The organism is Pseudonocardia sp. NPDC049635, assembly GCF_040659795.1.
GTDB lineage: Bacteria > Actinomycetota > Actinomycetes > Mycobacteriales > Pseudonocardiaceae > Pseudonocardia.
Map to the genome: position 1 here is coordinate 1 of NZ_JBFAON010000018.1, position 55,265 is coordinate 55,265.

Below are 55,265 nucleotides of genomic sequence, written 5' to 3' on the forward strand. Positions count from 1 at the left end.
GCCGTCGGACTCGGCAGCTTCCTGACCAAGGTCGCGCTGTCCCCGCAGGGCCGCGCGGTGGCCCTGCGCCGGCTACCCGCGGCACTGGCCCGGCTGCGGCACATCTCCGCCCGCGAAGCAGGCGCCGGCGACGCGATGCCGGAGGCGGGCCCCGCCCGGCGCGGCGCCCGGTTCGCCCGCGGCGGATGGGCCTACCTGCGGAAGAGCCGCGAGGTCCGGCGGGTCGGTGGCGCCGTGCCGCCACTGCTGCTGCCCGAGCGGCCCCGCACCGTCCCCGGGCACGTCCGCCGGGCCGCGGCGCGGGCGAACGCGGCCCAGGCCGAGCGGGCCACGGGCGGCCCGGCCGCCGGGCCGCCGGAGCGCCGCGGCGCGTCGTTCGCGCGTGAGGCACAGCCGGTCTGAGGCGCGCGCCCGGCCGCCGTCCGAGTGAAGATCACCGATCTGGTGCGTCGGGCCGCGATCCGCGTGGCGCGACGCACCACCCCGGCGATCACCGCGGGTCCGGTAGGGGGGCATGCTCGGACCGGGAGGGGATCGTGGACGACGAGCTCATGTACCGGTTGATCCGCTACGCCGATCTGACCGCGTGGCCGGCCTTCGCCGCGTTCGGCGTGCAGGAGGACGCGATCGACCGCCTGCTCGCCGGGACCGCCGGGCTGAACCCGGCCGACGTGTCCGGGGTGCGGGACGGGCTGGCCGGTCGGGTCAGCGCCGCTGCCGCGGCGCTGCTCACCGAACGCCCGGTCGCCGCCGGGTTGCACCGGATGGCGCTGCGCCCCGGCGAGCGGATCGTCGTCGTCGGCGACTCGATCTCGGCGGACCGGCTCAGCTGGGCCCGGCTGCTCGCCGAGCTGGTCCCGCGGGTACAGCGGGACGCGTCGGTCGAGGTCCTCGCGCTGTCCGGGCGCACCAGTTCCGAGGCGCTCGCGCTCGGCCCGGTGCTGGTGTCGCGGATGCCGACCCGAGTGCTGGTGATGCTGGGCAGCAACGACGTCCGGCGGGAGGGCGCCACCACCGGTGTCCGGATGGTGTCGGCGCAGGAGACGGGGCGCAACCTGCGTGCGCTGCGCCTGCTGCTGGAGACCGAGGCCGGGGCCCGCGTCCGGTTCCTGGTCCCGCCGCCCGTGGACCCGGCCCGGGTCGGGTCGACCCGCGACCTCACCGGTGAGTGGTGGGACGCGGCCGACTTCCCCGAGCTGAACTCCGTGGTCCGCGACGTCGATCCGGATGCGATCGACCTCAGCACCGTGCCGGTCCGCCCGGAGTTCTGGGAGGACGACGGCCTGCATCCCAGCCCGGTCGGCCAGGTGGTGCTGCTGCGGGCCGTCCTGTCCGCCATGTGACCGGGCGGTTCAGGCGCGCAGCGCGGCCAGCGCGTCGCGGGTGGCCGCGGCGATCGCCGCCTCGCCCCGGTCGGGGTCCTCGTCGGGGTCGTCCGCGACGGTGAACACGCTCAGCACGACCGGCGCGCCCTGGGGCGGGAACAGCACGCCCACGTCGTTGCGCTCGCCGAGCGACCCGGCGCCGGTCTTGTCGCCGACCTCCCACCCGTCCGGCACCCCGGCCCGGATCTGCCGGTCACCGGTGGTGTTGGCGCGCAGCCAGCCGAGCAACCGGCCCCGTTGCTCCGGCGGCAGCGCGTCCCCGGTGGTGAGCACCCGCAGGGTCGCGGCGATCGCGGCCGGGGTGCTGGTGTCGAGGTCGCCGTCGTGCTCGTTCAGCGCCGGTTCGGGGCGGTCCGCCCGGGTCACGTCGTCGCCGAGCTCACGCAGCCAGCCGGTCAGCTCGGCCGGCGACCCGGTCTCGCGCAGCAGCAGGTTCTGCGCGGTGTTGTCGGAAACGGTGACGGCCGCGTCGCACAGCTGCTCCACGGTCATCCCGGTGGCGACGTGGCGCTCGGTCACCGGCGCGTACTCCAGCAGGTCGGCCGGCGCGTAGCGGACCTGACGGGTGAGCAGCCCCGGATCCTGCACCGACCGGTGCAGCACGAACGCGGCCGTCAGCGCCTTCACCACCGAGCACATCAGAAACCGCTCGCCGTCCCGGTGCCCGACGGCGGCACCGGTGCCGGTGTCGAGCGCGTGCACCCCGATCCGCCTGCCGAACTCGCGTTCGGTGTCGGGCAGCCCGGGCACCGGTCCGGGCGGGGCCGGGGCGGGTGACCCACCCGGCGGCGGCGCGGCGCCGGCGCAGCCGGCCAGCGCCGCGCCGAGACCGGCGACGATCAGCGAACGGCGGGAAAGCGTCACCCGATCATCGCAGCAGATCCGTGGCGGGCACGGTGAACCGCCCCTCCCTACCGCTGCCGGGACGGGCGCACGACGATCTCGTTGACGTCGACGTCGGCGGGCTGCGACAGCGCGAAGGCGACGGCGTCCGCGATCGCCTCCGGCGGGATCGCGTTCGCCCGGTAGGTCGCCATCGCCTCCTGCGCGAGCGGGTCGGTGATGCTGTCCGCGAGCTCCGAGGTGACCACGCCCGGGGAGACCGTGCTGACCCGGATCCCGGGCGGCGACTCCAGCCGCAGCCCCTCGGTGATCGCCCGCGCGGCGTACTTGGTGCCGCAGTAGACGGCCGCGGTCGGACTGACCTGGTACGCCCCGACCGAGGCGACGGTGACGACGTGCCCGCTCCCGGAGCGGGTGAAGTGCGGCAGGACGGCGTGGATCCCGTACAGCAGGCCGCGCACGTTGACGTCGATCATCCGGTCCCACTCGTCGGTGAGGCCGGCGTCGAGCCGGGACAGCGGCATCACCCCGGCGTTGGCGACCAGCACGTCGATCCGGCCGTGCCGGGCGACGACGTCGTCCACAGCGGCGCGGACGGCGTCCCGGTCGGTGACGTCCAGCTCGCAGGGCTCGATCCGGCCCGCCGGCGCGGACGCGGCGAGCTCGGCCAGGCGGTCCGCGCGGCGGGCCGCGGCGACGACGGTCGCACCGTCGGCGGCGAGCCGGGCGGCGACGGCCCGGCCGATCCCGCTGCTGGCTCCGGTCACGAGGGCGATGGGGTTCTCGTTCGGCATGTGCTCCAGTCGACCCCCGTCGCGCCGGGTGCGGGAGGCCGCGGTTGTCGGGGGAGCGCCACACCCACCCACGCGCCGCCGTCCCGGGGGAGGATCGGAGCCATGACTCCACTCGGCGAGTACCTGCGCGCCCGCCGCGCCCGGGTCACCCCGGCCGAGGCGGGCCTGCCCGGCGGGAGCAGGCGGCGGGTCCCCGGGCTGCGGCGGGAGGAGGTCGCGCTGCTCGCCGGGGTGAGCGCCGACTACTACGTCCGGCTCGAACAGGGCCGGGAACGGAACCCGTCGGTGCAGGTCCTCGACGCGCTCGCGGACGTGCTGCGGCTCGGCGACGACGCCCGCACGCACCTGCTGCAGCTGGCGGGTGCGGTGCCCCGCCCGCGCCGCACCGGCACCCGGGAGCGGGTGGACCCCCAGCTGCGGATGCTGATGGACGCCTGGGACGCCCAGCCCGCGATCGTCCTCGGCCGGGCCTACGACGTGCTCGCCGCGAACGCACTCGGCGACGCCCTGTTCCGGGTCGGCACCAATCTTTTGGTCACGGTCTTCTGCGACCCGGCCGCACGCACGTTCCACCACGACTGGGAGCGCGCCGCACACACCGTCACCGCCGGGTTCCGGCAGCTGCACGGTGCCGCCCCGGACGACCCGCGGGTCCGTGCGGTGCTCAACGACGTGCTGGCGCGCAGCCCCGAGTTCGCCCGGCTGTGGGCCCGCCACGACGTCCGCGGCAAGACCGCGGAGCCCAAGATCCTCGTGCACCCGCAGGTGGGGGAGCTGGCGCTGCGCGCGGAGAGCTTCGACGTCCGCTCCGCGCCCGGCCAGCAGCTCGTGGTGTACCACGCCGAACCCGGCTCGCCGACCGCGCAGGGCCTGGCGCTGCTCGGCACCCTCGCCGCGACCCGAGCCCGGGCCTGACCCGGATCGGCTCCCGCTCAGCGCACCGGCAGCCACTCCCGGGCCGCGGCGGCCAGCGCCGCCACCCCGGTCGAGAGCGTCGGCTCGATCACCGGTGCGTAGCGCGGCGAGTGGTTCGAGGGCAGCTCGGCGACCCGGGCCCGGATCTCGTCGACCGTCGTGGCGCCCTCGAACTCGGCCGGATCGGCACCGCCCAGCAGCCAGTACACGCACGGCGCGCCGGCTGCGACGGCGAACTCGCCGACGTCCTCGCTGCCCGTGACCGGCCCCGGGTCGACGACCGGCAGCGATGTGACCGTCGCCAGCGCCGCCCGGGTGCGCTCGACGGCGTCCGGGTCGTTGACGACCGGCGGGAACGTCTCGGCCACCCGGATCTCCGGGTCCCGCGGCGCGCCCGCGGTCGCGGCCTCGCCGTGCACGATCCGCTCGATCGCACCGAGCACCCGTGCCCGCACCGCCGGGGTGTACGAGCGCACCGTCATCCCCAGCTCCGCGGAGTCGGGGATGATGTTCTCCTTCGTCCCGGCCCGCAACAGCCCGACGGTGAGCACCGCGGTGTCGGTGGCCGCGACCTCGCGGGAGACCACGGTGTGCAGTCGCTGCACCGTCGCCGCCGCCAGCAGCACCGGGTCCACCGTGGTCTCCGGCCGGGACCCGTGCCCGCCGGAGCCGTGCAGTGTCGCCCGGATGGTGTCGCTGCCGGCGAACGCCGCACCGGGAGTGATCGCGAGCAGCCCGGCGGGCAGCGGCGCGACGTGCTGGCCGAGCACCACGTCCGGGGTGCCGAACCGGGCGTACAGGCCGTCGTCGAGCATCGCCTGCGCGCCGCCGCCGACCTCCTCGGCCGGCTGGAACACGATCAGCAGCGTGCCCGACCAGGTCCCGGGCGTGGACGCCAGCTCGGCGGCCGCCCCGACCAGGCAGGTGACGTGCATGTCGTGCCCGCAGGCGTGCGCGACGGCGGTGCCCTCGCCGTCCGGGGTCGTACCGCGGGCGGTGCTGGCGTAGTCGAGGCCGGTGTCCTCGGCGACCGGCAGCGCGTCCATGTCGGCGCGCAGCAGCACGGTCGGGCCGTCCCCGCTGCGCAGCACGCCGACCACGCCGGTCCGGCCGACCCCTTCGGTCACCTCGTAACCGGCCTCGCGCAGCCGCGCGGCAGCGATCGCGGCGGTCCGGGTCTCGGCGAACGACAGCTCCGGGTGGCGGTGCAGGTCGCGGTACAGGTCGGCGAGATCGCTGGGCACGCGCCGACCCTAGTGCGTGCCGGCGCGGGAATCGGGAGATCGACAGCGGGTGCGGCTACCGCCGCAGGTGGCGCAGCGTGCTCCCGGTGTGGGCCTTGAACAGGTGGGCGGCGCGTTCGTAGGACAGCCGCCGCCGGCCGGTGTCGGGGCAGAGGTCCTGCGGGGCCGGGGTACGGGCCGGTGCGGGACGGCGGGCCGAGAGGAACAGCGGGCCACGCCGCCGACCCGCGACCAGCGCGTCGAGCAGCACCGCGGTCTCCGGACCCCAGGACAGGTCGCCTGCGCGGCGCCGGGCCGGGTCGAGGTCGTCGACGTCGAGCGCGAGGACGTCGGTGATGCTCGCCCGGGAGTCGGCGAGCAGCTGCCAGAGCGCCCGCTCCCGCAGACCGACCGCACCGGCGTCGATCAGCGGTGCCGGCCCGGGTGGGGCCGGGGGCGGCCTGCGGTACCCGACCCGCTCGCGCAGTGCGGTCGCGAGCTCGTCGTGGCCGGCCCCGGCCAGGAAGGAGAGCAGTGCCGCCCGGTGCCGGTTCGCCGTGGCCGGTGCGGTGCGGCCCCAGGTCCTGGTCAGCGTCCCGGCGAGCACATCGGTGTCGAGGCCACTGAGCGGGAGATCGGCACCGAGGTCCCGGACGATCCGGTCGAGGGTCTGCCGGTAGGAGCGGCGGGTCGCGGGAGCGAGCCCGGAGAGGAACCGGGTGACGGCGGGACCGAGGGTCGGTCCGGTCACGGTGACGGCGGCGAGGGCATCGGCCCGGCGCAGCAGGAACGCCCGCTCCGCCCCGTTCGAGGTGAGCGCCGCGCTCCGCCGCAGCTCCCGGCGCGCCTCGGCCTCGTGGCGTGCCCGCTCGGTGGCCGGTGCGGTGTCCGCCAGGCGGCGCAGCAGGTCGCCGCGGACGGCCGGGAGCAGGTGGTAGTCGCGCAGCGCGGGCTCGTCGCGGAGCGGGTCCAGCGCGGCGAGGCCCGCGGCGGGACCCGAGTGCTCGGCGACGGCGACCGCCCGGTTCAGGCGGACCACCCCGGTCGGGAGCTGCGCGAGCAGCGCGTCGTAGAGCGCGACGACGGTGCCCCAGTCGGTGTCGTCGGCGTGCCGGGCCCGCGCGTGCACGGCGGCGATCGCCGCCTGCAGCGTGTACGGGCCCGGGGGGCCGGGACCGCGGGCGCGCAGGAGCGCGGTCAGACCGCGGCGGACCGCCGCGGCGTCCCAGAGCCGCCGGTCCTGCTCCCGCAGCGGGACCGGCGCACCACCGGCATCGGTGCGGGCGGCCGAGCGGGACGCCTGCAGCTCCATCAGGGCCACGAGCCCGTGTGCCTCCGGTTCGCCCGGTACGTGGTCGGCGAGCAGCCGACCCAGCCGCAGCCCCTCGCCGACCAGGGTGGGGCGGAGCAGATCCTCGCCGGCGGTCGCGGTGTAACCCTCGTTGAAGACGAGGTAGATCACCTCGAGCACGGACGCCACGCGCAGGTCCCCGGCACCGTCCGGGGTGGCGAGGCCGGCCGCCGCGAGGGTGCGCTTCGCCCCGGCGATCCGGCCGATGACCCGCGGCTCGTGCACCAGCAGCGCCCGGCCGATCTCGGCCGTGGACAGCCCGGTGACCAGGCGCAGGGTCATCGCCACCTGTTCACCGCGGTTCAGCGCGGGATGGCAGGTGAGCAGCATGAGCCGCAGGACGTCGGAACCGTCCGGGGAAGCCGCGGTGGCGGGCCCGTCGTCGGTGAGGGGTTCCAGCCGCCGGGTCCGGCGCAGGTGGTCGACGGCGCGGCGCCGGGCGACGGTGGTCAGCCACGCACCCGGGCGGTCCGGGACACCGTGGACCGGCCACTGTTCGAGCGCACTGACGATCGCCTCCTGCGCGATCTCCTCGGCGGTCCCGACGTCGCCGAGCATCCGGACCAGGACCGCGACCACCGCGGCGGACTCCCGGTGCCAGACCGACCGCACCAGCGTCCCGACATCGGGCTCCGGTCCGGCCACGTCAGCCGGTGAAGACCTGGTGCAGCGTGCTCTGCCCGTCGCCGACGACCGCGCGGAAGCGCTTCGCGACGGCGAGCGCGTCGTCCCACGAGTCGGCATCGATCACCGCGAACCCGACGACGGCCTCCTTGGCCTCGGCGAACGGCCCGTCGGTCACCGTCATCTCCTCGCCCCGGGAGGTCACCCGGCGCGCGTCGGGGGCCAGCCCGCCCGTCACGACGAGCGTCCCGGCCGCGGTCAGCTCTTCGATGAAGGCACCCATCTCGGCGAACAGCGCCTCGTCGGCGGGGCGGCTCGACTCGCCGGTCGTCATCAGGAAACGCATGGGGTGCTCCTTCGGTTCGCGGTCCACGGCCCGGGCGGGCCGCACCGGTTCGTCGGGGCGGGACATGTGACAGGGAACGCGGGTTCCCTGTCACATCCTGCCCGACGACGGGCCGGTGTCCCACGTCCGATGAACCGGAGGAACCCCGATGGCCACGTCGTCCCCGCCCACCACCGGCACCACCGCCGGTACCCGGACCCTGCTGCTCTGCGCCACCGCGGGCGCCGTGATTTGGACCGTCGTCTCGCTCGCCCAGGCCGCGACGCGGGACGGGTTCGATCTCACCCGGCACCCCCTGTCGGTGCTGGCGACAGGAGACCTCGGCTGGCTGCAGATCACGAACTTCGTCGTCGGTGGCGTGCTCACCGTGCTGGGAGCGGCGGGGCTGCGCCGGGCGCTCCCCGAGGCCCGGGTGATCTACCGGCTGGTCGCGGTCGACGGCGTCGCACGGATCGTGGCCGGGCTGCTGGTGATGGACCCGGCTCCGGGGTTCCCGCCGGGCACCCCGGAGCAGGTGGCGCTCACGATGAGCCCGTCGGCCGTCGGGCACCTGCTGGCCGGAACGGTCTCCTTCGTCGCGCTGACCGTGGTCTGCGTGCTGTTCGGCCGCCGCTTCTCCCGCGCCGGGCAGCAGGGGCCCGCGATCGCCTCCCGTGCCGCGGCCACCGCCGTCGTGCTCGGCAACGCCTGGGGGATCGCCGGTGCCCCGGCCGGCCCGGTCGCCGTCGCGGTCGGGGTGATCACCGGAATGCTCTGGCTGGGCGCCGTCACCGCCGCCCTCGCCCGCCGCTGACCCGGGCGGGTGACCGCCCGGCTGGCGATCCGGGTTCACCCGGGCGGGCCGCCCGACGGTGCTACGTTCACCGGGCGTTTTCCGGCCCCGGGGAGACACGATGTCGCTGAGCCGCCGCGCCCTGCTGGGCGCCGCCGCCCTCCTGTTCGGGACGACGGCCTGTTCGGCGTCCGCGGTCGACCGGGTCACCGGCGCGCCACCCGCACCGCCGGACCCGGACGACCCGTTGTACGGGTTCTTCGAGCGGCTGAGGGCCGCCCCGCAGGGCTGGTCGCTGCATCTCGACGACGGTCGCGGTGGCGTCGTCGAACACCGCGCCGACGAGATCTCCCCGTACGCCTCGGCGTCGACCGTGGTGCATCTCGCCACGTACGCGCGGATCGTCGCGGACGGGTTCCCCGCCGATGTCCCGGTCCCGGTCGCGGAGTGGGAGCGCTGGTACGTGCCCGGCACCGACGGGGGCAACCACCAGCGGGCGCTGGCGGCCGTCGGTGCCACCCCGGAGAGCACCGTGACCTGGGACGATGTCGTCGCCGCGATGCTGCACCACGGTGACGAGGCCGCGGCCGACCTGCTCCGCGAGACCGTCGGTGACGGTCCGCTGAGCGAGGCCGCCGCGGCGGGCGGGATGGCGGGGTACGAGCTGCCGTGCTTCGCGGGGGAGGTGCTGCGGTCGTGGTCGGCGCCGGTCGACCCGGCGACCCGGCGGGCCGATGCGCTGGCCGCCGGGCAGGAGTACGCGGCCTCGCCGCAGCGCCGCGCCGAGGTCGCCGAGCGGATGGCTGCGCCCAGCCGGGAGACGCTCGGTGCGCTCGCCGATCCCGGCTACTGGGCGGGCTCACCGGGGGGTACCGCGCGCGGGCTGGCCTCGATGTACCGGGCCTGCGCGACCGGTGACCTCGGGGTGCCGGGAGCCGGTGAGATCGTGCGCGGCCAGCTGGAACGGCTGCCCATCGGGAAGCTCCCGGAGGGTGTCGCTGCGGTCGGGGCGATCGACGGCAGTCGCCCGGGTGTGCTCGCCGCGGGTCTCTACCAGCGGCACGACGACGGGGCCGTCGCCACCGCCGCGCTGCTGCTCACCGGCGCCGTGCTCGACCCCGACGGGGAGGACGCCCGGTCCGGCGTCGCGGTGGCCGCGCCGCTGCAGGCGCTGCGGTCGCCGCAGGTGTGGGAGCGCTTCACCGGGATCGCGAGGTGAGGGTCAGTCACCGTAGTGGTAGCGGCAGGCCGCGACCCGGATCTCGTCACCGACGATCTTGTAGATCAACCGGTGCTCGTCGGTGATCCGGCGCGACCAGTAGCCACTGAAACCGTGCTTGAGCGGCTCCGGCTTGCCGATGCCCGCGTTCCCGTTGCGCGCCACGTCCTGCAGCAGGGAGCTGATCCTCCTGAGGACTTTCCTGTCCTGGACCTGCCACCAGAGGTGGTCGGCCCAGGCGTTCTCGTCCCAGACGAACTTCACGCCTCCGCCGGGTCCGCCAGTTCGCGTGCCGTACCGCCACCGTTCTCGAGGCGGTCGATCGACGACAGCAGGCGGCGCGCGTTCTCCGGGGCAACCGGTTGCATCGCCGTGAACCCCTGGATTCGGCGAGCCGGAGGCCCTGAGGCTCCGGGGGTCTGCGGTCGAACGGCGATCCACCTTCCACCGGTCGCGAGGAACGGGAGCACGTCGAGGCGTCGACCGTGGGGCCCACCGCAGCGCTGCGTGGCCCGGTGCCGTGGCCGAGGATCAGCGGCGGGGCGCGGGTAGTGCGGCGAGCAACCTCCACAGGGGACGTTGCAGTGCTTCGGGGACCCCGTGCAGGACGTAGCTCAGGTCGTGCTCGACGTTGATCCGGGCCAACCGGCGCAACGGCGGGAGCCGGCCGGCGTCGGCGAGCGCCCGGAACTGTTCCTCCAGCGGCCCGGCGGGCGTCTCCACGGCCCGGATGCGGACCGGCCCGGAGGTGGGGTTCGAGAACGCGTGCACCACACCCGGTGGCACGGTCACGGACTCGCCGGGACCGAGCGTGCGGCGCTCCGAGCCGAGCCGGACCCGCAGCTCACCGTCGACGACGGTGAAGGTCTCGGTCTCGAACCGGTGCCGGTGCGCGGGTGGCCCGGACAGCCCCGGCGGGAGGACGGCCTCGACCTCGAACGCGGCGCCACCGGTGTCCGACCCGGTGCGCAGGAAGCTCAGCGTCTCACCGGTCGGAAGGGTCAGGCGGTCGAGGCTCATGACGTCGTCTCCGGGGTGCGGGGGATCAGGGTGGCAGGGCCAGCGCGGTGAAGTCGGCCATGGCCTCGTCGGCCTCGGTGAACTCGCCGGTGACCAGGGCGTCGTGCAGCAGGCCGCGGGCGGCGCCGACGACCAGCCGGGCGCGGGTGCGGGCCGGCCCCGCTGCCAGCCCGGCCCGTTCGAGGAGTGCGCCGAGCGGGCCGATCCAGGGCTCCACCAGGGTCTCCCGCAACCGGACCGCGTGGTCGCGGCCCTGCATGGCGTGCGCGGACAGCTCGTAGAACAGCGGGCCGTAGCGCCGGGCCCCGGCCGAGACGGTCCCCCAGAACCGGTTCACGACCTCCCGGGGACCGAGGTCGGGGTCGGCGGTGAGCGCCGCCAGGGTCTCCCGCTGGCCCGCTTCCACGGCGGCGACGACCTCGACGAGCAGGCCCTCGCGGGAGCCGAAGTGGTAGATCAGCATCCGGTGGCTGGTGCCGGTCGCCGCGGCGAGCGCGCGGAGGCTGCGGTCCGCGATCCCGTGCTCGGCGAGCTGTTCGAGGACGGTCTGCAGCAGCCGTTCCCGGGCCGATCCGGCACTCGTCACGTACCGGATGGTACGTCGCGCTCCGTGCCCGCCCCATGTCGTCCTCCGGTAGGCGCACCGTGTGGTACGTCCTGTGTACCAGATGGTACGTCGACGGGACAGTGTCGTCCGGCGGGTGGCACGCCGGTCGGACCCGCGGAAGTGCCGGGCGGTGTCAGCTGCTCGGGTCAGGCGTCGGCGTCGGCCGGGGCCTGACCCCCGCTCGCCGCCTTCCGGCGCGGCAACAGGTGCAGCACTGCCACCAAAACGGCGCCGACCACGGCGCCCACGATCGCCGACCCGATCGTGTTGGTGAGCCAGCCGAGGAACCCGCCGAGGGCGCCGGTCGCGTCGTGCACCAGTACCTCGACGTGGTGCACCAGCGCGTACGGCGCGTGCAGGCCCAACTCGTCCGCGCCCACGAGCAGGATGTGCCCGCCGACCCACAGCATCGCCGCGACGCCGACGACCGACAGCACCGACAGCACGATCGGCATCGCCCGCACCAGCCCGCGGCCGAGCGCGCCGACCGCGCCCCCGCCCCGCGCGGCCAGCGCGAGACCGACGTCGTCCATCTTCACGATCAGCGCGACCACGCCGTAGACCAGCACCGTGATCGCGAACGCCACCACTGCGAGGATGACGGCCCGGGACGCGAAACCCTCGGTCGCGACCTCGTTCAGGGCGATCACCATGATCTCGGCGGAGAGGATGAAGTCGGTGCGCACCGCTCCGGAGACCACGGCCCGCTCGTGGCCCTCGGGATCAGCAGCGGCGGCCCGGTCCTTCGCCTCCGGATCGGGTTCGTGCCCGGCCAGCTTCTCCCAGATCTTCTCCGCGCCCTCGTAGCAGAGGTAGAACCCGCCGAGCATGAGGATCGGTGTGAGCAGCCACGGCGCGAACTGGCTCAGCAGCAGTGCCACCGGCAGGATGACCAGGAACTTGTTCCGCAGTGATCCCTTGGCGATCCGCCAGATGATCGACAGTTCCCGCTCGGGGCGCAGGCCCTGCACGTAGCGGGGTGTGACGGCGGCGTCGTCGACGACCACCCCGGCCGCCTTCGCCCCGGCCCGCCCGGCGGCGCCCGCGATGTCGTCGAGGGATGACGCCGTCAGCCGGACGAGGGCCGCGACGTCGTCCAGCAGTGCGAAGAGCCCGCTCATCGGGCGTCCGAGGTCGGCACCTGTGCGAGCCTACGGTTCCGGTGTTGCGGTGCAACGTCCGGCGGCCGGGGCGCCCCCCCCCGGCCGGTCCGAGCGGTGGTGTGCCACACCCGTCCGTGGCCGGGGTATCCGGACGAACCGCCCACCGGGCGGGTAGGTTTCCGGTGATCGCGAGCGGGGTCGGCGCATGCGCGCCAGCGGATCCGCCGGGACGTCGAGGCCGTGCGGAGGAGACCATGCCACGCCGGGTACCACGGGCGAACAGGAAGGCGCTGGTGACGATCGGTCTCGCGATGGTCGCCGGTGTCCTCCTCGCGGTCGGCGCCACCGGCCCCACCCCGTCCCGCACGTCGTCAGCGCTGGAGTCGTCGCTGGAGTCCTCGGAGCAGGAGCCTGCGCCGGCTGTGCCCGGCCCGCCGCGCATGGAGACCGACGGGCGGTTCTTCACCGCGGGCGGCGAGCCGCTGTTCTGGCTGGGCGACACCGCGTGGGCGCTGCTGGGCAAGCTGGACCGCCCGGACACCGTGCGCTACCTCGACGCCCGCAGCCAGCAGGGCTACAACGTGATCCAGACGGTGGCGATCTTCCCGCAGGCCGGTGCGACGCGCCCGATCCGCGGTGACGTGAGCAGCGCACCCGACCACGACGAGTTCTGGGACAACGTCGACTTCGTCATCGACGCCGCTGCCGAACGTGGCATGTACCTGGCCATCCATCCGGTCTGGGGTGACAAGCAGACCGGCTCGGTGGTGAACGAGGGCAACGCCCGCGCGTACGGCCGCTTCCTCGGCGAGCGGTTCGGCGACCGGGACAACGTCACCTGGACCCTGGGCGGGGACCATCCGGCCGGTGGCGAGGAACGTCTGTGGGGCAACCTCGCCGAGGGTCTGCGGGAGGGCGGCGCGAACCAGCTGACCACCTACCACCCGCAGGGCGACCAGACCTCGGCCCAGTGGTTCGCCGGGGCGGACTGGCTGGACTTCCACATGATCCAGGGCGGGCACTGCCTGCGCTACGGCGTCCGGCAGCGGCTCGTCGAGACGACCTACGACGCCCGCCCGGTGAAACCGTTCATCGACGGTGAGCCGATCTACGAGGACCACCCCTACTGCTGGAAGTCCGATCGCGGCTTCTCCACCGCGCAGGACGTCCGGCGCGATGCCTGGTGGGCCGTGCTCGGCGGTGCGGCCGGGCACACCTACGGCGCCCACTCGGTCTGGCAGTTCAACGACGGCGGCCGCGGGGCCCTGGGCGCCCGCGGCAGCTGGACCGACGCGCTGCGGCTGCCCGCCGGCGGCCAGATGGTCCACCTGCGGGAACTGATGGAGGCGCTGCCGTTCCAGCTGGGCGTGCCCGACCAGTCGGTGATCACCTCCGAGACCGGGTCGGGGAAGGACCGGATCGTCGGCAACCGCGCCTCGGACGGCTCCTACCTGCTGGTCTACACGCCCTCCGGTGGCGGATTCACCCTGGACCCGGCCGCGACCGAGGGGCTGACCACGGCCCGCTGGTTCGATCCGCGCAGCGGCGGGTTCCAGGACGCGACACCGGGGGAGCGGTTCGAGCCGCCCTCCGGAGAGGACTGGCTGCTGGTGCTGACCCGCCCCGGTGCCCCGGGACCCGACGTTCCCCCGAGCACCGGGGCGGAGCCCGTCAGCTGATGGTGAACCCGGCGAACCCGTTCTGCTTCGCCTCGTCGAACCGCTGCCGGTAGAGCGGCAGCCCGCCCGGGTAGTTCAGGCTCTGCACCGGTTTGCCGGGGATGTTGGCACCCATGTACCAGGACCTGGCTTTCGGGAACAACGTCGGCGTGACGAGTTCGGCGACGTGCTCGGCCCACTCCTGGTCGGCCTCCGGGGTCGACTCGATCCGCCTGCCACCGGCCCGCAGGAGATGATCGAGCGTCTCGACGACCATCTCGCCCTGGATCTCGGCGCAGGTCGGGCCGTTGCAGAAGCCGGAGGGGCTCTGCGGGCCGTAGAGGAACAGCAGGTTCGGGAAGTTCGCGGTGGCGATGCCCAGGTGCGCCGCCACGCCGTCGGCCCACTGCTCGCGCAGCAACCTGCCGTCGGTCCCGCGGATGTCGAGCTGGGTCAGGCCACCGGAGACCGAGTCGAACCCGGTGGCGAGCACGATGACGTCGAACGTGTGGTCGGTGCCGTCCCGGGTGGTGATTCCGGCAGGGACCACCGCCTCGATCGGGTTCTCGACGAGATCGACCAGGTGCACGTTGTCCTGGTTGAACACGTCGTAGTAGTTCTGCTCCAGTGACGGGCGTTTCACTCCGAAGGGGTGCGGCGGCTCGCTCGGGGCGAGCTTCTCGGCCAGCACCGGGTCGTCGATCCGGGCCCGGACCTTGTCCCGCCAGAACCGGTAGGCGTGGTCGTTCGACTCCTGCACGAACAGCGTGTCCTGGTAGATGGCGAGCCAGAAGCGGAACCCGCCCCGGCCCCACAACTCCTCGTACCCCGCGGTGCGTTCCTCGTCGGTCAGGTCGAGTGCGTTCTGCGGGATGAAGTCGTAGTCGAACCCGGCGAACGTTCCGGCGCGGGCGGCGAACCGGTCCGGGAGATCGCGCTTGATCTCCTCCTGGTCGGCGGGGGTCAGCGTGCGCTGGCGCATCGGGAGCGCGAGGTTCGGCGTGCGCTGGAAGACGGTCAGCTCGGCCGCGTCGCGTGCCGCCTCCTGGGTGACCTGGACCCCGCTGGCACCGGTCCCGACCACCGCGACCCGCCGTCCGGTGAGGTCGATCCCCTCCTGCGGCCACAGAGCGGTGTGGTGGGCGGTTCCGGCGAACGAGTCGAGGCCCGGAATGTCGGGCACGTAGGGGCGGGAAGCGAACCCGAGACACGGCACCAGGTAGGTGCAGCGCGTCGTGCGGCCGTCGGCGGTGCGCACCGTCCACCGGCCGCGGTCGGTGTCGAACACGGCACCGGTGACCCGGGTGTCGAACCGGATGTCCTTGGCTGGGTCCAGCGTCCGGTCGAGATGGTCGAAGTAGTCCCGTACCTCGTCCCACGCCGGGTAGAGCTCGCTGTACTCCCAACCCTTCCAGATGTCCTTGTGGGCGAGCTGGTAGATCGGGCCCTCGGTGTCGACCCGGGCGCCGGGATAGCAGTTCCAGTACCAGATCCCGCCGAGCCGTGACCCGGCCTCGTAGATCTTGACCGAGTACCCGAGGTCGCGCAGCCGGTCGAGCTGGTAGACGCCGGCGAACCCGGCTCCGATCACGAGGACGTCGAGCTCCTCGAAGGTCGCATCGGTCATGTCGGGTCGACTCCCTTCGACGGGGCCGGCGTGGGTCCGCCGGTAGGTGCGGGGACGGCAGGGGGCGTGACGACGCAGCTGCTCATCGGCACGGTCACGGGGTCCCGGCGTGCGGTACGTCGACCGTGGTGCTCAGGATCCGGCCGAGCCGGGTGCTGCGGCGTTCGGCCTCGTCGAAGGACGGCGCGACACACAGGTACAGGGTCCGGCCGTCGGCACCGCCGAGCATGCAGGCGTAGACACCGTCCGCGCCGGTGCCGATCTCCTCGATGATCTTGCCCCCCTCGGCGACCCGGATGCACCGGTGATGGACGGCATCGGCGGTCCACACGGCGCCGTCCGCGTCGAGACACGTGCCGTCCGGGCCGACCACGACCGAGGCCAGCATCGCGTCGAGGGTGGAGGTGTCCGGCGGGTCGCCGAACACGGCCCAGTCCCGGCGCGGTCCGAGCCCCCCGTCGTCGTGGACGTCGAAGGCCGAGATCCGGTTGCCGAACGTCTCGCTGACCAGCATGGTCCGGCCGTCCGGGGTGATCACCGTGCCGTTCGGGAACATCAGGTCGTCGGCGACGACGGTGACGGTCCCGTCCGGGTCGACCCTGGCCACGCCGGTCGTGGCGAACGGGGCACCGGCCATCAGGTCGAAGCCGAAGTTGCCGACGTAGGCCCGGCCGTGGGCGTCGACCACCATGTCGTTGGTGTGGCCTCCGGTGACGTTCGACAGGTCGCCGTGCTCGACCAGCTCGCGGCCCTGCAGACGCAGCACCCTGCGGTCCCGCATGGAGACGACCAGCAGCGTGCCGTCCGGCAGCCAGCCCAGGCCGGACGGCTGCTGGGGGACCGTCGCGACGACCTCGGTCGCCCCGTCCGGGGCGACGGCGAGCACCTGGTGGGTGTAGAAGTCGGAGGCCCACAGCCGGCCGTCGTGCCAACGTGGGCCCTCGAGGAAGGTGTACCCCTCGATGAGCGGGGTGAGCGTCCGGTCGGTCATCGTCGACGTCCTCTCGGCGGGTGCTGGACAGCGAGTGTCTGGCGCCGGCGACCCCGGTCGCTGTCCGAGTTCGCTACAGCCGGGCCGTCGTCGGTGTTCTGATTTCGGACAGTTTCGGGGTGCACCCCCCTGCTCGCGCGGGCCCTACACTGGGATCGGCCTTCATCAACGGTGAGGGGGCGGCTGTGCGGCTACATCAGCGCGACGTCATGCGGACCCATCGCGAACTGGTGATCGGTGGGGACGACCGGGACGACGATCCGGCGGCCGCCGGCCCCGTCCGTGACGAGATCGTCTCCTCGTGGCGGCGCTGCCGGCTCATCGGAGTGACGACCAGCGGCGAGGACGTTCCCTACCGTCCGGAGTTCGAGCGACCCAACCGCCTGTTGCGTGCCGCCGACCCGGTGATCGCCCGGCTCGCGGAGCATATCGACGACGGGCCCGCCTCGATCCTGCTCGCCGACTCCGACGCCCAGATCATCGACCGGAGGGCCGGGCGCCGGGAGCTGGCGAACGCGCTCGACCGGCTGCTGGTCGCGCCCGGTTTCACCTACGCCGAGGGGTTCACCGGTACGAACGGCATCGGCAGCGCCCTGGAGGAGTGCCGCCCGTTCGTCGTGTCGGGCGCCGAGCACTTCCGGGACAACCTGCAGCGGTTCACCTGCATCGGGTCGCCGGTCCGGCATCCGGTCTCCGGCCGGGTCGAGGGCGTGCTCGACGTGACCTGCCTGGTCGAGGACCGGCACGAGTTGCTGACACCGCTGGTCCTGGCCGCTGTCCGGGAGATCGAGGCGCGGATGCTCGCCGATGCGTCGCGTCGCGAGCAGATGCTGCTCGACCGGTTCGTACGTGCCGGGCGCCGCAGCACGGCGGCCGTCGTCTCGCTGAACGAGGACGTGGCGATCGCGAACACCGCCGCGGCGGGCCTGACCGAACTGTTCGACCAGGCAGCGCTCTGGGAGTGGGCGTGCCGGATCCTCGGCGCGGGCGACGATGTCACCGGCGAGGTCCAGCTGTCCGACGACGTCGTCGTGCAGGCCAGGGCGACCCGGGTCGGGGAGCGCGGCGCCACGGTCGGGGTTGTCGTCGAGATGCGGCCGCTGCCGGATCAGGCGGTTGGCACCCCTCGGCCGCGGCGGCGGGGCCGGGGCGCGGCGTCCGACGGACGGCTACCTGGTCGTAGCGTCGCGAACCGCCGGTTGCAGGACGCCGTCGACGCCGCGATAGCCGCGGACCGGCCGCTGCTGGTCTGTGGCGAGCCGGGGGCGGGCAAGCTGTTCGTCGCCACGCACGTGCACGGCCGTCGCGGGCCCGGCGAGCCGGTCACCGTGCTCGACGCCGTCGTGTCGGCCGACGACCCGGCCGGCTGGCTGGTCCAGCTGACGGATGCCCTCGGTGGCCCGGGGGACGTCGTGGTGCGGCACCTCGACCAGCTCGCCCCGACTATCGCCGCACGGGTCGCGTCGGTCGTGGAGCGGGTCACGACGGCGCGGTTGATCGCCACCGCCCGGCGGCGCGGCGGCCGGGGAGCGGCGCGTCGGGTACTGGACCACTTCCCGGTCTCGGTCACCGTCCCGCCGCTGCGCTACCGCGGTGAGGACATCGCCGATCTCGCCCCGCACCTGTTGGGGCACGCCGCCCCGAACCGGCCGGCGCCCCGGTTGCAGCCCGGCACGCTGCGTACGCTCGCGTCGCTGGACTGGCCCGGGAACGTTCGGGAACTCGCGGCGGTGTTGTCGACGGCGGCGCTCTGTTCGCTCGGGTCCGACATCGGGCACCGTCACCTCCCGCCGGAGTACCGGTCGGCGGTCGGCCGGCCCGGCTCGTCGTCGCTGTTGCGAGCCGAGCGGGACACCGTTCTGGAAGCGCTCGCCGAGACGGGCGGGAACAAGCTCGCCGCCGCCGAACGGCTCGGTGTCGCCCGGTCCACGCTGTACCGCAAGATGCGCCAGTTCGGGATCGAGGACAATCGCCTGCCCGGGGCCGACCGGGACTGAGGCATCTCCGACCCCTGCTCACCCGTCGTGCGCGGGTTCCCACAGCGCACCGGAGGTGGGGCCCGGCCCGTGGCCGTGCAGCGACCAACGGCCCACGACCAGGCCGAGCAGCCGCTCCACCGGGCCCGGTGCCAGCCGGTGCGCGAACACGAGCAGCCGGACCGCCGGTCCACCGGCGACGGTCTCGGCCCGCGGCCTGCGCAGCCGGGCGACGATCGTGCGGGCCACCCGTTCCGGTGTCGCCACCGGTGGCGGTGGTCGCACCCGGCGTCCGGTGTGGTTGGCCGACACCGACCAGATCGGTGTGTCGACGGCGCCGGGCAGGACCGTGCACACGTGCGCCCCGCGCGTCCTGGCCCGGCGCAGTTCGGAGCGCAGACCGGCCGAGAGGGTCCGTACCGCCGACTTGGACATGCTGTAGGCGGTCAGGTGCGGCGCCGGGACGACCCCGAGCACCGACGACACGTTCACCAGGACCCCGTGCCCACGCTGCATCATGGTGGGCAGCGCGACGCGGGCGCCGTGCACGCAGCCGCCGACGTTCACCTCCAGCACCCGGCGGGTCTGCTCGGGCGGGGTGTCCAGCACCGTGCCGAACAGGGCGACCCCGGCGCAGTTCACCCAGCCCTCGACCGGGCCGAACCGTTCGGTGACGACGTCCGCCGCCCGGGCGACCGATGCCGCGTCGACGACGTCGACCGGCACCGCGACGGCCCGGGCCGGGGGGAGTTCGGCGGCGACCTCGCCGAGTGCCGCCGCGTCCCGGCCGAGCAGGCCGACCAGCGCCCCGGCACCCACGAGCTCGCGGGCCGTCGCCCGTCCGATCCCGCTGGACGCTCCGGTCACCACCACCACTGCACCGTCGAGCCGCATACCCGTGTCGCTACCCGGTCCGGGCCGGCGCATGCCGGTCGGAGTGCATCGCCTCCCGGCGGGTAGTCGGGGCGGGTCCGAACGAGGAGAGGAGCCGCGACGTGACCGAGGTGCGACGAAGGCTGGGCGCGACGCCGGGGCAGGTCGACGCCGTGCTGGCGGACGGCTGGGCCTACGGGCTGTGGGTGGTGGGTGCCGTGCACATCCGGGAGGTGTCGCAGGACTGGCCGAAGCCCGGCGCCTGGATCCGGCACAGCGTCGGCGCCTGGCCACTGACGATCGAGGACCGGACCTACGTCGAGGAGTACGAGCCCGGTCGTCTGTTGCAGCTGCGCGCCCACGCCGGCCCGGCCGGGACCGCGCGGGTCAGGTTGGAGTGGGAACCCGACGGCGACGGCACCGCCGTGCGGATGTCCGAGGACGCGATCGCCGGTCCGGGCACGCTGGTCCCGCCGCCGGTCCGCGCGCCGCTGCTGCGGCTGCGCAACGGGGAGAGCCTGGCCCGGCTCGCGGCGATCGCCCGGGGCAGGCCCGAGGAGCCCGGTCAGGCGTAGAGCCGTCGGTGGGCGAACCGGACCGCCCCGCGGTAGAGCGGCCCGGCCCGCCCGGTGGCGGCGAGCGCGGCGCGGGCCGCGTTGCCGCCCGGCCCGCCGTGCACGGCCCCGCCCGGGTGCGCCGACGCACCGGACAGGAACAGCCGGTCGATCGGGGTGTCGGCCCGGCCGAGCCCGGGTACCGGCCGGAACACCAGCTGCTGGTGCGGGGCGCAGGTGCCGCCGGTGATCGCACCGTCGACCAGGTTGGCGTCCTGTGCCTGCAGGTCGGCGGGCCCGGCGACGGCGCGGGCCCGGATCAGCGACCGGAACCCGGGCGCGTGGTCCTCCACCACCTGCTCCATCCGGTCCGCCCAGCGCAGCACGTCGTCGGTGCCCCAGCCCAGGCCGCGCGGGACGTGCGTGTACGTCCAGGCCGACTCGGTGCCGGGCGGTGAGCGGTCCGGGTCGGCCGTCGTCATCTGCCCGAACAGCAGGAACGGGTCGTCGGGGAGCCGGCCGGAGGTGAGGTCGGCGGCGTAGCGGCGCAGGCCGTCGACGTCGGCGCCGAGATGCACGGTCCCGGCCGAGCGGGCACCCGGCGCCGTCCACGGGACCGGTCCGTCGAGCGCCCAGTCCAGCTTCACCGTCGAGAAGTCCCAGTGGAACCGGTCGAGATCGGCGACGAACCGGGCCGGCAGGTGTTGCTCGCCGACGAGGTCCCGGTACAGGCGGGGCGCGTCGACGTCGGCGAGGACGGCGCGCCGGGCTGCCACCCGGCCGCCAGCGGCGTCCTGAACCCCGGTGGCGCGACCTCGGTCGACGAGCACCGAGCTGATCGGGCGGCCGCACTGGACGCGCCCGCCGCGGGTCGCCAGGCGTGCGACGAGAGCGTCGGTCAGCGCTCCGGATCCGCCGACCGGCACCGGGAACCCGATCTGCTGGCCGAGCATCGTGAGCAGCCACCCGTAGACGGCGCTGCCCGCCGAGTCCGGGCCGAGATCAGAGTGCAGTGCGTTGCCCGCCAGCAGCAGTGCCGCGGCCGAACCACCGAACCGCTCACCGGCCATCCGGGCGACCGGCTGGACCAGCATCCGGGCCAATCGCAGCGCGTCCCCGGCGCCCAGCGTGCGCAGCAGCCGTCCGGCCGGGCGGACCGGCGGGAACGGCCGCAGCGCCGCCTCCAGGACGTCGCCGCCGATCCGCTCCCAGTCGGCGACCAGCGCCCGCCACGCGTCTCCGTCACCGGGGTGGTCCTCGTCGAGGTCGGCGGCGGTGGCGTCGACCGAGCGGTGCAGCACCGCGCAGCGGCCGTCCAGGGTGGGGTGGGCGACGACGGCCGGGGCGTGCCGCCAGCGCAGTCCGTGGGCAGGCAGGTCGAGGTCGCGCAGCACGGGGGAGGCCGCGCCCATCGGGTGGAAGGCGCTCGCCAGATCGTTGACGAAACCGGGTGCGGTGAGCTCGGCCGAGCGCACCGCGCCGCCGGGGGCGTCGGCGGCCTCGCAGACCAGCACCTCCCATCCGGCGTCGGCGAGCAGGTTGGCCGCGACCAGGCCGTTGTGCCCGGCTCCGATCACGACGGCGTCGACACGTTCGGTCATGCGTTCCCTCCGGGCTCCCGGTGAACCGACGGGGCCGCCGGCACGCCGGGCGCGTACCCGCGCACGTGCCCGCCATGCGGGTGGTCCGTCCGTGCGCGTCGTACCGGAACGGGCCCGGTATCGGTGACCGGCCGGTCGCCGTACGAGGAGCCGCCGGTCTGCGCGAGGAGGCGGGCCTGCGTCCGTCGGGTCATCCGGTCACGGTAGGCCGTGGATCGCGGGCCGGGCGACCTCCACCGGAACGCGCTGGGTTGTGCGCCTCGATCCTGCTGCACGACGTGCCCCCTGACCCGGATCGGCTGCGTGCCGTGCTGGAGCGGGTGCTGGGTGTGCCGGAGCCTCCCCCGGACGGGGTCCGGGGGAGGCGGCAGAGCTGATCCACCGACGGGACCTCGACAGTGGCCACCGGGCCCCGGCGGGTCAGCGTGCGGCCCGGGTCCGGTAGAGCCGCCGGGCCCACAGGTAGCTCGCCACGGTGATCACCACGCACCAGCCGGCGGCGAGCGCGGAGCTGGTGGCGAGCCCGTCGGACGGGGCGACCCCGAGCAGCCCGCGCAGCGCGTCGATCATCGGGGTGAAGGGCTGGTACTCGGCGAACCACCGCAACCAGACCGGCATCGATTCGGTCGGGACGAATCCGCTGCCCAGGAACGGCAGCAGCACCAGGAACAACGGGGTGTTGCTGGCCGACTCGACGGTGTCCGCGGCGAGCCCCAGTGCCACGGTGAACCAGGTCAGCGCGACCGTGACCAGTGCGAGCAGGCCGACCGCACCGAGCCAGCCGAGCGGTCCGGCCGCGGTGCGGAACCCCATCGCGACCGCCACCAGGACGACCACGGCGAGCGCCACCGCGGTCTGCACGAACGCGGCGACGACGTGGCCGGTGAGCACGCTGGTCCGGGCGATCGCCATCGTCCGGAACCGGGTGACGATCGCCTCGGTCATGTCGGTGGCGACACCGAGTGCGGTGGCCAGCGCCACGCTGGAGATCGTCATCAACAGGATCGCCGGGGTGATGTAGGTGAGGTACTCGCCGCGGCCGGCTCCGGGACCGGCGAGGCCGGCACCCAAGGTGGCGCCGAAGACGTTGACGAACAGCACCAGGAGCACGATCGGCTGCCCGATGAGCATCAGGGTCAGCGACGGGTAGCGGCGCATGTGCAGGAGACGCCTGCGCAGCATGGTCAGGGAGTCCCCGACGGGGCGGGGGCCGTGGGTCGCGACGGTCATGACTGCGGAACCTTCCGGGTGTGCGGACCGCCGGTGAGGGCGAGGAAGACGTCGTCGAGATCGGGGCGGCGGGTGCTCACGTCCACAGGGGCCACTCCGGCCTCGTCGAGCCGGCTGAGCATCCTGCGCAGCGCCGGGACGCCGTCGGCGGACAGCTGCAGGGTCAGCGAGTCCGGATCCGGCAGCGCGTCGGGCAGTGCGGTCGAGGCCGCGTCGAGGTCACCGGGGTCGGTGAAACGCGCCTCGATGTGGCCACCGGGGACGAGGGACTTCAGGTGGGCGGGACTGCCCTGGGCGACGATCCGGCCGCCGTCGAGCACCGCGACCGTCTCGGCGAGCTGATCGGCTTCCTCCAGGTACTGGGTGGTCAGCAGCACCGTGACCCCGTGTGCCACCAGCTCGCGGACCTCGTTCCACAGGTGGCGGCGGCTGCGCGGATCGAGCCCGGTGGTCGGCTCGTCGAGGAAGAGCAGCCGGGGCGAGCCGATCAAGGTCATGGCGAGATCGAGGCGGCGGCGCATCCCCCCGGAGTAGGTGGCGGCCCGCCGGTCCGCGGCATCGGAGAGGTCGAACCGGTCGAGCAGCTCGCGGGCCCGCAGCCGGCCGAGGTCGTGCGGGAGATGGTGCAGATCCGCCATCAGCCGGAGGTTCTCGGTACCGGTGAGCAGACCGTCGACGGCGGAGAACTGACCGGTGACGCCGATCGCGGCGCGGACGGCATCCGGTTCGGTCGCGGGATCGTGTCCGGCGATCCGGATCCGTCCGGCGTCCGGTGGCACCAGCGTGGACAGGATCCGGACCAGGGTCGTCTTCCCGGCCCCGTTCGGGCCGAGCAGGGCGAACACGGTGCCGGGACGGATGTCGAGATCGATTCCGTGCAGGACGGGATGAGATCCGTAGGACTTGTACACCCCGGTGGCGTGTACGGCCGGTGCGGTGGTCATGGTCGTCGCTCCTTGTATCCGGGTGGGCGGTGCGGTCGCGGGTCAGGCCCGGCGGATCACGATGTCCCCCTCGCGGGACCGGGCGTGGACGGTGACGGTTCCGGTGAACCCGGACGGGTCGTCCCGGGCGGTGAGGTCGTTGACGACCCGGCCCGAGGTGTCGGCGTCGAGCCAGAGCGCGGTGCCCTCGGCGACCCCGATCTCGAACCGGCCGTGCGAGCTCGTGAGCTCGATCTCGCCGCGGCTGACCCGGCCGAGCCGGACGCTGCCGTACGCCGTCCGCACCCGGACGTCGTCCTCGACGACGTCGACGTCGATGTCGCCGTGGGCCCCGGTGAGATCGGCGGGACCACCGAGTGCGTCCGCCCGGACCGGGCCGTGCTTGCTGCGCAGCACGGCCGAACCGGTGATCCGGTCGACCCGGATGCCGCCGTGGTCGGCGGTCAGCGTCGCGTCCCCGTCGATCGGCCCGGTCACCCGGATCTGGCCGTACCCGACGGTGACCGCGGCCGAGGTCGCGGCGTCCAACCGGACGTCGCCGTACTCGGTCCGGACCGTGCACGCGCCGAGAGCACCGTCGGTGAACACCCCGCCGTAGGACGTCACGGCGTGCAGCGTGGAACCGGTCGGCAGGCCGATGTCGACCGTGATCGACCGGCCCGGGGTTCGCGGGACGAGCTTCTGCAGCAGGCTCAGCGGTGCTCCGGTGACGCGTAGCTCCGTCCCGGAGAACTCGGTCCGGACGGCGTCGGCCGGTGCGCGGTCGGCGGGGTCCGCCCGTACCTCGACGACCGTGTCGGTGCGGGTGGTGGCGACCACCCGGAGTTCGCCGATCGGCAGCTCGACGGTCGCGGTGACCGGTAGCGGGGTGTCGAACGTGGGCACGGGGCATCGCCTCCTCGGCGCGCGGCGCCGTGAGTGGGTGGGGTGGAGCAGGGTCGGCGGTCAGCCGAACCAGCCGGTCCGGCGCTGCCCGCCGGCCGGGTGCACAGGGGTGGGCGCGGACGGAGCGTCGAGTGCGGCCGTCGTGACCCGGGTCAGCCAGGTGTTGACGCTGAGCCCGTCGCGCGCGGCGGCTTCTTCGATGCGGGCCTTGAGGCTCTCCGGCGGGCGGAAGTTGATCCGCGCGACGGGCCCCTCGGCATCCTGTGGTGGCGCCACGGCGGCGGGGCCTGGCGCCACGGGCGGTGTGGCCGGGGGCGCCGGCGGGGTGGCGACGACGAACTCGGGATCGGCCCCGCGCAGTCGCAGGTGCACCGAACCGGGCACCAGTTCCAGGGTGATCTCGTCCGCCGCTGCTGCCAGTGCCTCCAGCAGGATCAGGCGCACCGTGGACTCCAGCGGGGTCACCAGGCGCGCGGCGAGGTCGCGCGCCTCCTCGCCCGCGACCTCGCTGACCGCCGCGAACTGCGCCCGGAGCCGGTCGACGTATCCGTCCAACTGCATGGCGCCATAGTGGCGCACGATGGCGTCAGTTGCAAGGCGTACTGGAAGGAGCCCCCGCCGGAGTGCCGGCGGGGGCTCGTGGTCGGTTTCGATCAGGCGAGGGCGGCGGCCGCCGCTCCCACGACGTCGACGATCCGTCCCGGCTCGGGGATCCGCCGGGCGAAGACGTACGCCGTGGTGAAGCCGAGCTCGCGCTGGGCGGTGGCGGTCCGCACCACGTCCGCCACGGTGGTGTCCGGGTCGATCCCGAACATCGTCGTCTTCTCGATCTCGTCGTAGTCGCGGCCGACGGCGTCACAGTGTGCGCGCAGCACGTCGAGCTTGTGGCCCGACTCCGGTGAGGCGTTGATGTTGCAGGCGTCGGCGTACTGCGCGACGAGCCGGAGTGTGCGCTTCTCCCCGGAGCCACCGATCAGCAGGTACGGGTGCGGTCGCTGGAGCGCCTGCGGCACGTTGAGGGTGCGCTCCAGGCGGTAGTGGTCGCCGACGAAGGGTTCTTCGGAGTCCGACCACATCTGCAGGCAGATCCGGACGGCCTCCTCCAGGCGTTCGAACCGTTCCCGGGTGGCGGGGAAGCCGAAGCCGAGCCCTGCGGACTCGTCGGCGGCCCAGGCGGCACCGATGCCGAGTCCGGCACGGCCGCCGGAGAGCACGTCCAGCGTGGAGATCTGCTTGGCCACCAACGCCGGCTCCCGGTAGGTGACACCGGTGACGAGGGTGTGCAGGCGTACCCGTTCGGTGGCTGCAGCGAGGAATCCGAGCGTGGTGTAGGCCTCCAGCATGTCGTGCTCGAAGGGGCCGAGGCCGGTGTCACCGCCGAGCTGCCAGAAGTGGTCCATCACGGTGATCCGGCTGATCCCGGCGGCCTCCGCCTCTCGGGCGTGCCGGGCCAGTGCCGGGCCGAGGGCGGCCGGGCCGCCGTTCCAGGTGAAGTCGGCGATGTGGAGTCCGAGTTCCATGGGTGTCCTGTTCTCGTGTGACGGGTGGGTCCGGTCAGAGCTGGTTCTCGCCGCCGTCGACGTCGATGCTCGCGCCGAGCACGAAGCTGGACTGCGCGGAGGCGAGGAAGGTGACGGCGTCGGCGACCTCCTCGCCGGTGCCTGCGCGACCGAGCGGCACCTGTGCCGCGAAGCCGGCCCTGGCCTCCTCGGCGCGGTCCTCGCCGACCATCTCCGCGACGGCAGGGGTGTCGATGGTCCCCGGTGACACGGCGTTCACCCGGATTCCGCGGCCCTTGAGCTCGTTCGCCCAGGTCCGAGTGAACGAGCGCAAGGCCGCCTTGCTGGCGGCGTAGACGCCGAACGCCTCGACGCCGTCGCGGGCCCTGACCGAGGAGTTCACGATCACCGAGGCGCCCGCGTTGAGCTGGGGCAGTGCCTTCTGGACGGTGAACAGCGTTCCTCGGACGTTGACGCCGAAGATGCGGTCGAGGTGTTCGGTGGTGACCTGCTCCAGGGGGAGCAGTTCGGCGGTCCCGGCGTTCGCGAACACGACGTCGAGTCCGGCCCCCCGCTCGCGGACGGCGTCGTACAGCCGGTCGAGGTGGTCCAGGTCGGCAACGTCCCCCGCGACGCCGGTCGCGTCGCCGATCGTCTCGACCGCGGCCTCCAGCTCCGCCTGGTTCCGGCCGGTGACGAACACGTGTGCTCCTTCGGCGGCGAAGCGTCGTGCGGTCGCGAGACCGATCCCGCTGCTCGCTCCCGTCACGACGGCCGTCCGGCCCTCGAGCAGTCCCATGGGGCTTCCCTCCTGTTCAGTACCGATCGGTACCGAATACGACCGTAGCACTTCTGTACCGATCGGTGCGAAACGCGTACGCTGACGGACGTGACCGGTGTGAAGAAGCCGGCCGTGGGCCGCCCCCGTGGTTTCGACGCCGACGAGGCGCTCCGGCGGGCGTTGCTCGTGTTCTGGGAGAAGGGCTACGAGGGTGCGGCTCTGACCGACCTCACCGACGCCATGGGGATCACCAGGACCAGCATGTACGCGGCCTTCGGCAACAAGGAACAGTTGTTCCGCAAGGCGCTCGAGCTCTACACCGAGGGGCCCGCGGCCTACGGGGAGCGGGCGCTCGCCGAGCCCACCGCACGCGCGGTGGCGACCGCGTTCCTCGACGGCGCCGTCCGGACCACCACCGGTCCCGACAGCCCCGCAGGCTGCCTGGGGGTCCAGGGGGCGCTGGCCTCGGGCGATGCCGGACGCCCGATCCACGACGCACTGGCGCAGTGGCGCACCGCGGCCGAGGAGCGGCTCGCGCAACGGTTCCAGCGGGCCGTCGACGAGCACGACCTGCCGCCGGAGGCGGAGCCCCGACGTCTCGCCCGCTACCTGATGACCCTGGCCAACGGCATCGCGGTCCAGGCGGCCGGGGGCGCGTCACGATCGGAGCTGCAGGAGATCGCCGACATGGCGCTACGGCACTGGCCCCCGATCTGAGGATCGACCCCGGCCGGGCGGCGGACCGGCCCGTGACGCGCCTACCCGGACCGGGCCCGGGCGGCGGCGACGGACCCGGTCGATCACCGCTGCGGGGTCCGGCTCGACGACGCCGCGGTTGAACGGCAGCTTCGCCAGCAGCCCAGCCATCGCGCAGGTGTCGCTCAGCGCGGAGAAGGTCAGCCCGGTACCGATGCCGCCTGCCAGCAGCCGCAGTTTCGGGGAGACGAAACGGCCGCCCAGGATGCCGGTCAGGACCAACGAGCCTGCGACGAGACGAACCTGACGCTCCATCGCCCAGACCGTCCGTCCGTGGACGACGTCGCCGCCTGCCGCGGCATAGGCCGGCACCCCGCCGTCGAGGACGCGGGCGGTGTCCAGGCCGGCCGCGGCCAGATGGCGGCGCCCCTGCTCGGCGCGCACGCCGGACCGGCAGACCAGCACAGCGGGGAGGCCGGGTCGTCGAGGTGGCCGGCCAGCTCGGCCGCGTGCTCGGCCAGGGTGTCCAACGGGACGTGATACGAGCCGCGGATGTGCTGCGCCTCGAACTCGGCCGCGCTGCACACGTCGACGACCAGCGGCTGCGGCCACCGGCGCAGCTCGGTGGCCGAGACGGTGCGGGACCCGGGCCCGGCGGTCTGGGGTGTGGACATCGCTACCTCGTTCGTCGGCGTCGCACGTCGGGCCGAGGCCCCGTGGAGATCACCTGGAAGCCGGCACCGAGCGCCGTGGACGTCGGCGAGTTGGACGACGACATCCTCGCACCCCGGGCCGTCCGCGGGTACCTCCCGACGGCCACCGTGGATCGTCGGTTGCGTGCCCCCGGCAGGATTCGAACCTGCGACACCCGCTTTAGGAGAGCGGTGCTCTATCCCCTGAGCTACGAGGGCCTGCGGTGAGCCTACCTGGGGCGCTCCGGATCGCAGTCGGCGCCGCCCCCGCGCCGGGGTGCAGCCGGGGCACATGCCGTCGAGACCATCCGGTCCGGGAGCAGAGGTGGCCGGAGGCCGAGCGTCTACGAACGCGCAGCGGTCACCGCCGCCGGTCAGCCGGCACATGGCCTCAACGGCCGGTACCGCGCCAAGCATGCCACCGGCACTCCGATCGTCGACCCACGCACTCCGGCGCACCAGGAGAAGCGCAACACGACCGAGCCACTGGTGCCCACATCGCCTGCCTACGCTCGCGCGATGGGATCTGAAGAGCTGGACGGCACGCGCGGGCGGGCACGCCGGTCCAACGCCGATCGTCGCGCCGCGACCCGCACCGCAGTGCTGGACGCGACGATCACCGCGATCGTCCGGTACGGGTATCGGGGCGCCACGTCGCAGCGGATCGCCGAGCTGTCCGGCCTGACCCGAGGAGCGCAGAAGCACCACTGGGCAGGCAAGGCCGAGATGGTCGCGGAGGCGCTGCTGCACCTGCACGACCGGCTGATGAGCGCGACGGTGGCGGAGCTGGAGCGGGCTTCCGGCGGTATCGCACCGACACTGGACGCGCTGTGGCGGTCGTTCCGGTCCGACCTGTTCACGGCCGCCACCGAGCTACATCTCGCGGCCCGTATCGACGACGATCTCCGCACGTTGTTGATCGAGGTCGAACGGGAGATCGGGCGCCGGATCCGCACCATCACCACCAGGGCGCTCGACGACGGCGCGCACTCGCCGGAGCGGCTCGACGAGATCGGCGACCACGTCATCAACGTCATGCGCGGCATGGCATTCCAGGCATCGCTGGGCACTGGCTCCGGCCGCGAACGGCGTCAGCTGAGGGTGCTGGAGGAAGCGGTGCGCCGCCTACTGCAGGAGGATTGACATCCAGCCTGGGATGGATTTAACTTCCGCAAGGCCGGGCCCCGGCGACACCTGCGACGACGGAGTACGGCCATGTCCCTCATTCACGGTGTCGCCCCCCGAGGTCCTTCAGGCGACTTCGGAGCGGCCGTCCGCGACTTCGTGCTCCGCGAGTGCGGAACCCGTGAACAGCGCGCTGAGCTGACCGACAACGGTCGCACCGAACACAGCGCGCAGATCTGCCGCATGCTCGGTGAACTCGGGTGGGCCGGGGTCGCTTTCCCCGAGCGATACGGCGGCAGCGGCGGTGGAGTCGTCGAGGCCTGCGTGCTCCTGGAGGAGCTGGCCTACGGCCAGGTCCCGGTGTTCGGACTCGGGATCTCGATGATCGTCGGCAGGACGGCGCTGCGGTTCGGGACCGAGCAACAGCGGCACGAGGTCATCGGCAGTGTCAGCCGGGGCGAGGTCTCGGCGATCGCGATGAGCGAGCCGGAGGCGGGCTCCGACGTCGGGTCGATGCGGTGCGCAGCTCGGCGCGTCGAGGACTGCTACGTCGTCGACGGCCAGAAGACCTGGATCTCGTGTGCTCCGTACGCGGAGCGGATCCTGCTCGTCTGTCGCACCGACACGACCGGGGGCAAGCACGACGGCATCACCATGCTCGAGGTGCCGCGGGACACCCCGGGGGTCGAGATCCGGCCGATCGAGACCCTGGGGGGCCGGGAGGTCAACGACGTCTTCTTCACCGGCGCCCGGGTGTCGACCGACCGAGTGATCGGGGTCGAGCACCAGGCATGGCGGCAGCTCATGGCCGGGTTGAACTTCGAGCGTCTGGTGTGTGCGGCGACGTTCCTGGGCAACGCTCGACGGGCGTTCGACGACACGCTCGCCTACGTATCCGGGCGCAGGCAGTTCGGTCGCCCGGTCGGCTCGTTCCAGGCACTGAGACACCGGCTCGCGGACCTGGCCACCGAGCTGGAGTGCTGCTCCCTGCTGGTCCACGACGTCGCCCGGAGGGCCGACGACGAGCCGGACCGGCAGCTCCCGAGGGAGGCCTCGATGGCCAAGCTCAAGGCCACCGAGCTGGCGAAGACGATCACCGTCGACGGGATGCAGATGATGGGTGCTGCCGGCTACACGACCGAGTACGACATGCAGCGCCAGCTCCGGCAGAACATCGTCGCCACCGTCTTCGCGGGAACGAGCGAGATCCAGCGCGACATCATCGGATCATCGTACGGCCTCTGACCCGTCCCCGGTGCCCGACGCACCGCCCACGAAACCGAGGAGCACTCATGTCGACAACGAGGTCCGTCATCCGGCTCGCCGCGGGCGGGCACTACTTCGAGGCCCCACGCTGGCACGGCGACCGCTGGTGGGTCTCCGACATCTACGCCGGCGTCCTCTGCACCTACGACACCGACGGCACCCGGACCGAGGTGTTGCGTGTCGAGGGCAACCCGTCCGGGATCGGCTGGTTGCCGGACGGCTCGCTGCTGGTCGTGTCCATGCACGATCGGAGGCTGCTGCGTCGCACACCGGAGGGCGAGGTGACGGTGCACGCCGACCTCTCCGGGGTGTGCGAGCACGAGATCAACGACCTGGTGCTGGATGCTGACGGCCGGGCGTTCACCGGCACGATCGGTTTCGCGATCACCGCAGGTGAACCGCCGAGGGCGGGCGCGATCTACCGGGTCGACCCCGACGGCTCGGTCCACGTCGCGGCCGACGACGTGGTGTGCCCCAACGGGATGGTCATCACCGGTGACGGTGGCACGCTCATCGTCGCGGAGTCGTTCGCCGGGCGGCTGACCGCGTTCACGATCGGTGCCGACGGCGCCCTGACCGACCGCCGCCTGTTCGCACAACTCGCCGAACCTCCGCAGCTGGGGCCGTTGCCGGAGGTCATGGCGGCACTGGCGATGATTCCCGACGGGTGTGCGATCGACGCCGACGACGGGATCTGGGTGGCCGACGCCGGTCACCAGCGGGTGCTGCGGTTCGACCGGAACGGCGCCCTCACCGAGGAGATCGCCGATCCGAACGGCAACGGTGTCTACGCCTGCGCACTCGGCGGGCAGGACGGCAGGTCACTGCTGCTGTGCGCGGTGCCGGACTTCTTCGCCGCCGCGACCGGGGTCGACACCGACAAGGCGGTCCTCATGCTCGCCCGGGTGGACGTCCCGCGCGGCCTGGGCCGGCCTTAGGAGCGCGGCATGGACCCGGCGAACCTCCTCCGCAAGAGCACCCGCCTGTTCGGGCAGAACACAGCCTTCGTCTGTGAGGGACGGCGGCAGACCTACGACCAGCTGATGGACCGCGCGACCAGGCTGGCGAACGCACTCCGAGCCGCCGGAGCACAGCCCGGTGACCGGGTCGCATTGCTCAGCGACAACTCGTTCGAGGGCCTCGAGCACATTGCCGGGCTCGCACTGGGCGGGTACGTGCGCTGCGCGCTCTACGGGCACGACACCCCCGATCGCCAGCACTACCTGCTCGGTCTGGTCGGCGCCCGCGCACTGATCGTGCAGGACAAGCACCTCGCGGCGCTGCAGCCGCTGCTGGCCGACCTCGGGGAACTGACCACCGTCCTCGTCACCGGGGATCCGGTTCCCGGGGCGGCCGGCTACGAGCAGGCGCTGGCGACCGCTTCCGCCACGGACCCGCACGTCCCTCTCGCCGACGACGACCCGCACGTCATCCGGTTCTCCGCGGGTACGACGGGCAAGCCGAAGGCCATCCTGCACACGGTCCGTGGCTGGATGGACATGGGTACCGAGATGGCGCTCGTCATTCCTCGGTTCACCGAACGGGACCGCTACCTCGCACCCGCTCCGCTCAGCCACGCCGCCGGGATGTTCGCCTGGCCGCTGGTCGCGGCGGGCGCGACGACCGTGGTGATGCCCGCTTTCGACACTGCCCGCTTCCTGGAACTGATCGAGACCGAGCGGATCACGCTGACGATGACGGTGCCGACGCTGATGACGATGATCGCCGATCATCCGGACTCCCGGACCAGGGACCTGAGCAGCCTCGCGACCGTGTTCTACGGGACCGCTCCGGCGTCCGAAGCCGCGCTGACCGCGGCGATCGGGGTGTGGGGCAACATCATGTACCAGATCTACGGACAGAGTGAATGTCTGCCGCTGACCGTCCTCACTCCGGAGCACCACGTTCTGGACGGCACCGAGGCGGAGCGGGGTCGGCTGCGGTCCGCCGGGCGCCCCACCCCGAACTCCGACGTCGCGATCCTCGACGACGACGGGAAGCGACTGCCCGTCGGCGAGGTCGGGGAGGTCGCAGGTCGATCGCCCGGGACGATGCGAGCGCTCTGGGGTGACCCGGAGGCCGCCGCGGAACGGGTCACTGCGGACGGCTGGTTCCGCACCCGCGACCTGGGTCGCATCTCCGAGGACGGTTTCCTCTACCTCACCGACCGCAAGGAGGACACGATCATCTCCGGCGGCTACAACATCTGGCCGACCGAGCTGGAGAATGCGCTGGCCGCACATCCCGCGGTGGCCGAGGTCGCGGTGGTCGGCGTCGCGCATCCCCGCTGGGGCGAGACACCGCACGCCGCCGTGGTGCTCCGGCCGGGGGCGTCGGTCACCGCCGACGAACTCGTCGCATGGAGCCGCGAGAAGGTCGGCTCGGTCAAGAAGGTGACCGCGGTGCACGTCGTCGAGACACTGCCACGGTCACCGATCGGGAAGGTCCTTCGGCGCGAGGTCCGCGCGCGGCTGGCCGAGAACGGGGCCACCCGATGAGCGGACGCCTGCAGGACCGGGTCGCGATCGTGACCGGTGCGGCCCACGGGATCGGCGCGGCGGCGGCCCGCCGCTTCGTCGCCGAGGGCGCCCGGGTGGTGCTCGCCGACATCTCCGAGCGCGGCCTGGCGGAGACGGCGGGCGAGCTCGGCGACGCGGTACGCGCGATCCGGTGTGACGTCGCCGATCCACAGGACCTCCCTGCCACGGTCGACCACGCGGTCACCGCGTTCGGCGGACTCGACATCCTGTTCAACAACGCGGCCACGGGCGCGGGCGGAGGTCTGACCGAGATGGACCCGGCCGACTGGGACCGAGTGTTCGCGGTCAACGTCGGCGGAGTCCTGCACGGCATCCGGGCCGCGGTCCCGGCGATGCGAGAACGAGGTGGTGGCGCGATCCTGAGTACCTCCTCGGTCGCAGGCCGTTGTGCCTCCCCGGGTATCGCCGCCTACGCCGCGTCCAAGGCCGCGGTGGAGTCCCTGACCCGCAGCGCCGCCCTGGAACTGCGCGAGAACCGGATCCGGGTCAACGCGATCGCGCCCGGCCTGGTCCGGACCAGAGCTGCGGAGGCGAGCGCCCGGTTCCTCCTCGACGCCCTCGGCTCCGATCCCGACGGTTACGTCGCGGCCAGGCAGGGTCGCTGGGGCGAGCCGGACGAGATCGCGGCGGTCGCCGCGCACCTGGTCAGCGACGAGGCATCGTTCACCACCGGGCAGTGCTATGTGCTGGACAACGGCGCGACGCTCAGGGCATGACCGGACCGGAGGGACAATGACCGACACCGTCCGCTACGAGCAGCCCGAACCCGGCATCGCCCGGGTCGTGCTCGCCCGCCCGGAGAAGCGCAACGCCCAGGACCGGGAGCTGCTGCACGCGCTCGACGACGCCTACCGCCGTGCGCTGGCCGACGAGCAGGTCCGGGTGATCGTCCTGGCCGCCGACGGGCCGGACTTCTCCGCCGGGCACGACCTCGACACCGACTGGTCGATGGCCGGTGCGCAGCCACGCACGCTCACCGGAGGTTTCGACGCACCGGGTGCGGAGGGCTGGTTCGCGACCGAGGAGGAGCTGTTCACCGGCCTGTGCCTGCGCTGGCGGGACATGCCCCGGCCGACGATCGCCGAGGTGCGCGGCCGGGTGATCGGCGGCGGACTGATGCTGGTGTGGCCGTGCGACCTGATCGTCGCTGCACAAGGGGCCAGCTTCGTCGACCCGGTGGTCGCCTTCGACATGAACGGCGCCGAGTACTTCACCCACCTCTGGGAGCTCGGGGCGCGGCGGGCCAAGGAGATGCTGTTCACCGGGGAACGCATCACGGCCGAGGAGGCGCTGTCGATCGGGATGGTGAACCGCGTCGTCCCCGACGACGAGCTGGAGGAGGCCACCCTGGAGCTCGCCCGCCGGGTGGCGGCCCGGCCGCAGTTCGGGGTGCGTCTGGCCAAGCGCTCGATCAACCACGGTCTCGACCTGCAGGGGCAGCGGGCGGCCGTGGAAGCAGCCTTCGGTGTGCATCATCTGGCGCACAGCCACAATCAGCGGCTCCACAGTGGCCTGGTGGATCCGAGGGGGGCCGCCGTCATCCGGGACGAGGCGCGGGCCGCCGACGACCCGACGTGATCACCGGGCCCGCGACCTCGTCGAGGAATCGGGCCGATCCGACTGTCGTCGCGCGCCGGCCCGGTCACCCGGCAGTGCCGGGCACCTGCGTGGCGAGCACTGTTCGGGTGGTCGCCACCAGCTGGGCGCCGATCCCCGCCGAGCGCAGGTGCGCGATCCGGACGAGGTCGTCGACCCCGGACCGGGCGGCCCGGACCAGGGTCGCGGCCTCGGCCGGGTCGAGCTCCGGGCGGGCCGCCCGCAGCAGCTCCGACCAGCCGGTGACGAGGACACCCGCGTCGCGGGCCTCCGCGTCCGCATCGGACAGGTGGATCGACTCGGTCAGCGCCACGGAGACGAGATCGGGGAAGCGCAGCGCCAGCCCGACGTAGTTCTCGCCGAACAGGTCCAGCACCTGCCCCGGGTCCGTGCCGCGGCCCTGGGCGTCCAGCAGGCCGAGGGTGACCCATTCGTCGAGCCGGGCCAGCAGGGTCTGCAGGATCGCCATCTTGCTCGGGAAGTGGTGGTAGATGCTCGGACCGTGGATGCCGGCCCGCTCGCCGATCTCACCGAGCGTGACGCCGAGGTAGCCGTGCCGCCGGAACAGTGTCGCGGCATGGTGCAGGAGCCGTTCCCGCCGGGAGGTGGGCTCCGGGGTCCGGTGGAACGGCTGCGGCCCGACGACGTCCGGTCCGGGCAGCGGCAGGCGTCCGAGCCCGAGCACGGCGGCGGTGAGCAGCCGGTCGTCGCAGCGCGGCCGGCCCCCCTGGCTCGCCGCGACCGCGAGAGCCGACCAGGCGAGCGTCTCGGTCTCGACCGGGCCCGGCCGGTCGTCCCGGTCCCGGGCGATGACCGCCCCGACGCCGGTGGCGATCTCGACGACCCGCCGCTGGACCGGACCTCGCTCGGCCGGTTCGAGGTGGCGGGCCTCGCGCTGCCACAGCAGGGAGTGCGTGGGGTCGTCCAGGTTCGTCCGGACCAGCCGCGCGGCCAGCTCCGGCCATCCCGGCTCGGCGTCCAGGGCGGCGAAGTAGGTGTCCTGCCCGGTCACCGAGACGTGCGCCAGCAACGCGTACTTGTTCGGGAAGTGCCGGTACAGCGCGCGGGCGGTCACCCCGACCGCAGTCGCGATGTCCTCCATCCGTACGGCGTGGAAGCCCCGCTCGGCGAACAGGATCCGGGCGTGCCGGACGACATGGTCCCGCCGGTCCCGGGGGCGCCGCCGGGACGCGCCGCCCGCCGTGCCGGGATCGGCACCGGTCGCGGCGGCCGTGCGGGAGGTCACTGGGCAGGCACCTCTGCGTCTCCGTCGGCGAGCTGGGCACGCAGATCGCGCTTGAGCACCTTACCGGCCGCCGAGAGCGGCAGCGCATCGGTGAACGACACCGAACGCGGCGCCTTGTAACCGGCGATCCGGGTCTTCACGAACTCCCGCAGTTCGGCACCGTCGACGCTCCGGCCCGGGTGCAGCACCACCACCGCGTGCACCCGCTCGCCGTAGGTGTCGTCGGGAACCCCGACGACGGCGCAGGTCGCGACCGCGGGGTGGGCGGCCAGGACGTTCTCCACCTCGGTGGAGTAGACGTTCTCGCCACCGGTGATGATCATGTCCTTGATCCGGTCGACCAGGTACAGATAACCGTCCTCGTCGAGCCGGCCGCCGTCACCGGTGTGCATCCATCCCTCGCGCAGCGCCTGCGCGGTCTCCTCGGGCCGGTTCCGGTAGCCGGTCATCACGTGCCCGCCGCGCACGACGATCTCGCCGACCTCGCCGCGGGGGACCTCCCGCCCCTCGGGATCGACGACGCGCAGCTCGGTGTGCGCGGCGGCGCGACCTGCCGAACGCAGACGGGACGATCCCGGCCGGTGGTCCTCGGGCGGCAGGATCGTGGCCACCGGGGACAGCTCGGTCATGCCGTAGGTCTGCACCAGCTCCAGCTGCGGGAGCCTCGCCATGAGCCGTTCCAGCACGGCGTCCGAGATCGGGGCCGCCCCGTAGATCATCCGGCGCAGGCTGGTGAGATCGGCATCGGCGGCCCGCGGATGGTCGATCACCATCTGGGCCATGGTCGCGACAAGCAGGACGTCGGTGACCCGGTGCCGCTGCACCGCCTCCAGGAACGCGACCGGCTCGAACTGCGGGATCACCACCTGGGTGTTGCCCGCGACGCCGTGGGCCACCCAGCCGGCCAGGTCCCCGAGATGGAACATGGGAGCCGCGTGCAGCATCGAGCCGCCTGGGGTGACGAACCGGGTCGTCGCCATGCAGCCGTAGGCCGAGGTGAGCAGGCCGGCGTGGCTGAGCACGACGCCCTTGGCCGCCCCGGTGGTGCCACCGGTGTAGAAGATCGCCGCGGCGGAGCCGCCGCCGCGGCGGGCGTCGGGAACCGGTTCGTGCGCCGCGACCAGCTCCTCGAACCCGAGTGTCCCGTCCGGGGCGGGGCCGTCCCCGCAGAACACCACGTGGGCCAGCTGCGGGCAGGCCCGGCGCAGTTCCTCCACGACGGGCAGGAAGGTCCGGTCGACGAACAGGACCCGGGTGTCGCAGTCGGTGAGCGAGCCGGCGATCTCGGCCGGGCTCCACCGGATGTTGACGGTGTTGATCACTCCGTCGGCCCAGCAGGTCGCCCACAGGTACTCGAGGTAGCGGTCGGAGTTCAGCGACATCATCGCCACCCGGGCTCCGTCGCGGACACCGAGGGCGCGCAGTGCGCCGGCGAGGCGAGCGATCCGGTCGGTGCTCTCGGCGAAGGTGCGGTTCCGGTCACCGTCGATCGTGGCGGTCCGGCCGGGATCGCGCTGCAGCGCCCGGTGCAGTCCCTGGGTCAGGTACATCGGCTCCCGCCCCCCTCAACCCGCGGTGACCGAGGCGGGCACCAGCCGGGCGAAGGCCTCCAGCTCGCGGGGGATGTCCGGACCGGCCGGCTGGTAGACGACCTCGGTGACGCCCGAGGAGGCCATCTGTTCGAGACGGGCCCGCAGCGTGTCCGCCGTACCCGTGAACGTGAGCGCCTCGACCGTCTCCCGGGGGATCATCCGGTCGTCGTGCTCGGAGACCTCCATCAGGTGACCCTTGTGCAGCAGGACGTGCCGTTCGTCGGGGGTCATCGCGTCGATCACCGCCGCCCACTCCGCGCCGTTGGGGAGCGCGGACAGGTCGTAGCCCGCCTCGTAGTAGAGGTGGTAGATCACCGCGGCGGCGTGACCCGCGGCCCGCCACACCCGGTCCGAGGTCACGCTCTCACCCTCGTCGAGCACGGTGCCCAGTGCCCACCGCGCGGAGTTCGCCCACCCCGGCCCCGGGTCGGAGTTGACGGTGAGCACCCCGTCGGCGTGCTCGCGGGCGACCGCCAGTCCCTTGGGGCCCTCCGCCGCCAGGTAGACGTAGAACTCGACCGGCAGCGGAGGCAGATACCCGGAGGCGTGCATGAGCCGCATGCTGCGGCCCTCCCACTGCACGGCCTCACCGCGCAGCAGGGCCTTCAGCGCGGTGACGTACTCGGCCACCTCGGCCCACTTCATCGGCTTGTGCCCCAGCGCGCGCAGACCGGTGAACCCGGTACCGACGCCGAGGGTGAACCGCCCGGGGGCGATCGACTCGACGGTCGCGATCGCTGACGCCGTGGCCATCAGGTGCCGCAGCCGGGGCACGGCCACGCCGGTCGCCAGGCCGATCCGGGTGGTGCGGTCGGCCGCCCTGGCCAGGGCGGCCCAGGGATCGAGGCAGAGTGCGGGTGAGTCGTAGACCCAGGCCCGGGTGTAGCCGAGCTCCTCGGCGAGTGCGATGTGGTCGGGGGTGTGCGCGCCGGTGTAGAACGCGCAGGACATCGTCGGTACGGGCATCGTCGGCCGCCTTCGGTCGGGTTCGGACGGGATCAGGCCTGGGTGGCGCCGCAGAGGGCGAAGGCGACGACGAAGGGCTCGCTGCCGTCGTTGAACCAGGCGTGGGGTGTCCCGTTCTGGATCAGGACGTCGCCCTGGGCGATCCGCACCTCGACGTCGTCGAACCGGAGGACGCCGGCCCCGGAGACGACGACGATGTAGTCGACGGTCTGCGTGACGTGCGCACCCGGCTGGTCGGGGAAGGCGAAGGTCGCGGCCGCGCCGGGCAGCTTCTCCTCGATCTCGGTACCGGCCGCCGCGAGATCGGTCGACTCGTCGGGGACGTAGGTGATCCCCGGCGGCACGGACAGGAACCCGAACCGGATCCCCGGGTGCGGCGGGAAGAACGTCGCCTTCGGGTCGCCCGCCGAGGCGTCGGTCACCGGCAGGGCCGCGCGCTCGGTCTCCCAGACCCGGACGATCTCCACGCCCGGCAGCAACGCGACCGTGGTGGGTTCGAGCGGGCCGTCGTCCAGTACCGCCGTCCGCCCCTGCGGGCCCGATCCCATCACGACCCTGCGCACCTTCATGTCAGCTCCTCCGGCTCGCCAGCTTGTACATCACCATTAGCATGACCTGAGTCATATACGGGACAGAAGACCAGTGAACAGCCTCTTGTGTCAATCATGTACATGCTGATTTGATCGAGCGAACGACAGGAGGACACAGTGGTCAGTAGTCCGGCCGAGGACGACCGGCGAGCATTCGTCGAGGCCGTCCGGGCGTTCGCCCGCCGCGAGTGCGGTACCCGTGAGCAGCGGGCGGCCCTGACCCGGGGCGGCGCCGAGGCGCACAACCAGGAGCTCAACCGCCGGATCGCCGAACTGGGCTGGAGCGGTGTGGCCATGCGCCCGGAGTGGGGTGGCTCCGGCGGCGGGGTGACCGATGCCTGCCTCCTGCTGGAGGAGCTCGCCCACGGCAAGGTTCCGGTGTTCGGCCTGGGGATCTCGATGATCGTCGCGCGCACCGTCCAGGAGTTCGGCACCGACGCCCAGCGGAGCGACGTCGTCGGCGGATTCTGCCGGGGCGAGGTGTACGCGGTCGCGATGAGCGAGCCCGACTCGGGCTCCGACGTGGGATCGCTGTCCTGTCGCGCCGAACCGGTCGAGGACGGGTACCGGATCAACGGCCAGAAGACCTGGATCTCCTGCGCGCACTACGCCAGGGCGATCCTGCTGGTCTGCCGCACCGCGCCGGGGCCGGACAAGCACGAGGGCATCTCGATGCTCCTGGTCCCCACCGACACCCCGGGCCTGACGATCCGGTCGATCGACACCCTCGGCGGACGCGAGGTCAACGAGCTGTACTTCACCGACGCGGTCGTGCCGGCCGACGCGCTGGTCGGCGTCGAGGGCGGCGCCTGGCCGCAGCTGATGGCCGGGCTGAACTTCGAACGGGTGTTGTGCGCCGCGATCTTCCTGGGCAACGCCCGGGCCACCTTCGACGACGCGCTGGACTACGTCGGCACCCGACGACAGTTCGGCCGCCCGATCGGCTCCTTCCAGGCGATCGGGCACCGGATCGCCGATCTCGCCACCGAGCTCGAATGCTGTGCCCTGCTCGTCCACGACGTGGCCCGCAAGATGGACCGGGACCCCGGCGGCCGGTGGTCCCGGCAGGCGTCGATGGCCAAGCTGAAGGTCACCGAGACCGCCAAGCGGATCAGCATCGAAGGGATGCAGATGATGGGCGGGGCGGGCTACACCACCGAGTACGACATGGAGCAGCACCTGCGCCGCAACATCATCTCCACCGTCTTCGCCGGGACCAGCGAGATGCAACGAGACATCATCGCCAGGTCCTACCGTCTGTGACCCACCCCGCGACGAACCGACATCCCCGCCGTACGGAGGACGATCGACGATGACCGCACCCGACATCCGGGTCGAGGAGCTGCTCCGGCACTACAGCCGTGCCGGCTCGTCGGCCGCCGAGTTGCTCTGCGACCGCCACCCTGCGGGCGCGGTCGCGTTCACCGTCGTCGAGCCGGATCTCGGCGCCCGCGACATCACCTTCGGCGAGCTGCGGGAGCAGTCGGTGCGGTTCGCCGCAGCGCTGGCCGAGCTCGGCGTCGGCCCCGGCGACGCCGTGGCGGTGCTGATGGGCAGGTCCGCCGAACTCGTCGTCGCACTGCTGGGGATCTGGCGGCGCGGCGCGGTGCACGTCCCGCTGTTCACCGCGTTCGCCCCGCCCGCCGTCGAGCTGCGGGTCGGCGCGAGCGGCGCGACCGTCGTCGTCGCCGACGCCGACCAGTGCGGCAAGCTCGACCCGTCCGCGGACCTGCGGCTGATCGTCGTCGGCGACCGGGACGGCGGGGACGGCCCGCCCGGGGAGGACTTCCACGCACTGCTGGACCGGCACCGCGGCGCCGACGCCGAGCCCGCGGTGCTCGGACCGGACGGGGTGCTCATCGAGCTGTTCACCTCGGGGACCACCGGCGCCCCCAAGGCGGTCCGGGTCCCGGTGCGGGCACTCGCCGCCGTCCTGGGATACCTGGAGTTCGGCCTCGACCTGCGCGCCGACGACGTCTACTGGAACGCGGCCGACCCGGGCTGGGCCTACGGCCTGTACTACGCCGTGCTCGGCCCGCTCGCCGCCGGACGGCGGAGCCTGCTGCTGCACGCCCCCTTCGACCCGGCCACCACCTGGGCGGTGCTGCAGCGGTTCGGGGTCACGAACTTCGCGGCCGCCCCGACGGTCTACCGGAGCCTGCGCGGCGCCACCGTCCCGGCGGCGGCCGATCTCGCGCTGCGCTGCCTGTCCTCGGCCGGGGAGCCGCTCACCCCGGACATCCCGGAGTGGTTCGAGGACCGGATCGGCGTGACCGTCCGGGACCACTACGGCCAGACCGAGCAGGGCATGATGATCGCCAACGGCTGGGCCGAGCCGATCCGCGAGCCGGTCCGGCCCGGCTCGATGGGCAGGCCGCTGCCCGGGTGGAGCCTCGAGGTGCTCGGTGACGACGGAACGCCCGCCCCGCCCGGCACCCTCGGCCAGGTCGCCGTGGACGTGCCGGCCAGCCCGCTGGCGACCTTCGAGGGGTACGCGCGCAGCACCGGGTCGTCGCGGTTCAGCGCCGACGGCCGCTGGTACCTGACCGGCGACACCGCGACCCGCGACGCCGACGGGCACTTTCGCTTCTCCGCCCGCGACGACGACGTCATCATCATGGCCGGGTACCGGATCGGCCCGTTCGAGGTGGAGAGCGTCCTGCTGACCCATCCCGCCGTGGCCGAGGCCGCCGTCGTCGGCCGGCCGGACGAGCTGCGCGGCGAGGTGCTGGAGGCACACGTCGTGCTCGCCCCGGGTGCCCCCGGGTCGGCGGGCCTGGAGGCCGAACTGCAGCAGCTGGTGAAGGAGCGCTACGCCCGGCACGCCTACCCGCGCGCCGTACACGTCGTCGACAGCCTTCCCAAGACCCCGAGCGGCAAGGTGCAACGGTTCCTGCTCCGCCGGGGCGGCTGAGACGGACCGGGGCGGGAGCCGCTGACCGGGACCCGGGTCGTCGAGCTCGCCGGGATCGACCCGGCCCAGCTGGACCGGCAGGACGACCGCCGGGCGTGGCCGCAGATCAGGGCCCGGATCGCCGCGGTGCTCCGGACCCGCAGCCGCGACGAGTGGGCCGCACGGTTCGCCCCCCGGTGATGTCGGTGTGCCCGTCGGTGAGCGTCACCCCGGCCCCGGCACGACGACAGCGCACCCCGGCGGGCCGGGACGAGCTCACGGCTGTTCGTCCAGCCAGGCCAGCACCTCGTCGGTGTGCTCCCCGACGTCCGGGACGCGGCCCATCCGGGCGGGCCGGCCGGGCAGGGTGATCGGTGGCTGCAGCGCGCGCAGCGGCCCGACGGGGGAGTCGACCTCGGTCCAGCGGCCGCGCGCGTCGAGCTGGGGGTGGTCGAGCACGTCGGCGAGCTCACGCTGCCGGGCGTGCGCGATCCGTGCCCCGGCCAGCCGGTCGAGGAAGATCTCTCCGCTCAACGTCGCCAGTACCGCGTCGATCTCCACCTGCAGGGCCGCGCGCTCGGCCACCCGTCCGGAGCCGGTGTCGAACCGGGGATCGGTGGCGAGGCCGGGAGTGCGCAGGACGTCGGTGCAGAACGCCACCCACTCGCGCTCGTTCTGGATCGACAGCACGACCTCGGTCCCGTCGCCGGTGACGAAGGTGCCGTACGGGGCGATCGCGGCGTGGCTGGTCCCGGTCCGCCCGGGCGGGGAGCCGCCGTACCCGGCGTAGTAGAGCGGGTAGCCCATCCACTCGACGAGCGAGTCGAACAGGCTGACCTCCACCTCGGTGCCGACGCCGGTGCGCTCGCGCTCGTAGAGCGCCGCGAGGATCCCGCTGAACGCGTACATGCCGGCGCCGATGTCCGCGGCCGGGATGCCCGCCTTGGCGGGGGAGTCCTCGGTCCCGGTGATCGAGACGAGACCCGCCTCGGACTGGATCAGCAGGTCGTAGGCCTTCGCGTCGCGGTACGGCCCGCTGCCGCCGTAACCGGAGATCGAACAGGTCACGAGCCGGGGGAAGCGGGCGCGCAACGCCGTCGCACCGAGCCCGAGGCGGTCCGCGGCGCCGGGGGCGAAGTTCTGCACGAACACGTCGGCGCGTTCCAGCAGCCGCAGCATCTTCTCGACGGCGGCCGGGTCCTTGAGGTCGAGAGCGACGCTCTGCTTCGACCGGTTGAGCCACACGAAGTGGCTCGACATCCCCCGCACGGTCCGGTCGTAGGCGCGGGCGAAGTCACCGCTGCCGGGGCGCTCCACCTTGATCACGCGGGCGCCGAGATCGGCCAGGTGACGGGTGGCGAGCGGTGCGGCGACCGCCTGCTCGCACGAGACGACGACGAGCCCGTCCAGGGGCAGCGGGTGCATCCGGATCTCCTCGGCAGATGGTGCGGCGTTCGCTCGGACCGTGCCCGGCGCCCGGGTCAGCGCCACGACGCGGCCGGGCACCGACCCGGTGGGAGTGTCGTCGGGCAGCGGCCGTCCGGGCTCAGAGCAGGGTGGCCGCGTGGTCGGGCACGTCGCGCTGGATCTCCCGTGGCGGACGCTCGTAGTTCCCCGACGGCGGACGCTCCGGCAGCCTCAGCACCTGGCGTTCGACCGGCTCCCACGGGACCGACGACAACAGGTGGTGGATCATGTTGATCCGCGCGTTGCGCTTCTCCTCGGCCTCCACGATCCACCAGGGGGCGTGATCGGTGTCGGTGTGCACCAGCATGTCGTCGCGGGCCTTGGAGTAGTCGTCCCAGCGGGTCATCGACTCCAGGTCCATCGGCGAGAGCTTCCACTGCTTCATCGGGTTCTCCAGGCGCTCGGCGAACCGCCTGGCCTGCTCGTCGGCGCTCACCGAGAACCAGTACTTACGCAGGTGGACGCCGTCCTCGACGAGCAGCTGCTCGAACACCGGCGCCTGGCGCAGGAACCGCCGGTACTCGGCCTCCGTGCAGAAACCCATCACCCGTTCGACGCCGGCGCGGTTGTACCAGGAGCGGTCGAACAGGACGATCTCACCGGCCGCCGGCAGGTGCTCGACGTAGCGCTGGAAGTACCACTGCGTCTTCTGGCGCTCGGTCGGCGTCGGCAGCGCCACGATGTGGCAGAACCGTGGGTTCAGGTACTGGCTGACCCGCTGGATCGCGCCGCCCTTCCCGGCGGCGTCCCGGCCCTCGAACACGACGACGACGCGTGCCCCGGTCGCCTTCACCCACTCCTGCATCTTCAGCAGCTCACCCTGCAGTCGCAGCAGTTCGGCCTCGTAGACCTTGCGGGGGAGCTTCTGTGTCGCCATCTCCAACACCTAACCAGAACGGGGCGGCGCGAGGCCCGCACGACGCAGGGCCTCGGCGAAGACCTCGGCGATCGCGGCGTAACCGCGGTCGTTCGGGTGGAAGCCGTCGGAGGAGAGCTTGCCGCGCCAGTGCCGGGTCCGCGGGTCCCGCAGCTCGGCGAGCACCAGGCCGCGGCGGGCCACCGCGTCGTCGATCAGACCGTTGACGACGAGCGCGGCCGCGAAGGTCCCCGGCTGGTTGCCGATCACCGTCCCGCGGGGGAGCCGGTCCACTAGTCGCACGTAGCGTTCCCCGACGCCTTCCTGGCGGCGCGGCTGCATCAGGTCGTTGGAGCCGATCAGGCAGACCAGCAGGTCCGGGCGCAGCCGCAGGGCGGCGGGGAGCTGACGGTCGACGACGTCGTCGACCCGGGCGCCGTACTGGGACAGGTTCACCAGCCGCCACGACGCCCCGAGCGTCGGGGCGAGCCGGCCGGCCCAGCCGCCGTCCGGGCGGGCGGCGCCGATGCCCTGGGCCATCGAGTCACCGAGCGCCACCCAGAGCGGGCCGGAACCACCCAGTGCAGTCCGGTTGTGCTCCTGCCAGAACTCGGCGTACGGCTCGATCTGGCCCTGTACCCGCCGGACCCCGGGCAACACCCGGGAGGCGAGCGTGATCAACCGCCCGGGCGGGCGACCGGTCCGGTTCGAGAAGCCGAGCTCCCCCGCGTCGGTCACGGACGCCAGTGAAGCAGACCCCTCAGCGGACGGTCGTCTCACCGCGGGCGATCCGGGAGGTGAGCGGGGTGTCCGGGAACGACCGGAGACCCCGCTTGAGCTCGGCGAACCCGGGCCAGGTGGCGAGGGTGAACACGGCGTCCCACAGGCGCAACGCATCCTCCCCGAACGGCACGGTGTCGATCACCGGGCCGAACAGCCCCGGCCCGTCCGGCGGGGAGAACGACAACACCGGGGTGCCGACGTCGTCGCCGCAGCGCCTGCGGACCTCGGCCACGTTCTCCCGGAGCCCGTCGTCGAGCCCGTCGTCGTGCGCGGCGTCGGCCAGCGCGGGGGACAGGCCGAACCGTTCCAGCACCGGGCGCAGGTCGCGCTGCTGTGCCATCACCTGCATCACCGGGTCGAAGCCCTCGCCGTCGGGGGCGTCGGTGTCCCAGACCAGCTCGCCGAACCCGGTGTAGAGGTCGCCGACGATCTCCGGGCCGCGCTGCGCCTGCGCCGCCGCGATCACCCGCAGCATCTCCAGCCCGCGCCGGTGCGACTCCGGGTAGGCGTCGGAGACCTCGAGCCGCTCCTCGTAGGAGATCCCTTCGTTGAGCAGCGCGAGCGGCAGCGGACGCCAGTGCACCGCGATCTGTCGCTGTCTGCCGACCTCCACCACCCAGCGTGAGGTGACCCAGCAGAACGGGCAGATCGGGTCGAAGAAGAACTCGAACTCGTCGGTCATGTCCGACGACTACCCGGGCCGACGGTGGATCAACACCCGGTACCGATCAGCTCCCGCTCAGACCGCTCTCAGGGGGCTGGGCGAGACTGGGCGCATGCGCATTCTGGTCGTCGACGACGACAAGGCGGTCCGGGACTCGCTGCGCCGGTCGCTGGCCTTCAACGGCTACGAGGTCGTCCTCGCCGAGGACGGCCAGGCCGCGCTGGACATGATGCTCGCCGACCGCCCGGACGCCCTCGTCCTCGACGTGATGATGCCGCGGGTCGACGGGCTGGAGGTCTGCCGGCGGTTGCGCAGTGCGGGCGACTCGCTGCCGATCCTGGTGCTGACGGCGCGTGATGCGGTGTCCGACCGGGTCGCCGGGCTCGACGCCGGCGCCGACGACTACCTGCCCAAGCCGTTCGCGCTGGAGGAGCTGCTGGCGCGGTTGCGGGCGCTGCTGCGCAGGCGGACCCCCGAACCGGACGGCGCCGCCGGGGCCAGTGCCGCGCTGAGGTTCGCCGATCTCTCGCTGGACCCTGACACCCGCGAGGTCACCCGGGGGGAGCGGGCGATCAGCCTCACCCGCACCGAGTTCTCGCTGCTGGAACTGCTGCTCGCGCATCCGCGCCGGGTGCTCACCCGGGCCCAGATTCTGGAGCAGGTCTGGGGATACGATTTCCCGACCAGCGGTAACGCGCTGGAGGTGTACGTCGGCTATCTGCGTCGCAAGACCGAGGCCGACGGCGAACCGCGACTGATCCACACCGTGCGCGGCGTCGGGTACGTGCTGCGGGAGTCGCCTCCGTGAGCGGGATCCGGTCGCAGATCAGCGCGTCGCTGCGGCTGTCCCCCACCGAGGAGCGCGCGGAGCGGTGGTGGCGACGCACGCACGGTGCCGACGAGCGTGAGCGGTTCACCCTGCGCGCCCGGATCGGGGTGCTGGCGGCGCTGGTCGCGGCGGCCATGGTGCTGATCGTGTCGATGGCGGCCTTCCTGGTCGTCCGGCAGAACCTCACCAGCTCCCTCGACGAGAACCTGCGCCAGCGGGCCTATCTGGCCGCGCAGAGCGACCTGATCAACCCGCAGCTGCTGGCGACGCTGCCGCCCGCCGTCCTCGGGGCGGCCGATCTGCACATCGCGCTGCTGTACTCGTCGGGCGTCTACACCTCGGCGGACGAGTCCTCGATCCCGCCGGTCGGGGAGCCGGAGCTGGCCGTCGCGCAGGGCGGCCCGACCCAGCCGGGGCGCACCGCGACGCTGGACGGTGTCCAGTACCGGGTCGTGGCCGTGCGTGCCGACGAGGGCCGTGCGCTCGTCATCGCCCAGCAGCTGGACACGATCACCAAGGTCGTGACCCGGATGGGGACCGCGTTGCCGCTGGTCGGGCTGGGCGGAGTGGTGCTGGCCGCGTTGGCGGGTGTCGCCGTCGCACGGACCGGCCTGCGGCCGGTGCAGCGGTTGACCGCGGCGACCGAGCGGGTGGCGACCACCGGTGATCTGCGGCCGATCCCGGTCGCCGGGTCGGACGAGCTGGCCCGGTTGACGCAGTCGTTCAACGCGATGCTCGGTGCGCTGGCCGCGTCCCGGGAACAGCAGCGCAGGCTCGTCGCCGACGCCGGGCACGAGTTGCGGACCCCGCTGACCTCGCTGCGCACCAACCTGGAGTTGCTCACCGCCGCCGACCGGGCGGACACCCCGGAGTTGCCCGCCGAGGACCGGGCCGAGTTGCTCGACGATGTCCGCGCCCAGGTCGAGGAGCTGTCGCACCTGGTGGGGGACCTGGTGGAGCTGGCCCGCGACGACGCGCCCACGATGGCGAGCGAGGCGCTGGAGCTGAGCGAGATCGTCGAGCGGGCGTTGGCCAGGGTGCGGCGGCGAGCGGGGGAGACCGAGTTCGACGTCCACCTGACCCGCTGGGTCCTCGACGGCGACGCCAACGCGCTCGAGCGCGCCGTGCTGAACCTGCTCGACAACGCCGTGAAGTGGAGTCCCCCCGGTGGGCGGGTGCGGCTCTCGATGGTGCCGATCGCCCCGGAGTGGATCGTGATCGAGGTCGCCGACGAGGGGAACGGCATCGCGGCCGAGGACCTGCCGCACGTGTTCGACCGCTTCTACCGGGCCGACACCTCGCGGACCATGCCCGGCTCCGGGCTCGGGCTGTCGATCGTGGCGCAGGCCGCGGCCCGGCACGGCGGGGAGGTGCGCGCAGGCAGCGCTCCGGAGGGTGGCGCGCTGCTGTCGATGGCGCTGCCGGGCCGATACGTGGCAGAACCCGGCAGCCCATAGCCTGGAGGGGTGACGATCCGGTGTGTCGGGTCGTTCAGGCGAGCGACGGACGGTGGACGAATGGCCCAGGAGAACCCGCCCGGCGAGAGCCCCGAGCCGGAGGCGGCGCCGGGCGGGGTGAACCGATCGTCGGGCCCGGAGGGCTCCCGGAGCGCGGATGACGCGACAGGCCACGACGGGGACACCGCGCAGACCGGCGCCGACGGCGGGCCCGCGGACATCGGCGGCCGAGTCGGCGGGCCCACGGACACCGGCGGCCGTGTCGGCGGGCCCACGGGCACCGGGGGCGGTGGTACGGCGGGTCCGGCGCGGGCCGAGACGGGCGGCCCCGGCGGTTCCGATCACGACGGTGCCACACCCGGCGGTGGCAGCGGTGGCAGCGCCGGAACCGGGCCCGGATCCGGCACCGGCAGCAGCAGCGGCGCCGCCGGCCCTGGCAGTGCCGGCGGTGGGGGTATCGGCGGATCCGCCGCCGACGGGCCTGGCGGCAGCGGCCCTGGCAGCAGCGGCAGCGGCACTGGAGGCGGCGCCGACGGCACCGACATCGGCACTGACAGCGGCGCCGACGGCTCTGACGTCGGCTCTGACATCAGCACCGGCACCGGCACCGGCACCAGGGACGGCGGTGGTAGCGGCCCCGGTACCGGTGCGGACGGTGCCGAGGTCAGTGCCGTCGCCGACGGAGGGACCGCCGACGCCCGGCCGCACGACGAGGCGGCCGGTGCGACCGGCACCGCGACCGTGCGCGGTGCGGCCCCGGTGGGCCACGATGCCACGGCCTCCGGCCTGCTGGGGAGCGACGGCGGCGCCCCGGGGGCATCCGTGGCGGAGACCGCGGGTAGCGGCGCCGGAGCCGAGCCTGTGGGCTCGCCCGGCGCGGCCCGCGACGGCGCCGCCGGGCAGGGGCGTCCGGAGCAGGGGCCGCCCCAGGAGCCGCCGACCGACCGCTGGGAGGTCCCGGTCAACCCGTGGGCCCGGCCGGGCCCACAGGCCCCGGTGTACCCGGGTGAGCAGTACCCCTCGTACCCACGGGCCCACTACCCCGGGACGGCGGCCTACCCGACCGAGCAGCAACAGCAGCAGTACCCCTACGCGACCGGGGTGGCGCAGCCTCCACCGAGCCGGTTCCGGCGCACGGTCGCACTGATCGTCGGGGGGCTCATCCTCGCGCTGGTTGCCGGCGCCATCGGCGGGGCGATCGGGGCGGACATCACCCGCTCGGCGGCCTCCGGCGGCGGGGCCCTCGCCGGCCCGTTGCCCGAGGTCGAGTCCGACCTCCCGGTGACGCCGGTCGAGGCGGTCGCCGCGCGGGTCCTGCCCAGTGTGGTGCAGCTGCGGGTCGAGGGCGGCGCCGGCAACACCGGCGGCCGCGGCGAGGGCTCCGGCATGGTGATCAGCGACGACGGACTGATCCTCACCAACAACCACGTCGTCGAGCCAGCGGCGGCGGGTGGGACGCTGCGGGCGGTCCTGCACGACGGCCGGGTCGCCGTCGGGTCGATCGTCGGTCAGGACCCGCAGTCCGACGTCGCGCTGGTCCGGGTGCAACTGGGCGGTCTCGTGCCGGTGGAGCTCGGTAACTCCGATGCCGTGCGGGTCGGCCAGCAGGTCACCGCGATCGGCTCGCCGCTCGGGCTGGGCGGCTCGGTCAGCACCGGCATCGTCTCCGCGCTGGACCGCGCGGTGAGCGTCGGCGGCGAGGCCGGGAACGACTCGACCGTGCTGAACGCCATCCAGACCGACGCGGCGATCAACCCGGGCAACTCGGGCGGTCCGCTCGTCGACATGGAGGGCCGGGTCGTCGGCATCAACTCGGCGATCGCGACGGCCGGCCCGGGCGGTGGTTCGATCGGCGTCGGGTTCTCGATCCCGATGAACCAGGCCCGGCGGATCGCCGATCAGCTGCGCACCGGCGGCCCGGCGACGCACGCCGTGCTCGGTGTCGAGGTCACCGACGACCCGCAGCTGGGCGGGGCACGCATCCAGACCGTCACGCCGGGCGGCGCGGCGGAGCAGGCCGGGCTGGTCCCGCAGGACCTCGTGGTGCGCCTCGGCGACCAGCGGATCTCCACCGGGACGGACCTGCAGGCCGCGGTTCGTTCCCAACCGCCGGGGACGTCCGTGGAGCTGCAGCTGGAGAACCGGACGGTCCAGGTGACCCTCGGCGAGCAGTGACCCGCACGCGGGCGGCAGGCCGGGGCGACCGGGATCTCGTTGACGTGTGAAAGACCGCCGTGATGGGCTTTCCGGGTGTTCGGTGGTGCCCCGTCGAACGCGAACGGAGCGTCGTGCCGGTGCGGGTTCCCCCTCCCCGTACCGGTACGGCCTCCCCCGGGAGCGTGCCGGGCCCGACGTTAGGCTGACGCCATGGAGATGTCGGATCCGCAGATCGGCCGTGCCCTCGTGGTGATCGTCGACGACCGGGTGAGTGCCGGGGAGCGGTCCGACGCCACCGGCCCACTGGTCACCGAGCTGCTGGAGGAGGCGAACTTCGTCGTCGACGGCGTGGTGAGCGCCCCCGGCGATGTCGTCGCCATCCGCAGCGCGCTGAACACCGCCGTGATCGGTGGCGTCGACCTGGTGGTGACGGTCGGTGGCACCGGGGTCTCGCCGCGCGACGTGACGCCGGACGCGACGACCGGTGTCCTGGACCGGCCGGTGCCCGGTATCGCCGAGGCGATCCGCGCGTCCGGCCTGGCCGCCGGCGCGGTCGACGCCGGTGTGTCCCGCGGTGTCGTCGGGGTGTCCGGCAGCACGCTGGTGGTGAACCTCGCCGCCTCGCGGGCGGCAGTCCGCGACGGGATGGCCACGCTCACGCCGCTGGTCCCGCACGTCATCTCGGAGCTGTCCGGCCTGGACGCCTGATCCCCGCCCGACCCGGATGGGCCCCGGCGGAGTCGCTCCGCGCGGGGCCCGCCGCGCATCCGGTTCAGCTCGCCGGCGGTGGCGGGACCGGGGGGACGCCGCCGTCCTTCCGGTCGTCCGATGCGGGTGGTCGGGACGCGGCCGGGTTGCCGTCGGGCTTGAGTGCCTCGCCACCCGGCGGTGCGGGCGGCACCGGCGGTACGCCGTCGGTGTGGGTGCCGGCGCCGGGGGTGGCCCCGGTGTCGCGCCGGAGCACCTCCTCGACCTTGCCCTTGACCCCGTCGATCTGATCGCTGTACTTGCCGCCGGTGGCCTGGTCGATCCGCTCGGCGGCCTTGCCCACCAGGGGCCCGGCCTTCTCGCGGGCGCTCTCCAGGTGCGGTGCGGCCTTCTCCTTCGCCTTCTCCAGGTGTGGTGCGGCCTTCTCCAGCGCGCTCTCGGCCGCCTCGCGGGCCTTGTCCAGGAACCCCATGTCCGCCTCCCCTCCTCGTCGGGCCCGCGTCGGTCGCGGGCGTGTTGCGTCACGTCCGGCTCCATGGTGGCACCGCGAGACGATCCGAGGGGGCCGCGACCACGCGGTGCGGCCGCCTGCAACGAGATCGACATCTCCGCGCACGGCACCATGGACGCCATGACCGAACCAGCGGACCACCTGCGCAGGCGGATCGAGGACATCTTCGGCGACGACCCGGTCGGCACCTCCGACGAACGCTCCGACGGCGGTTCGGCGCAGGAGCGTGACGACCGCGACCCGGACCGCTGGTTCACCGAGAACCGGCCGCCGCACCACGGAGGCTGAGCACGATGGGACCGACGGACGCGGCCTACCAGGGCGGCCCGGGCTCGCCGCTGCACGTCGACCGCGACCTCTACGGCCCGATCGGCGCCGACACCGCGGGGCGAACCCTCGTCGAGGAGTTCGAGATCCCGGTCCGCTCCGGCCGGGCGTGGGTCGTGCCGGCGGGGCACGTCGTCCGGTTGTACACCGTGGACGGGCCGCAGGTCGGCGACCTCAACCTGTGGCACCGGGACAACCCGCGGGAACGGTTCTGGGCGGCGCGTACCCGCCAGCTGCACGCGGCGCACGTCACCCGGTTCGACCGGCTGTGGTCGACGTTGCCCTACCTGCGGCCGCTGGCGACGATCGTCGCCGACACGCTGGAGCACTACGGCGTCGACGAGGACGGCGGACGGGTGCACGACACGCTGGGCTCGCGCTGCGACCCCTACGTGAACCGCATGCTGACCGGCGCGGACTTCGACTTCCACTGTCATTCGAACCTGGTCCGGTCCGTCGCACCGCACGGTCTCACGGAGTTCGACGTGCACGACGTGCTCAACGTCTTCCAGTGCACCGGGTTGAACGAGCGCGACCAGTACTTCATGAAGGCGTGCCCGGCCAGGGTCGGGGACTTCATCGAGCTGTTCGCCGAGGTCGACCTGCTCGCGGCGTTGTCGACCTGCCCCGGCGGGGACCTGTCCGTCCCGATGTGGGGGCCGGACGCCCGGGATCCGATCGAGGTCTGCCGGCCGATCGGGGTGGCCGTGTACGCGGTCGACGACGCGCTGCTGCAGGGCTGGGAGCCACCCGAACGCGCCGCGTACGCGGGAGCCCACGGCACCCGCCTGGTGTCCCGCCCCGACTGAGGCCACCGCGGTCCGCACCAGCTGCCGGGCGGTCATCGCAGTGTCACCGTGATCTCCCCGGCCAGGGTCGCCGCGGCGACCACGGCAGCCTCGGCCTCGGGCAACGCGACCAGCACCAGGGGCCCCGGGCCGGTGCCCGCACCGGGGCCGGAGGAGGCGTCGGGAACCACCGCGACCACTCCGGCCCGGGCCGCCAGCACCCGCGGCCCTTCCGGCCCGCCGGCGATCAGGTCGACCCTCGCCCCCGGGCTCAGCAGTGCTGCCACGGCCGGATCGGCGGGCCGAACCGGCACCGCGGACGCGCCGGGACCCCCGGCCCGCTCGGTCAGGCCGGGGCCGACCAGGCGCAGGTCGGTGATCGGCTCACCGGACCGCACCGGCCCGGCCGGCACTCGGCCCTCCGCCTCCGCGACCGTCCGCAGCACGCCGCCGGGGGCGAGCGTGGGCGGCCACCCGGAGACGGCGACGTCGGCGGCCGCGATCGGGGTTCCGGCCGCGAGGTCGTGCGCGGCGACCAGCACGGGCGCTCGCTCGTCGGCCGGGTCGGGCAACAGCGCGACCAGAAGTGCCGCGAGTGCGAGAGCCGCGGCGAGCGCCCGGCGCAGCAGCAGCGCCCGCGCCCACGAGGGGCCGTGCGCGATTCCCGGCAGTGCCCTGTCCCAGAGCCTGCGGGCCCGTCGATCCTCGTCCATCCGTCCGCCCTCCGGTGCCGCCCCGAATCGACGCTAGGGCGGACGGAGGCCGTTGAACGGTGGGATCAGCGACCTGTGGACAACTCGAGGGCCTGTGGACGGCTGCTCCGGTCAGGAACCGGCGGCGGCCTTCGCGGAGGACGACGAGGTCTCCGACTTCGTGGAGGTGGAGGACTTCTCCGAGGAGGAGCCGGCGGACTTCTCCGAGGAGGACCCGGCCGATCCGTCCGAGGAGGACGAGGACGAGGAGGTCGACGTGGCGGAGTCCGAGGAGCTGCTGCCGTTCACCGAGCCGGAACGCGAGTCGGTGCGGTAGAAGCCGCTGCCCTTGAACACGATGCCGACCGAGGAGAAGACCTTGCGCAGCTTGCCCCCGCAGCTCGGGCACTCGGTGAGGGCGTCGTCGGAGAACGCCTGGACCGCCTCGAAGCGGTGGTCACACGCTGTGCACGCGTACTGGTAGGTCGGCACGACATCCTCCGGGACAACGGTTGGCACTCCACGACTGCGAGTGCCAGCATACTCCGCGTCCGCCGGTGGTCCGACCTGTCCGGCCGTCGAGGCTCAGCCGGTGGGTGAGACGCGCACCACGCCGGCGTCGGGGAGCACCACGAGCCCGACGGGGACGTCGTGCGGCTCGGCAGGGACCGTGTCGAGCAGCTCGCCGTCGTGCAGCGGCACCGCGACCACGACCCCGGGCGCCACCAACGGGAGGGTGCGGTCGTAGTAGCCGCCGCCGCGGCCGAGCCGCCGCCCGGCCCGGTCCACGGCCAGCGCCGGCACCAGGACCAGAACCGCCGAGGTCAGCGCCTCGGGATCCAGGTGCGGCCCGGCCGGCTGCCGGGTCCCGAACGGGCCGTCGACCAACCCGCCCGGACCGGTGTAGCGGGCCCAGCCCAGTGGGCCGGGCCTGGCCGGGACGACCGGCACGATGATCTCGTGCCCGGCGTCGAGCAGCGCGTCCGGGAGCGCCGGGACGTCCCCGGCCGGGGCGCCCGGCTCACCGCCGATCGGCAGGTAGCAGGCCACCGGCCCGGGCCGCCCGGATGCGAGCGAGATCACATGCCGGCTCAGCGCCGTGGTGGCCGCGGCGCGGTCCGCGGCCGACCGGCGCACGCGCGCGCCGAGCAGGGCGCGGCGCAAGGCCCGTTTGCCGTCACCGGGCCGGCCGCCCTGATCAGGGGACGACCCGTCGGTCGTGTCCGCGCGAGCCGTCACGGCTCCAGGGTAGGGCTGTGGCTAGGCTCGCCGACCATGAGCGCGCAGACCACCAGTACGGCCGGGGCGTTCCGCACCGCCGTGGTCCCCGCGGCCGGTCTCGGAACGCGGTTCCTGCCGACGACCAAGGCGGTGCCGAAGGAACTGCTCCCCGTCGTCGACACTCCGGGTATCGAGCTCGTCGCCGCCGAGGCCGCCGAGGCAGGCGCCCAGCGGCTGCTGATCGTCACCTCACCGGGCAAGGACTCCGTCGCCGCGTACTTCCGTGAGGACGACGAGCTGGTCGCGACCCTGGAGAAGCGGGGCAAGGGTGAGCTGGCCGACCGGGTCCGTCGCGCCCCCGGCCTGCTCGAGGTCGAGTCGGTCCACCAGCACGAGCCGAAGGGGCTCGGACACGCCGTCGCCCAGGCCGGCCCGGTGCTGGCCGACGACGAGCACGCCGTCGCCGTGCTGCTCCCGGACGACCTGGTCCTCCCGACCGGCGTCCTGGCGACCATGGCACAGGTCCGGGCCGAGTACGGCGGCAGCGTGCTCTGCGCGATCGACGTGCCGCGCGCGGAGATCTCCGCCTACGGCGTGTTCGAGGTCTCCGAGACCGGGGACCCCGACGTCAGACGGGTGCACGGCATGGTCGAGAAGCCCCCGGCCGACGAGGCGCCCTCCACCTTCGCCGCGGCCGGGCGGTACCTGCTGGACCGGGCGGTGTTCGACGCGCTCGACCGGATCACCCCGGGCGCGGGGGGTGAGCTGCAGCTGACCGACGC

At 73.4% G+C, this 55,265-nt stretch carries 56 protein-coding genes and 1 tRNA gene (1 of these 57 running past the window's edge); 24 read left to right on the forward strand and 33 right to left on the reverse strand.

What is annotated here, in order from left to right; genetic code table 11:
* Both AB0J24_RS20210 and AB0J24_RS20215 read left to right on the forward strand, forming a co-directional pair.
* The coding region (locus tag AB0J24_RS20210; RefSeq protein WP_358683518.1) for a hypothetical protein at positions 1-402 on the forward strand (402 nt) is incomplete at its 5' end.
* 134 nt (positions 403-536) lie between these two features.
* Positions 537-1,343 carry an SGNH/GDSL hydrolase family protein gene (locus AB0J24_RS20215; protein ID WP_358683520.1) on the forward strand — a complete coding sequence of 269 codons (807 nt, stop codon included), beginning with the start codon at positions 537-539 and terminating at the stop codon, positions 1,341-1,343.
* 9 nt (positions 1,344-1,352) lie between these two features.
* Here the strand turns inward: AB0J24_RS20215 and bla are convergent, their stop codons facing one another.
* Together bla and AB0J24_RS20225 are read right to left on the reverse strand one after the other, a co-directional pair.
* Positions 1,353-2,249: a class A beta-lactamase gene (gene bla, locus AB0J24_RS20220; protein ID WP_358683522.1), complete on the reverse strand. Its 897-nt coding sequence runs from the start codon at positions 2,247-2,249 to the stop codon at positions 1,353-1,355.
* Positions 2,250-2,296: 47 nt separating this feature from the next.
* The gene (locus AB0J24_RS20225) at positions 2,297-3,022 is read right to left on the reverse strand and encodes an SDR family oxidoreductase (RefSeq protein WP_358683524.1); all 726 of its coding nucleotides are present in this window, start codon (positions 3,020-3,022) and stop codon (positions 2,297-2,299) included.
* A gap of 102 nt (positions 3,023-3,124) precedes the next feature.
* Here AB0J24_RS20225 and AB0J24_RS20230 point away from each other — a divergent pair, with 102 nt between their 5' ends.
* Positions 3,125-3,937, forward strand: a complete 813-nt coding sequence (locus AB0J24_RS20230; protein WP_358683526.1) for a helix-turn-helix transcriptional regulator — start codon at positions 3,125-3,127, stop codon at positions 3,935-3,937.
* 17 nt (positions 3,938-3,954) lie between these two features.
* Here AB0J24_RS20230 and AB0J24_RS20235 read toward each other — a convergent pair whose 3' ends face one another.
* The 3 genes from AB0J24_RS20235 to AB0J24_RS20245 are packed head-to-tail and all read right to left on the reverse strand — an operon-like array spanning position 3,955 to position 7,481.
* A complete protein-coding gene (locus AB0J24_RS20235) occupies positions 3,955-5,181 on the reverse strand; it encodes an amidohydrolase (protein WP_358683528.1) in 1,227 nt (408 codons plus the stop codon).
* Between the two features lie 55 nt (positions 5,182-5,236).
* The gene (locus AB0J24_RS20240; protein ID WP_358683530.1) at positions 5,237-7,156 is read right to left on the reverse strand and encodes a DUF6596 domain-containing protein; all 1,920 of its coding nucleotides are present in this window, start codon (positions 7,154-7,156) and stop codon (positions 5,237-5,239) included.
* Position 7,157: 1 nt separating this feature from the next.
* A complete protein-coding gene (locus AB0J24_RS20245) occupies positions 7,158-7,481 on the reverse strand; it encodes a YciI family protein (RefSeq protein WP_358683532.1) in 324 nt (107 codons plus the stop codon).
* A gap of 148 nt (positions 7,482-7,629) precedes the next feature.
* On the opposite strand from AB0J24_RS20245, the gene AB0J24_RS20250 reads away from it, so the two are divergent.
* Positions 7,630-8,274: a DUF998 domain-containing protein gene (locus AB0J24_RS20250; protein WP_358683534.1), complete on the forward strand. Its 645-nt coding sequence runs from the start codon at positions 7,630-7,632 to the stop codon at positions 8,272-8,274.
* 100 nt (positions 8,275-8,374) lie between these two features.
* Positions 8,375-9,472 (forward strand): serine hydrolase, encoded by a 1,098-nt coding sequence (locus AB0J24_RS20255; protein WP_358683536.1) that lies wholly within the window; start codon positions 8,375-8,377, stop codon positions 9,470-9,472.
* 3 nt (positions 9,473-9,475) lie between these two features.
* On the opposite strand, the gene AB0J24_RS20260 is transcribed toward AB0J24_RS20255, so the two are convergent.
* The 4 genes from AB0J24_RS20260 to AB0J24_RS20275 all read right to left on the reverse strand — a co-directional run bounded on the left by AB0J24_RS20260 (position 9,476) and on the right by AB0J24_RS20275 (position 12,220).
* On the reverse strand, positions 9,476-9,736 hold the full coding sequence (locus tag AB0J24_RS20260) for a Txe/YoeB family addiction module toxin (protein WP_358683538.1): 261 nt from the start codon (positions 9,734-9,736) through the stop codon (positions 9,476-9,478).
* Positions 9,737-10,003: 267 nt separating this feature from the next.
* Positions 10,004-10,492 (reverse strand): cupin domain-containing protein, encoded by a 489-nt coding sequence (locus tag AB0J24_RS20265; RefSeq protein ID WP_358683540.1) that lies wholly within the window; start codon positions 10,490-10,492, stop codon positions 10,004-10,006.
* Positions 10,493-10,517: 25 nt separating this feature from the next.
* Complete coding sequence (locus tag AB0J24_RS20270; RefSeq protein WP_358683542.1) at positions 10,518-11,078, reverse strand: TetR/AcrR family transcriptional regulator; 561 nt, start codon at positions 11,076-11,078, stop codon at positions 10,518-10,520.
* A 167-nt stretch (positions 11,079-11,245) separates the two neighbouring features.
* Complete coding sequence (locus AB0J24_RS20275) at positions 11,246-12,220, reverse strand: DUF808 domain-containing protein (RefSeq protein WP_358683544.1); 975 nt, start codon at positions 12,218-12,220, stop codon at positions 11,246-11,248.
* A 275-nt stretch (positions 12,221-12,495) separates the two neighbouring features.
* Between AB0J24_RS20275 and AB0J24_RS20280 the strand changes: the two genes are divergently transcribed.
* On the forward strand, positions 12,496-13,881 hold the full coding sequence (locus tag AB0J24_RS20280; RefSeq protein ID WP_358683546.1) for a glycoside hydrolase family 140 protein: 1,386 nt from the start codon (positions 12,496-12,498) through the stop codon (positions 13,879-13,881).
* On the opposite strand, the gene AB0J24_RS20285 is transcribed toward AB0J24_RS20280, so the two are convergent.
* Together AB0J24_RS20285 and AB0J24_RS20290 are read right to left on the reverse strand one after the other, a co-directional pair.
* A complete protein-coding gene (locus tag AB0J24_RS20285) occupies positions 13,874-15,487 on the reverse strand; it encodes an NAD(P)/FAD-dependent oxidoreductase (RefSeq protein WP_358683548.1) in 1,614 nt (537 codons plus the stop codon). The genes AB0J24_RS20280 and AB0J24_RS20285 overlap by 8 nt on opposite strands.
* Positions 15,488-15,581: 94 nt before the next feature.
* Positions 15,582-16,478: an SMP-30/gluconolactonase/LRE family protein gene (locus AB0J24_RS20290; protein ID WP_358683550.1), complete on the reverse strand. Its 897-nt coding sequence runs from the start codon at positions 16,476-16,478 to the stop codon at positions 15,582-15,584.
* Positions 16,479-16,687: 209 nt separating this feature from the next.
* Between AB0J24_RS20290 and AB0J24_RS20295 the strand changes: the two genes are divergently transcribed.
* A complete protein-coding gene (locus AB0J24_RS20295) occupies positions 16,688-18,475 on the forward strand; it encodes a helix-turn-helix domain-containing protein (protein WP_358683552.1) in 1,788 nt (595 codons plus the stop codon).
* 18 nt (positions 18,476-18,493) lie between these two features.
* On the opposite strand, the gene AB0J24_RS20300 is transcribed toward AB0J24_RS20295, so the two are convergent.
* Positions 18,494-19,348: an SDR family NAD(P)-dependent oxidoreductase gene (locus AB0J24_RS20300; RefSeq protein WP_358683554.1), complete on the reverse strand. Its 855-nt coding sequence runs from the start codon at positions 19,346-19,348 to the stop codon at positions 18,494-18,496.
* 101 nt (positions 19,349-19,449) lie between these two features.
* Here AB0J24_RS20300 and AB0J24_RS20305 point away from each other — a divergent pair, with 101 nt between their 5' ends.
* Complete coding sequence (locus AB0J24_RS20305; RefSeq protein ID WP_358683556.1) at positions 19,450-19,902, forward strand: SRPBCC family protein; 453 nt, start codon at positions 19,450-19,452, stop codon at positions 19,900-19,902.
* Here the strand turns inward: AB0J24_RS20305 and AB0J24_RS20310 are convergent.
* The 7 genes from AB0J24_RS20310 to AB0J24_RS20340 all read right to left on the reverse strand — a co-directional run bounded on the left by AB0J24_RS20310 (position 19,893) and on the right by AB0J24_RS20340 (position 26,839).
* Complete coding sequence (locus AB0J24_RS20310) at positions 19,893-21,482, reverse strand: NAD(P)/FAD-dependent oxidoreductase (RefSeq protein ID WP_358683558.1); 1,590 nt, start codon at positions 21,480-21,482, stop codon at positions 19,893-19,895. The two genes, AB0J24_RS20305 and AB0J24_RS20310, sit on opposite strands and share 10 nt — an antisense overlap.
* 420 nt (positions 21,483-21,902) lie before the next feature.
* Positions 21,903-22,712, reverse strand: a complete 810-nt coding sequence (locus tag AB0J24_RS20315; RefSeq protein ID WP_358683560.1) for an ABC transporter permease — start codon at positions 22,710-22,712, stop codon at positions 21,903-21,905.
* The gene (locus tag AB0J24_RS20320) at positions 22,709-23,656 is read right to left on the reverse strand and encodes an ATP-binding cassette domain-containing protein (protein WP_358683562.1); all 948 of its coding nucleotides are present in this window, start codon (positions 23,654-23,656) and stop codon (positions 22,709-22,711) included. Before AB0J24_RS20320 ends, AB0J24_RS20315 begins: the two co-directional genes overlap by 4 nt.
* A 42-nt stretch (positions 23,657-23,698) precedes the next feature.
* Complete coding sequence (locus AB0J24_RS20325) at positions 23,699-24,541, reverse strand: DUF4097 family beta strand repeat-containing protein (protein ID WP_358683564.1); 843 nt, start codon at positions 24,539-24,541, stop codon at positions 23,699-23,701.
* Positions 24,542-24,601: 60 nt separating this feature from the next.
* Positions 24,602-25,102: a hypothetical protein gene (locus tag AB0J24_RS20330; RefSeq protein ID WP_358683566.1), complete on the reverse strand. Its 501-nt coding sequence runs from the start codon at positions 25,100-25,102 to the stop codon at positions 24,602-24,604.
* Between the two features lie 92 nt (positions 25,103-25,194).
* Complete coding sequence (locus AB0J24_RS20335) at positions 25,195-26,061, reverse strand: LLM class F420-dependent oxidoreductase (protein ID WP_358683568.1); 867 nt, start codon at positions 26,059-26,061, stop codon at positions 25,195-25,197.
* A 34-nt stretch (positions 26,062-26,095) separates the two neighbouring features.
* Positions 26,096-26,839, reverse strand: coding sequence for a glucose 1-dehydrogenase (locus tag AB0J24_RS20340; protein ID WP_358683570.1), 744 nt, complete (start codon positions 26,837-26,839; stop codon positions 26,096-26,098).
* Between the two features lie 90 nt (positions 26,840-26,929).
* Between AB0J24_RS20340 and AB0J24_RS20345 the strand changes: the two genes are divergently transcribed.
* A complete protein-coding gene (locus tag AB0J24_RS20345; protein ID WP_358683572.1) occupies positions 26,930-27,538 on the forward strand; it encodes a TetR/AcrR family transcriptional regulator in 609 nt (202 codons plus the stop codon).
* On the opposite strand, the gene AB0J24_RS20350 is transcribed toward AB0J24_RS20345, so the two are convergent.
* On the reverse strand, positions 27,515-27,961 hold the full coding sequence (locus tag AB0J24_RS20350; RefSeq protein ID WP_358683574.1) for a YgaP-like transmembrane domain: 447 nt from the start codon (positions 27,959-27,961) through the stop codon (positions 27,515-27,517). The two genes, AB0J24_RS20345 and AB0J24_RS20350, sit on opposite strands and share 24 nt — an antisense overlap.
* Positions 27,962-28,355: 394 nt before the next feature.
* Positions 28,356-28,428 (reverse strand) — tRNA-Arg (locus AB0J24_RS20355).
* Positions 28,429-28,728: 300 nt separating this feature from the next.
* Here AB0J24_RS20355 and AB0J24_RS20360 point away from each other — a divergent pair.
* From AB0J24_RS20360 to AB0J24_RS20385, 6 genes are all read left to right on the forward strand, one after another.
* Entirely contained in the window at positions 28,729-29,352 is a 624-nt protein-coding gene (locus AB0J24_RS20360; protein ID WP_358683576.1) for a TetR family transcriptional regulator, read from the forward strand.
* A gap of 72 nt (positions 29,353-29,424) precedes the next feature.
* Entirely contained in the window at positions 29,425-30,579 is a 1,155-nt protein-coding gene (locus AB0J24_RS20365; protein ID WP_358683578.1) for an acyl-CoA dehydrogenase family protein, read from the forward strand.
* Positions 30,580-30,626: 47 nt separating this feature from the next.
* A complete protein-coding gene (locus tag AB0J24_RS20370; protein WP_358683580.1) occupies positions 30,627-31,538 on the forward strand; it encodes an SMP-30/gluconolactonase/LRE family protein in 912 nt (303 codons plus the stop codon).
* Between the two features lie 9 nt (positions 31,539-31,547).
* Positions 31,548-33,098 (forward strand): AMP-binding protein, encoded by a 1,551-nt coding sequence (locus AB0J24_RS20375; RefSeq protein ID WP_358683582.1) that lies wholly within the window; start codon positions 31,548-31,550, stop codon positions 33,096-33,098.
* The gene (locus AB0J24_RS20380; RefSeq protein WP_358683584.1) at positions 33,095-33,856 is read left to right on the forward strand and encodes a glucose 1-dehydrogenase; all 762 of its coding nucleotides are present in this window, start codon (positions 33,095-33,097) and stop codon (positions 33,854-33,856) included. The genes AB0J24_RS20375 and AB0J24_RS20380 overlap by 4 nt, the downstream gene beginning before the upstream one ends.
* A gap of 16 nt (positions 33,857-33,872) precedes the next feature.
* Positions 33,873-34,718 carry an enoyl-CoA hydratase gene (locus AB0J24_RS20385; protein ID WP_358683586.1) on the forward strand — a complete coding sequence of 282 codons (846 nt, stop codon included), beginning with the start codon at positions 33,873-33,875 and terminating at the stop codon, positions 34,716-34,718.
* 64 nt (positions 34,719-34,782) lie between these two features.
* Here the strand turns inward: AB0J24_RS20385 and AB0J24_RS20390 are convergent, their stop codons facing one another.
* The 4 genes from AB0J24_RS20390 to AB0J24_RS20405 are packed head-to-tail and all read right to left on the reverse strand — an operon-like array spanning position 34,783 to position 39,109.
* Positions 34,783-35,982, reverse strand: a complete 1,200-nt coding sequence (locus tag AB0J24_RS20390) for a TetR/AcrR family transcriptional regulator (protein ID WP_358683588.1) — start codon at positions 35,980-35,982, stop codon at positions 34,783-34,785.
* Entirely contained in the window at positions 35,979-37,532 is a 1,554-nt protein-coding gene (locus AB0J24_RS20395) for a long-chain-fatty-acid--CoA ligase (protein WP_358683590.1), read from the reverse strand. The genes AB0J24_RS20390 and AB0J24_RS20395 overlap by 4 nt, the downstream gene beginning before the upstream one ends.
* 15 nt (positions 37,533-37,547) lie before the next feature.
* On the reverse strand, positions 37,548-38,540 hold the full coding sequence (locus AB0J24_RS20400; protein ID WP_358683592.1) for an LLM class flavin-dependent oxidoreductase: 993 nt from the start codon (positions 38,538-38,540) through the stop codon (positions 37,548-37,550).
* A gap of 32 nt (positions 38,541-38,572) precedes the next feature.
* Positions 38,573-39,109: a cupin domain-containing protein gene (locus AB0J24_RS20405; RefSeq protein WP_358683594.1), complete on the reverse strand. Its 537-nt coding sequence runs from the start codon at positions 39,107-39,109 to the stop codon at positions 38,573-38,575.
* A gap of 138 nt (positions 39,110-39,247) precedes the next feature.
* Here AB0J24_RS20405 and AB0J24_RS20410 point away from each other — a divergent pair, with 138 nt between their 5' ends.
* Both AB0J24_RS20410 and AB0J24_RS20415 read left to right on the forward strand, forming a co-directional pair.
* Entirely contained in the window at positions 39,248-40,393 is a 1,146-nt protein-coding gene (locus AB0J24_RS20410; protein WP_358683596.1) for an acyl-CoA dehydrogenase, read from the forward strand.
* Positions 40,394-40,442: 49 nt separating this feature from the next.
* Entirely contained in the window at positions 40,443-42,044 is a 1,602-nt protein-coding gene (locus AB0J24_RS20415; protein WP_358683598.1) for an AMP-binding protein, read from the forward strand.
* 255 nt (positions 42,045-42,299) lie between these two features.
* Here AB0J24_RS20415 and AB0J24_RS20420 read toward each other — a convergent pair whose 3' ends face one another.
* The 4 genes from AB0J24_RS20420 to AB0J24_RS20435 all read right to left on the reverse strand — a co-directional run bounded on the left by AB0J24_RS20420 (position 42,300) and on the right by AB0J24_RS20435 (position 45,811).
* On the reverse strand, positions 42,300-43,448 hold the full coding sequence (locus AB0J24_RS20420; protein WP_358683600.1) for a CaiB/BaiF CoA-transferase family protein: 1,149 nt from the start codon (positions 43,446-43,448) through the stop codon (positions 42,300-42,302).
* A 121-nt stretch (positions 43,449-43,569) separates the two neighbouring features.
* Entirely contained in the window at positions 43,570-44,367 is a 798-nt protein-coding gene (ppk2, locus tag AB0J24_RS20425) for a polyphosphate kinase 2 (RefSeq protein WP_358683602.1), read from the reverse strand.
* A 9-nt stretch (positions 44,368-44,376) separates the two neighbouring features.
* A complete protein-coding gene (locus tag AB0J24_RS20430) occupies positions 44,377-45,084 on the reverse strand; it encodes a GDSL-type esterase/lipase family protein (RefSeq protein WP_358683603.1) in 708 nt (235 codons plus the stop codon).
* A gap of 22 nt (positions 45,085-45,106) precedes the next feature.
* Positions 45,107-45,811, reverse strand: coding sequence for a DsbA family protein (locus AB0J24_RS20435; protein WP_358683605.1), 705 nt, complete (start codon positions 45,809-45,811; stop codon positions 45,107-45,109).
* A gap of 94 nt (positions 45,812-45,905) precedes the next feature.
* Between AB0J24_RS20435 and AB0J24_RS20440 the strand changes: the two genes are divergently transcribed.
* The 4 genes from AB0J24_RS20440 (at position 45,906) to AB0J24_RS20455 (ending at position 50,944) form a co-directional block, all read left to right on the forward strand.
* Positions 45,906-46,601, forward strand: coding sequence for a response regulator transcription factor (locus AB0J24_RS20440; RefSeq protein ID WP_358683607.1), 696 nt, complete (start codon positions 45,906-45,908; stop codon positions 46,599-46,601).
* A complete protein-coding gene (locus AB0J24_RS20445) occupies positions 46,598-48,079 on the forward strand; it encodes a HAMP domain-containing sensor histidine kinase (protein WP_358683609.1) in 1,482 nt (493 codons plus the stop codon). The genes AB0J24_RS20440 and AB0J24_RS20445 overlap by 4 nt, the downstream gene beginning before the upstream one ends.
* Before the next feature lie 861 nt (positions 48,080-48,940).
* Positions 48,941-50,254 carry a trypsin-like peptidase domain-containing protein gene (locus AB0J24_RS20450; RefSeq protein WP_358683611.1) on the forward strand — a complete coding sequence of 438 codons (1,314 nt, stop codon included), beginning with the start codon at positions 48,941-48,943 and terminating at the stop codon, positions 50,252-50,254.
* Between the two features lie 192 nt (positions 50,255-50,446).
* On the forward strand, positions 50,447-50,944 hold the full coding sequence (locus AB0J24_RS20455) for a MogA/MoaB family molybdenum cofactor biosynthesis protein (RefSeq protein WP_344018067.1): 498 nt from the start codon (positions 50,447-50,449) through the stop codon (positions 50,942-50,944).
* Between the two features lie 64 nt (positions 50,945-51,008).
* Here AB0J24_RS20455 and AB0J24_RS20460 read toward each other — a convergent pair whose 3' ends face one another.
* Positions 51,009-51,416, reverse strand: a complete 408-nt coding sequence (locus AB0J24_RS20460; protein WP_358683613.1) for an antitoxin — start codon at positions 51,414-51,416, stop codon at positions 51,009-51,011.
* Positions 51,417-51,575: 159 nt separating this feature from the next.
* Here AB0J24_RS20460 and AB0J24_RS20465 point away from each other — a divergent pair, with 159 nt between their 5' ends.
* Both AB0J24_RS20465 and AB0J24_RS20470 read left to right on the forward strand, forming a co-directional pair.
* Entirely contained in the window at positions 51,576-51,743 is a 168-nt protein-coding gene (locus tag AB0J24_RS20465) for a hypothetical protein (protein WP_358683615.1), read from the forward strand.
* Between the two features lie 5 nt (positions 51,744-51,748).
* On the forward strand, positions 51,749-52,591 hold the full coding sequence (locus AB0J24_RS20470; RefSeq protein ID WP_358683617.1) for a DUF1989 domain-containing protein: 843 nt from the start codon (positions 51,749-51,751) through the stop codon (positions 52,589-52,591).
* A gap of 32 nt (positions 52,592-52,623) precedes the next feature.
* On the opposite strand, the gene AB0J24_RS20475 is transcribed toward AB0J24_RS20470, so the two are convergent.
* The 3 genes from AB0J24_RS20475 to AB0J24_RS20485 form a co-directional block, all read right to left on the reverse strand.
* Entirely contained in the window at positions 52,624-53,283 is a 660-nt protein-coding gene (locus AB0J24_RS20475) for an SAF domain-containing protein (protein ID WP_358683619.1), read from the reverse strand.
* A gap of 111 nt (positions 53,284-53,394) precedes the next feature.
* Positions 53,395-53,754 (reverse strand): FmdB family zinc ribbon protein, encoded by a 360-nt coding sequence (locus AB0J24_RS20480; protein WP_358683621.1) that lies wholly within the window; start codon positions 53,752-53,754, stop codon positions 53,395-53,397.
* Positions 53,755-53,847: 93 nt separating this feature from the next.
* The gene (locus AB0J24_RS20485; protein WP_358683623.1) at positions 53,848-54,501 is read right to left on the reverse strand and encodes a 5-formyltetrahydrofolate cyclo-ligase; all 654 of its coding nucleotides are present in this window, start codon (positions 54,499-54,501) and stop codon (positions 53,848-53,850) included.
* A gap of 36 nt (positions 54,502-54,537) precedes the next feature.
* On the opposite strand from AB0J24_RS20485, the gene AB0J24_RS20490 reads away from it, so the two are divergent.
* Positions 54,538-55,265: the 5' portion of a UTP--glucose-1-phosphate uridylyltransferase gene (locus AB0J24_RS20490; protein WP_358683625.1), read on the forward strand. The gene runs 175 nt beyond the window's last position; 728 of the gene's 903 nt are visible here — the first part of the coding sequence; the start codon lies at positions 54,538-54,540; its stop codon lies beyond the right edge, outside the window.

Bases quoted from the DNA above. Each gene is read 5' to 3' on its own strand.
- AB0J24_RS20225 (WP_358683524.1), bottom strand. From the start codon at position 3,022: ATGCCGAACGAGAACCCCATCGCCCTCGTGACCGGAGCCAGCAGCGGG.
- AB0J24_RS20470 (WP_358683617.1), top strand. From the start codon at position 51,749: ATGGGACCGACGGACGCGGCCTACCAGGGCGGCCCGGGCTCGCCGCTG.
- AB0J24_RS20285 (WP_358683548.1), bottom strand. From the start codon at position 15,487: ATGACCGATGCGACCTTCGAGGAGCTCGACGTCCTCGTGATCGGAGCC.
- AB0J24_RS20340 (WP_358683570.1), bottom strand. From the start codon at position 26,839: ATGGGACTGCTCGAGGGCCGGACGGCCGTCGTGACGGGAGCGAGCAGC.
- AB0J24_RS20360 (WP_358683576.1), top strand. From the start codon at position 28,729: ATGGGATCTGAAGAGCTGGACGGCACGCGCGGGCGGGCACGCCGGTCC.
- AB0J24_RS20370 (WP_358683580.1), top strand. From the start codon at position 30,627: ATGTCGACAACGAGGTCCGTCATCCGGCTCGCCGCGGGCGGGCACTAC.
- AB0J24_RS20335 (WP_358683568.1), bottom strand. From the start codon at position 26,061: ATGGAACTCGGACTCCACATCGCCGACTTCACCTGGAACGGCGGCCCG.
- AB0J24_RS20365 (WP_358683578.1), top strand. From the start codon at position 29,425: ATGTCCCTCATTCACGGTGTCGCCCCCCGAGGTCCTTCAGGCGACTTC.
- AB0J24_RS20320 (WP_358683562.1), bottom strand. From the start codon at position 23,656: ATGACCACCGCACCGGCCGTACACGCCACCGGGGTGTACAAGTCCTAC.
- AB0J24_RS20310 (WP_358683558.1), bottom strand. From the start codon at position 21,482: ATGACCGAACGTGTCGACGCCGTCGTGATCGGAGCCGGGCACAACGGC.
- AB0J24_RS20380 (WP_358683584.1), top strand. From the start codon at position 33,095: ATGAGCGGACGCCTGCAGGACCGGGTCGCGATCGTGACCGGTGCGGCC.
- AB0J24_RS20255 (WP_358683536.1), top strand. From the start codon at position 8,375: ATGTCGCTGAGCCGCCGCGCCCTGCTGGGCGCCGCCGCCCTCCTGTTC.
- AB0J24_RS20230 (WP_358683526.1), top strand. From the start codon at position 3,125: ATGACTCCACTCGGCGAGTACCTGCGCGCCCGCCGCGCCCGGGTCACC.
- AB0J24_RS20375 (WP_358683582.1), top strand. From the start codon at position 31,548: ATGGACCCGGCGAACCTCCTCCGCAAGAGCACCCGCCTGTTCGGGCAG.
- AB0J24_RS20435 (WP_358683605.1), bottom strand. From the start codon at position 45,811: ATGACCGACGAGTTCGAGTTCTTCTTCGACCCGATCTGCCCGTTCTGC.
- AB0J24_RS20420 (WP_358683600.1), bottom strand. From the start codon at position 43,448: ATGCACCCGCTGCCCCTGGACGGGCTCGTCGTCGTCTCGTGCGAGCAG.
- AB0J24_RS20475 (WP_358683619.1), bottom strand. From the start codon at position 53,283: ATGGACGAGGATCGACGGGCCCGCAGGCTCTGGGACAGGGCACTGCCG.
- AB0J24_RS20300 (WP_358683554.1), bottom strand. From the start codon at position 19,348: ATGCGGCTCGACGGTGCAGTGGTGGTGGTGACCGGAGCGTCCAGCGGG.
- AB0J24_RS20315 (WP_358683560.1), bottom strand. From the start codon at position 22,712: ATGACCGTCGCGACCCACGGCCCCCGCCCCGTCGGGGACTCCCTGACC.
- AB0J24_RS20265 (WP_358683540.1), bottom strand. From the start codon at position 10,492: ATGAGCCTCGACCGCCTGACCCTTCCGACCGGTGAGACGCTGAGCTTC.
- AB0J24_RS20400 (WP_358683592.1), bottom strand. From the start codon at position 38,540: ATGCCCGTACCGACGATGTCCTGCGCGTTCTACACCGGCGCGCACACC.
- AB0J24_RS20405 (WP_358683594.1), bottom strand. From the start codon at position 39,109: ATGAAGGTGCGCAGGGTCGTGATGGGATCGGGCCCGCAGGGGCGGACG.
- AB0J24_RS20460 (WP_358683613.1), bottom strand. From the start codon at position 51,416: ATGGGGTTCCTGGACAAGGCCCGCGAGGCGGCCGAGAGCGCGCTGGAG.
- AB0J24_RS20275 (WP_358683544.1), bottom strand. From the start codon at position 12,220: ATGAGCGGGCTCTTCGCACTGCTGGACGACGTCGCGGCCCTCGTCCGG.
- ppk2 (WP_358683602.1), bottom strand. From the start codon at position 44,367: ATGGCGACACAGAAGCTCCCCCGCAAGGTCTACGAGGCCGAACTGCTG.
- AB0J24_RS20295 (WP_358683552.1), top strand. From the start codon at position 16,688: ATGCGGACCCATCGCGAACTGGTGATCGGTGGGGACGACCGGGACGAC.
- AB0J24_RS20250 (WP_358683534.1), top strand. From the start codon at position 7,630: ATGGCCACGTCGTCCCCGCCCACCACCGGCACCACCGCCGGTACCCGG.
- AB0J24_RS20385 (WP_358683586.1), top strand. From the start codon at position 33,873: ATGACCGACACCGTCCGCTACGAGCAGCCCGAACCCGGCATCGCCCGG.
- AB0J24_RS20330 (WP_358683566.1), bottom strand. From the start codon at position 25,102: ATGCAGTTGGACGGATACGTCGACCGGCTCCGGGCGCAGTTCGCGGCG.
- AB0J24_RS20290 (WP_358683550.1), bottom strand. From the start codon at position 16,478: ATGACCGACCGGACGCTCACCCCGCTCATCGAGGGGTACACCTTCCTC.
- AB0J24_RS20455 (WP_344018067.1), top strand. From the start codon at position 50,447: ATGGAGATGTCGGATCCGCAGATCGGCCGTGCCCTCGTGGTGATCGTC.
- AB0J24_RS20245 (WP_358683532.1), bottom strand. From the start codon at position 7,481: ATGCGTTTCCTGATGACGACCGGCGAGTCGAGCCGCCCCGCCGACGAG.
- AB0J24_RS20465 (WP_358683615.1), top strand. From the start codon at position 51,576: ATGACCGAACCAGCGGACCACCTGCGCAGGCGGATCGAGGACATCTTC.
- AB0J24_RS20415 (WP_358683598.1), top strand. From the start codon at position 40,443: ATGACCGCACCCGACATCCGGGTCGAGGAGCTGCTCCGGCACTACAGC.
- AB0J24_RS20395 (WP_358683590.1), bottom strand. From the start codon at position 37,532: ATGTACCTGACCCAGGGACTGCACCGGGCGCTGCAGCGCGATCCCGGC.
- AB0J24_RS20440 (WP_358683607.1), top strand. From the start codon at position 45,906: ATGCGCATTCTGGTCGTCGACGACGACAAGGCGGTCCGGGACTCGCTG.